Genomic DNA, 57,671 nt, shown 5'->3' with positions numbered 1-57,671 from the left:
AGGAACTAGTTCTGATACACATTTTATAAAAATGAAAACTAATAAAGGTAAAATTGATGTTGGTCCTTTAGTTAAAGTTGATTTAACAGAAAATGGAATTGAGAGGTTTATAATTAGACCTTATAAGCAAAGTGTACTTGATCTAGAGGATTACTTTAATAATGGGTCAATACCATATATAACTTATAAGTATTTATTAAAAATTAATCGAGCGAAGTTTGAGGTAGAAGATGATGTCTTATCAAGGGAGGAAATATTACAATTAGTAGGTAAAGATCCTAAGACGAATCGTTTAAGGATGTTCACTAAGAATGGGAAGCGTATTGTAAATGATGGAGAGGTTATTGATCTAACCGAATGCGGGGTTGAAAGATTTATTACAGAAGCATTAGATTGTAAAGAAGGATTCGTTAGTAATATAAAACAGTTAACGATTGAAGATAATGCTTTTTTGGAAAAGTTAAATGTCGTTGTAGTGAAGGAGGGTCGTGTTGATTGGTTAATTTTTAGAGGTTATGAAATCCCTGAGGGTTATAATGTAACAAAATCTGACGTGTCAATTATGATACCCCCACATTACCCAACATCTCAGTTAGATATGTTTTATTTTTATCCTCCATTAGTTAGAAAGGATGGTAAGTCGATAGGAGCTATAACAAATAAAACAATCGAAGGCAAAGTATATCAAAGATGGTCTAGGCATAGAACTTTAGAAAGCAAATGGGATTCTAATATTGATAATATAGAGACGCATTTAGATTTAATGAAGAGTTGTTTGAAATTAGAATTTTCTAAACGTTAAAAATAGTTTAGATTATGCATGTTAAAATAACTCAAGAAATGCATACGGAGTTAAAAAACCATCTTCATAATGGAGATGGTTTAGAAGCTCTTGCTTTTGCATTGTGCGGACGAATGTCAAATAATAAAGAAGATTATTTATTTGTACATGAAATTTATAATTTTCAATACGAAAAATGTGAAAGAGAGCTTGATTTGGTTGCTTGGAAAACAATTGATGTTGAACATATTTTAGAAAAAGCGTGCAGTACAGGCTTATCTATCATCAAAATACATTCACATTTTGAAGAGGACTCAGATTTTTCACATTATGATGATAAATCTGATAAAGATTTTTTTGAATCTGTTTATAGTTGGACTGACGATGATAGGCCTCATGCTAGTTTGATAATGTATCCAAGTGGTAAAATTAAAGGGCGAGTTATAGGGAATGATTTAAAGTTTAGTGATGTTGGAAAAATAACAGTTGTAGGTCATGATATTTTAAAATACCACTCAGTTAAACAGTTAAATTTTGTTCCAGAAGAGTTCAAGAGAAACTCTCAGGCATTTGGAAGTATGACAGTAAATCAATTGAAGTCAATGAAAATTGGTGTTGTTGGGTGTTCGGGGACAGGTAGCCCTCTTATAGAGCAATTAGTTCGTCTAGGAGTGGGAGAGTTAGTATTGGTGGATAATGATGTAGTAGAAGAGAAAAATATGAACAGAATCCTAGGTACTAAAATTTCAGATGCTAAAAACAACGTTTTAAAAGTTGATGTTTTAAGGAGGCATATTAACGAGATAGGTTTAGGTACTAGTGTTATATGTCATTCTAATCTGTTGGAAAATAGTCAAGAAACAATTGATGAACTTGCTAGTTGTGATTTTCTATTTGGTTGTATGGATTCTGTCGAGGGTAGGCATTATTTGAATTTAATTTCTACGTATTATTTAGTTCCACTAATTGATATGGGGGTTCAATTCTTGACTGATGAAAATGGAGGTATAGATAGTATTATTGCAAATATTCATTACCTGTATCCGGGTAGTAGTACTCTTCAAGAACGTAAAGTGTATAGTGAAGATGAGTTAAGTAGAGATAGTATTAAAAGGTTGTCTCCTGATGAATATGAAGAAAGAAAGAGTTATTTTGCTAATGAAGTTGTAGAAAGTCCTGCTGTGATTAGTGTTAACTCTACTTGTTCATCATATGCTGTCAATGAATTATTAGCGAGGATTCATCCCTTTCGTTATAAAGAAAACAAATTTTATTCTTCAACGGTAATTAATTTTTGTGATTGGGATGTTAACTATTCAGCATGTGAATTAACAACTCTTAATCTTCACAAAGATTATATAGGTGTTGGAGCTAAGCAGCCTAATATCAACATTTAGAATGCTTAGTAAATTATTAAAATGGTTTAAGATTCTTTTTGTTAAAAGAAGGACTTATAGGTTAGAATATGTAAAACAATCTCCTGAGTTTTTAAAAGATAATATTGTTTACGTAGAATGTAATATTGATAAATTTGAATATTGGTATGTTGTTTTTAAATGTCCATGTGGTTGCAAAGAGCAGATTGTGTTAAATTTGTTTAAGGACGTGAAGCCTAATTGGGATTTGAAAAAGGACAAAAAATATTTTTCAATTTATCCTTCAGTATTCAGAACTGTCAATTGTAAAAGTCATTTCTGGATGAAGAAAAATAAAATTGTTTGGTGCAAATAGTATTATGAAATATTAAGTAGAGTTGAGATGTAAATCTTGACTCTATTTTTTTTTAAAGATATCAAAAGACAATAATTCAGAAGTGCTTATATCAAATGCAGTAGCAACTCTTTTGAGCATTCGTATCCTCATCTCTTGTTTTCCTAATTCGTATTTTCTTAAGTTTTGAGTATTAACCTCTGCCTTAAAAGCGATTTCTTTAATGCTAATGCCGTTATTTTTTCGAAGTTTTCTAATGTGTTTTTCTAATTCAATGCAAAAGCTCGGAATTTACTTTTGAAAAGAAGGAAATTCGCCATAACTGTCTAGATGTTTCTTTGTACTACGATTACAAGTTCAGTAACAACTTAGCATAATATCCTCCAAATAGAAATACTAGATTTTTCTCAATTAGTCTGAAATACTGATCAATGATTAGTATTTGTTAAAAAAAATATCAAGTATTTATCTAAAAGTGTATAAACTCCAATTATGTGAAATATGTAAGGTATTCTGTTTTTAATTGACAAGTACATAGTGTTTACTGCTAAAAAATATTTTTAAAATAAAATCATACCAGTACATACTAGTTTGTGAAATTTAACTATATTTGCTGTATGACTCTTACCCCGATTGAAAGGAAATTAGGAATGCCTAAGTACAAGCAGATTATCAATTCTGTTGAACAGGCCATTGCAAACAAACAACTTGTTAAAGGAGACAAGTTGCCTTCTATCAGCAAAATACAGAAAGAAAATAAGGTTTCTAGAGATACAGTTTTAACTGCGCTAAATGAGTTAAAAACTCGCGGAATAGTTCAATCCGTAGCGGGAAAAGGGTATTATGTGTTGAGCGAAGACATAGGGGTCGGTAAAAAAGTATTTGTACTTTTTGATGAGTTAAATGCATTTAAAGAAGATTTGTATAACGCTCTACTAAAGTATTTAGAGGTAAATACTGAAGTAGATATTTATTTTCATCATTTTAATACAGAGGTTTTTAACAAACTTATTTTTGATAGCATCGGGAACTATACCGCGTATGTTATTATGCCTGCAAACTTAAAGGATACCAATAGCGTTATTGCTCAATTGCCCAAAGAAAAAGTCTATATTTTAGATCAAATGCACCCAGAGTTAAGAGCTTACGCAGGTATTTATCAAAATTTTGAAAAGGATATTTACGTTAATCTTTCCAAGGGATTGACGGCCATAAAAAAGTACTCAAAATTAATTCTCCTTTTTTCCAAGAAAAATCAACCTCTAGGAATGCTTAAAGGCTTTGAGATGTTTTGTGAAGAAAATCATTTAAACTACGAAGTGGTGAATAGTTTAGAAGATAGAGTTTTGCAAAAGGGGGAGGTTTACGTGATTCCAGATGATAGGAACTTGATAAGAGTCGTAAAAAAAATAAAAGAAAAAGGTTTAGTGTTGTCTAAGGATATTGGAATTATATCTTACAACGACACGTTGTTAAAAGAAGTTGTAGAAGGAGGGATTACAACCATTTCAACAGACTTTAACGAAATGGGTAAAAGCTTGGCGAGAATGTTGAATAACAAAGAGCAAGTTCAGATAGAGAACCCCAACCATTTGTTTTTAAGAGAATCATTATAAAAAAATAGATAAAAATTGTACACAGTAAAAAAAAGTCAGTCTAACGGATTAAGTTACTTAGAAGTAGCGAGTTCAAATGGTATTTCTGTAGCTAAAATTTGTTTAAACAGAGGAGCAGCTCTTGAAGCATTAAAATTAAAAGGAGAAACGTTAATAAAAGATTTGGCTCCTTTAACTTACGAAAACACGTACGCATCATCTATATTGTTTCCTTTTGCCAACAGGATTAAAGATGGTAAATACAATTATAAAGGTCAAGAGTTTCAGTTGGAGTGTAACGAGGGAAATTTAAACAATGCTCTACATGGTTTGTTACATCATAAAAACTTTGAATTAATTTCTGAGGAACTTACTGCAAATCAGGCTGAGGTTACTTTGAGTTATACGGAAACAGAATTGGCTCACGGATTTCCTTATTTGTATTCTGTGCAAGTGAAATACACATTAACCGCTAACTCTTTAGACTTAGAGTTTGGTGTAAAAAATGAAGACGATAAATCTTTTCCTTTTACTTTAGGTTGGCATCCTTACTTTTTAAGTGGAGATTTGTCTAAGAGCAGTTTGGAGTTTGAAAGCACTAAGACAGTCGCTTTTGATGAAAGAATGATTACCAAAAATGTAATTGAGGGAGAAGTAGCCATGCCATTTGAAATTAAAGACCAAGAGCTGGACAATTGCTATGCTTTACAAAGTGGAACTGTTATGTTTAATACTCCTAATTATAAGATGGAAATAAATTCTACAGCAAAAGAAAATTTCTTTCAAATGTACACCCCGCCTGTAGCCAACACAATTGCCTTGGAGCCTGTTACAGGAATTTCGGATAGTTTTAACAATCAAATGGGTTTGCAAGAATTAGAGCCTAATGCTACAGAAAAAATTGTGTGGACCGTTAAATTGTAATAAAAACAAAACCTAAAAATAACTTTTTCACTAAAAGTTATGAATCATAAAATATTTAATTTTTAGAATAACATGGATACTAAACTAGTTCAAAAAGTTTCGGAAAGTTTTGCTAAAAACTTTTCAACAGAGCCAGTATTAATTTACTCGCCAGGACGTATTAACATCATTGGAGAACACACAGATTACAATGCTGGATTTGTATTTCCTGCCGCTATTGATAAGGGAATTGTGGCAGCTATACAGAAAAGTGATAGCAATGAATCTACTGCAATTGCTATAGATATGAATGATACCTACAAATTTGATGTTCACAATTTAGATACCTCAAATTTATCTAGCTGGCATGCATACGTAGTAGGTGTAACTGCAGAGATTCAAAAGAAAGGTAAAACTTTCGGAAATTTTGATATTGTTTTTGGAGGAAACATTCCTGACGGAGCGGGAATGTCTTCATCTGCAGCATTAGAAAACAGTGTTGTTTACGGAATTAATGAGTTGTTTGATTTAGGATTAACTAAATACGAAATGGTTTTAATTTCTCAAGCTGCTGAACATAACTATGTAGGTGTTAAATGCGGAATCATGGATCAGTATGCATCTATGTTTGGTATAGAAAATAGTGCATTGTTACTAGATTGTAGAACAGCCAAAGCAGAGCCTTATAAAATAGATTTTAAAGATTATCAATTATTGTTGTTTAACACCAACGTAAAACATAAATTATCTGATAGTGCTTACAATGACAGACGTGCTGTTTGTGAGAAAACCGCAGAAATGTTAGGAATCGATGCTTTGAGAGATGCTACTGAAGCAGACTTAGAAAAAGTAAAAGATCAACTATCCGCAGAAGATTTTCAAAAAGTATTGTATGTAGTACAAGAGAATGAGAGAGCAGAAAAGGCTTCTGTAGCGATGAAAGAAGGAAAATTAGAAGAATTAGGTAAGTTGATTTACGGGTCTCATAACGGATTACAACATCAATACAAAGTGAGTTGTGATGAGTTAGACTTTTTAGTAGACTTAGCCAAAGAAAATTCAGACATTTTAGGAGCTAGAATGATGGGTGGTGGTTTTGGTGGTTGTACCATCAACTTAATTAAAAAAACAGCAGTAGCTGGTTTTAAAGAAAAGACAGTGGCAGCTTACACAGAAAAATTTGGACATGAATGTTCTCCTTACGAGGTAGCATTATCTGATGGAACAAACGTAATTAAATAAGAAATAAACTATATTAAAATGGATAAGAATTTAGAAGATTATTCACATAAGAGATTTAACATCTTAACTGGAGAATGGGTACTAGTATCACCTCATAGATCAAAACGTCCTTGGCAAGGTCAGAACGAGGCAGTAAATAACGAGAAGAGACCTGAGTATGATGAGTCTTGTTACTTGTGTGCTGGGAATACGAGAATTAGTGGAGATGTAAATCCAAAATATACCGGTACTTATGTTTTTACAAACGATTTTGCTGCTTTGCAAAGCGATTCTCCTGAGTTTGAAGTGAACGATGGTTTGTTACAAGCACAGAGCGAAAGAGGAATTTGTAAAGTAATTTGCTTTAGTCCAGATCACTCTAAGAGTTTAGCAGATATGGATGTTCCTGGAATTACAGAAGTGGTCAAAACTTGGCAGAGAGAATACAAAGAGTTGGGTAGTAATGATATGATTAACTACGTGCAAATCTTTGAAAACAAAGGAGCTGTTATGGGGTGTAGCAACCCTCACCCACACGGTCAAATCTGGTCTCAATCTACGTTACCTAACGAAGTTGATAAAAAAGACAAAACGCAAAGAATCTATTTTGAAGATAAAAAGTCTAGTTTATTAGGAGATTACCTAGCGCAGGAATTAAACGGAGATAGAGAGAGAATTATTTTTGAAAATGATGCTTTTGTGGTATTAATTCCATTTTGGGCAATTTGGCCTTTCGAAGCTATGATTGCTCCAAAAAAGCAATTGAATAGTATTTTAGATATGAATGAAAAAGAAGCTGCTTTGTATGCTGAAGCAATTTCTGTATTAACTAAAACTTATGACAAGTTATTTAATACTTCTTTTCCATATTCTAGTGGTATTCACCAAGCACCTACAGATGGTTTAGATAATTCTCACTGGCATTTCCACATGAGTTTTTACCCGCCATTATTAAGAAGTGCTACCGTTAAGAAATTCATGGTAGGATACGAAATGTTTGGAACTCCTCAACGTGATATTACTGCAGAAGGAGCTGCTCAAAGACTAAGAGATTTACTATAATCTTAAAGTTATATAGAATAAAAAAGGTTGCCATTTGGCAACCTTTTTTATTTTATAAATGCAACTATTTAGAAAGTAACAGCTGTTCCTCCAATAGCAGCTAAAGCTGATATTACCGAGGTTGCAACCAACCACCAAGAAGCAGAAGCAGCGGCCATTCTTGCATTCTCGGATTTGATAACGGCTTTTCTCTTCAGATTTTCGATCTTTCTGTTTGCTCGTTTTTCAATTTCCTTAATCTGGCTCAACGTATCAGTTTTAGCTTCTTCAATTTTGTCTACAACTTTATCAATATCTCCGTCAGAAATATTGGTACTACTCGTTAGTAAAGCACGTAGCGTCTGTTTATCCATCATTCCAATTCTGTTTTTAATGATAGATAAGCTTTCATTCGGATTATTTAAAGCCTTCATCAAGTCAGCTTTCAAACCATTATAATTTAATTCCTCTCTTCCTGTACTATCCAAATAAGCATGAATCTTGCTTTCTATACTTTGTTGTAAAGAGCTGTCATTGCTGTTATCACTCGTAAAGGTTGATCGCAAATTACCAATATTATCCTCAATCAGCGCAGCATATTTTTCAATTTTACTTTTCTCTATAGAAGTGTTTTTATCTAGTAAATCGATAATTGTTTTCTTATCAAATCTTTTTCTGATATCATTAAAAGATTTACTTGGGTTTGAGATGATAGCAGAAAGTTGTGTTTTGATATTATCTGCATCCAAACTTGATTCATCACCTGTTTGTAGGTAGCTTTCAATCTTTTGAACCTGATCGTCAATTTGTTTCTGGTCTATATCAGAAACCTCTGTAATCACATTAGTAATACTATCATAAGCATCGTCTCCTTCATTGTATCTTTCCTTAACAGTGGCCAACAAACTCTTTAGTTTTTCAACCTTACCTTTATTACTATCATCGTTATCAAATTTTTCAATCATTTTCTCGATAGCTCTAACGGTTCCTCCAGACGAAGCTTTTTGATTTACCTCTGTGGTAGATTTGCTAGCAATGGATTCTAAATCTTTTATCAATTGATCGTAGCTAGGAGTTTTCTTTTCAATTTTATTGAAGAATTTAGCAATTGTTTTTTCTATGTTAGAAGTATCAATTGATTTGTCAAATTCACTTCTTACTTTGGTGATGGTAGTATCAATTACTTTATCTATTTTATCTGCATCGCTTGTTTCAAAAGTTTGCTTAATTTTAGAAGAAACGGTTCTAAAGCTAGATAGTGCAGTGCTTGCCAAACCTCCTATAATGGTAGATCCAATTTTCATTTCCATATAGAATAATAAAATAAAGAACAGTGCCCAAATCACTAATCCTGCTGCAATATTAGCTGCGTTTAAACCAAATAAACTAAAGTTTAGTGCAATAGCTGTAGCAGCAAATAGAGAAATACTGGTAGTAATCAAACTCCAAATTCCAAATCCAGTAGTAATTTTAACTGCAGTCGGAGTTCCTGTATCAGTATCGTTACTATATTCATTTTCTTCTTTAACAGCATTTTTGTCTTCATCGAGATTCAACCTGTTTTTAACGTACTTCTTTTTTAAGTCACCAATAGCTGTAATTCCGCAAGCAACCGATAGTGCTGTTAAAATTAGTTGGAAAGCAATAGCCAATACGACTCCCGAAATAATAGCAACTATATAGTTGGGATTCCAACTTTCTGCATCAATAATATTGATTCGTTGCTGTAAACTTGTGATAAACATGCTAGTATTCATAATTTTTTGATTTTTGTTTGAAATCAAAATTAGTTGGACACTTAACTCGTTTTTAGCTCTAATGCAATAAAACGGTGCTGTATATCTTAAGTTTGATAGAGATCAATTTTACGTTTTAAAGACATAATTAGTTGACCTATAAAGGCTCAACGTATTTTGGTCAATTTTTTTGGAAATAAAACAATAGACACAAAAAAGAGAGGTAACCTTTTGATTACCTCTCTTTTTTAATGAGCATAACTAATTATACTAGCACATTATCCTTAATTTCCTGAACGACTTCAGGATTCAATAACGTTGAAATATCTCCTAAATTTTCAGCATCGTTGGAAGCAATCTTTCTTAAAATACGTCTCATGATTTTTCCTGAGCGCGTTTTAGGAAGTCCACTTACAAACTGAATTTTATCTAGCTTAGCAATAGCTCCAATGGTTTTGGTAATCACTTGGTTAATTTCTTTTCTTAACACGTCCTCATCAGTAGCCACTTCATTATACTTAGTTACATAGGCATATAAAGCATTCCCTTTAATATCATGAGGAAAGCCAACAATGGCACACTCTACAATATCTTCGTGCTCGTTGATAGCATTTTCTATAGGTGCCGTTCCTAAGTTATGACCAGAAACAATAATTACATCGTCCATTCTACCTGTAATTCTGTAATTACCCATAGCATCTCTATAAGCACCATCCCCTGTAAAATATTTACCTGGGAAAGCAGAGAAGTAAGTTTCCTTATAACGTTGATGATTTCCGTAAATTGTTCTAGCCATGCTTGGCCAAGCTCCTTTAATGGCTAAACTTCCCTCTGCTGGAGATTCCGTAATTTCTTTTCCATTCTCGTCTAACAACACGGGTTGTACTCCCGGTAAAGGTTGCGTTGCAAAGGTAGGTCTTAATGGAGTAATTCCAGCTAGGGCAGAAATCATAATTCCCCCTGTTTCCGTTTGCCACCAAGTATCCACAATAGGGCAAGTCCCTTTTCCAACATTATCATTATACCAATGCCATGCCTCTTCGTTAATGGGTTCTCCCACAGAACCTAGAACCTTTAAGCTGTCTAGTTTGTGTTTTTCTACCAAATGTAGTGGTTGTTTTGCCAAAGCTCTAATAGCAGTTGGAGCCGTGTAAAAATGAGTAACTTTAAGTTTGTCTACAATTTCCCAGAAACGGCCATAATCAGGATAAGAAGGAACTCCTTCAAACATTACGGTAGTAGCACCACTAGCTAAAGGACCGTAAATAATATATGAGTGACCTGTAATCCAACCAATATCGGCAGTACACCAGTAAATGTCATTCTTTTTAGCTTGAAATACATTTTGAAAAGTATATGTAGTTCCTACCATATATCCACCACAAGTGTGTACCATTCCTTTTGGAGTTCCCGTGGAACCAGAAGTATATAATATAAATAACATATCTTCTGCATCCATGTCTTCGGCAGGACAGTAATCGTCCTTTATCTTTTGTAATTCATCAAACCAAAAAGTGTCTCTACCAGCTTTCATTTGTGTAGGTTCCACAGTTCTTCTGTATACTATTACACTTTCAATACAAGGAGTATTTTCCAGGGCTTCATCGCAAACAGCTTTTAGGTTGATAGGTTTGGTTCCTCTATAAACCTCGTTGGCAGTAACCAATATTTTACATTCGGAATCGTTAATTCTGCTAGCTAGAGCCGATGCAGAAAAACCTGCAAATACAATAGAATGCACAGCACCAATCCTAGCACAGGCTAACATAGCAATAGCCAGTTCTGGAATCATGGGCATGTACAAACATACTCGGTCTCCTTTTTTTATTCCCTTATTTTTTAACACATTGGCAAAAGCAGAAACTTTGTGATACAACTGTCTGTAGGTTATATGTCTAGACTCTTCTACAGGATTATTAGGTTCCCAAATAATAGCGGTTTTGTTCCCTAATTTTTCTAAATGCCTGTCTAAACAATTTTCCGTAATGTTTAGTTTTGCACCTTTAAACCATGAAATTTCAGGTTTACTAAAGTCTGCTTCCAATACTTTGTTCCATTTCTTTCTCCAAACAAAGTTTTGCGCAATTTCTCCCCAAAAGACTTCTGGATTTTGAATACTTTGTTTGTAATCTTCTTTGTATTGACGATACGACTTTATTTTCATGGTTTTTGATGGATTTTTAGGGCAATGAATTTAAGGGATAAAAAATTAATATCAAAAACTATTTTTTATTGATAAATTAAAAGGTTTTTCCTTCTTTGATTGAGTTATTGTTAATTGTTTGTTCAGTAATTTGTTAATTATCCTCATTGATTCATATAATGTTTTCAGTTCATTCAAACAATGCTTACTGGTTTGATACTATTTTGCATCTCTAAATGTTAATGTTTGATGTAAATGACAACTTGTTTTTCTAAATTAAAAAATCGTCCATTCTAGCAGAAACTAGAAAAGACGATAGATGAATTTTTTGCAACTTATTTTATCTTTTAGTTATATGAGGGAGGTAAGTTGGATATAATGATATAGGCCTATTTAATTTTTTATAATTTTTTCACGGACAATCCCATTTTCAGTCTCTAGAACTAATAGGTAAATTCCTGTTGTTAAGTGGGCTATGTTTATACTGTTAGTATTTGCTTGCTCGCTTACAACTAGTTGTCCTGTAATATTAAATATAGCATATTGTTTCAACGGATTATTGATTGAGTTGATGGTTAGAAGATTACCATTATATGTAATAGATACGTCATTATTGTCTAGTATGTTCTTAGATGATAATGTTCCCACTTCTGTAACAGATTTGAATCCTTGCCATCTAGAGTCATTTTCATAATCGGTTAAAGCTCCTACAGGTACAATCAAATCAATAACATTTCTAGTTCCAAAAGTACCATTATTGGCACCTACAGGTGTTGGGTTTAACATAGTTAATTTGGTGAGTCCATTGTTAAAAAAAGATTCTGAACCAATACTGATTACGTTTTCGGGTATCGTTACTTGGGTTAAAGTTTCATTATCTCTAAAAGCTCTAAAATTAAGTGTTGTTAATGTATTGGGTAAATTTAAACCTGTTATTCCTCTGTTTCTAAATGCTTCTCTACCTATAGAAGTAACGGTAAAAGTGTTAGTGGTTCCCTCTTGTTGAACCGTTGCAGGAATGGTTAAATTTTTATTTTCATTTGCCGTACTGATGCTTCCACCTACTGCTTCTACCGTATTAGGCTCTAGGTTGGTAATAAGATAAAAAAGATTATTGTTATCAAAACGGTTACCTAAACCAACTTCTCCATTGGTGGTCTTATAGCCTATAAAACCAGCATCAACATAAGCTTGTAAGGTTCCATCAGGAATGGTTAAATCAATATTATGCTCTCCATCAAAACTATTAGCACTAACAGTAGGAGGTGTTGTTCCTAAAAGAATTAAGGTTGTAATCTTTGAACTTTGACTAAAAGCACTACTTTGAATTTCAGTAACACTTGCAGGTATTGTTACAGTTACAAGACCAGGATTTCTTCTAAAAGCAAAGGGTTGAATTATTTCTAGTGTGTTAGGCAACACAAGGCTTGTTAATTTTTTACTACCAAATGCGGTTCTCCCAATTTGAGTTACTGTAAAATCAGAAGTTCCATCGTTTACGGTGTTTGGAATTTCCAAATCTCCACTTACATCGCCACCAGTAGCTATGACGTTAGTGGTCCCCTCTATAATTTGATAATTAATATTGTCTACTGTAAAAGTAGTTTGAGCGAATGTAATTGAATAAAAAAGTAGATAAAATAATAAGGTAATTTTTTTCATGATAATTGAGTTTATAAATCGAATTGTTATTAACATAGTTTAATAGTAGGCTAAAGTAAAACAGCAAAAAAATTAATAAGTAGTCTAATAAGACAATTGAATAGGCTGTTAAGACTTTTAAAACAGATATTAATTGCTAAGTTTTAAGATTGCTGTTTTTTTGTAAAAATTATTTTTGAGGGTAACTCATTGTTAACCATTTTAAAGGCTTTAGAAAATTTGCCTACGTTTTCGTAGCCAAATAATTGGGCAACTTCTTTTACTCGGTATTCTCCGCTTTGTAAAAATTCTTTAGCCATAAACATTTGTTTTTGCCTGAAGTAATTAAAGATTCCCATTCCGTAAACGGCTTTAAAGTCTTTTTTTAGTTTGGTGTGTGAAATGTTAAACTGATGGCTTAATTCGTTAATCCCTACAAATTTATTTTTGAGATTGTCTAATAAGTAAACTTCTATTTTGGTTATTTTAACAATGTCTTTTTGTGGTAAGTCTATATACTTTTTTAAAGCGTTGTTAGGGTTGTATTGGCGAATAAAGGTAGCGACCAATTCATAGGTTTTGAATTTTAACAGTAGTGGATTGGTAGTGCCGTCTTTGGTTAAGCAGGTTTTTATGTCTTTTGCAATTTTGGAGAGTTCAAGAGCATTATCTGGCCAAACCATAATATCTTCTTCACCGTCAAAAAAAGATTTGACTTTTGAGTTTTTAAAAGCAGTGTCGCTTTTAATATAGTTGTTAAGCCATTTTTGGTCAAAATAAATTAGGATGCTTTCATTGTACGAATTTTTAAGGTAACTCACTTCGGATAAAAAGCTAGGTTTGGTTAATATCCACTTTTTATTAGAAAAACTTACTGAATTTATAGTAACACCTCCCGCGTTAGATAGGTTGTGAAAAACGTTAAAGCTTAAAGTATAATAATCATTTGCTGCCTCTGGACTAATAACTTGGTGGTAACATACGTTTTTCTTATAGGTGAGTTCTGTGTTTAGAATAGCCAAACCGTCTTCTAAAAAAGCATATTGCAAAAAACCTTTGTTAAAAGGACTATTGGTGTGTATGGTATTTGTGATTGCATTGTATTTACAAAACATCATTTTTTTAAAACTATTTAGCATGAGTAAAGGAGAGTTGGCTACGTAGTTTAAATGATAAAATCCGTTGTGGTATTTAAAAAAAAGATGTTGGTTTTTATGAAACCAAGTATTGATGATTTTAGTGAGTAGCATAGCTGTTGATAGTCGTTCTGTTTATTTGACTACAATAGTACTATCATGATATAAACTGTGCTATTAAGATTGATTGAAGCGGAAAATATAGGGGTAAAAAGGAAAATATGGAGGTGAAATTGTATTGAAATACCTGTTTGTGTGTGGATTGATATAAGAATGATTTGCAACAGTAGTTTGGGTTTAAAAATAATTATATGTTCAAGTTTTACGAACATGTTGTTTGGTTTAGAATAAGAAAATATATTACTTTCTAATTTGATGCTTAGGATATAGAACCGAGTTAAGTTTTATATAATATCAATAGTTTATAGAGAAGTGATGTTTTTAGTTTGATGAAAAACGAAATGAAAATTTTGATGCTGCGCTAGGGATTGAATGGTGTGTTTGAGCTCTTTTGTTTGGCGTTCGAGCGGAGTCGAGAATACCAAACAAAAAGCGAGTAATGAAAGCCCGACCTTTGGTAGCGCTCTAATAGCTATGCAAATTTATCTTTGGTGCAGCGTGTTTTTCAAATATTTTATGGTGGCAACCATGTTTAGTAATGAGTTTTTGCAACACGTAACTCGTAGTACTGATTTAAAGGGTGACAACTCCGAAAAGGTTTTCATTGTTTATATGAGTGGTTAAGGGTTTACACAGATGTATCTGTTATATTTGTGAGCAGAATTAAATTCCATATACAATGAACAAAAAAGTAATCTTAATGATTCTTGATGGGTGGGGAGTAACTCAAGACCCAAAAGTATCAGCAGTTTTTAATGCAAAAACGTCTTATATTGATTCTTTATACGATAAATATCCTAACGCTACTTTAAGGACTGATGGTGAGCATGTTGGTTTGCCTGATGGACAAATGGGGAACTCTGAGGTAGGTCACATGAACTTAGGGGCAGGTAGAATTGTATATCAAAACCTAACTAAAATTAACATGGCGGTTAGAAATAACACTTTGAGCCAAGAGAAAGTTTTGGTGGATACTTACAAGTATGCTAAGGAAAACAATAAAAAAGTTCACTTGTTAGGATTGGTTTCTAATGGAGGAATTCATGCGCATATAGACCATTTAAAAGGTTTATTAACGGCAGCCAAAGAAAATGGGTTGGATGAAAACGTGTTTTTACACGCATTTACAGATGGACGTGATTGTGATCCTAAATCTGGAGCATACTTTATCAACGAAATTCAAGAGCATATGGCTCAGTCTACCGGTGAATTAGCAACGATGACAGGTCGTTATTATGCAATGGATAGAGATAATCGTTGGGAACGTGTTGCGCAGGCATATCATGCTATTGTAAATAGTACTGGAACTCCTTCTACAGATGCTGTAGCTTCTTTAAAAGCGAATTACGAGGCAGGTATTACAGATGAATTTATTGAACCTGTAATTATGACGGATGCTGACGGGAATCCTAAAGGTAAAATAGAGGAAGGTGATGCTGTTATTTTCTTTAACTACAGAACTGATAGAGGTAGAGAGTTGACGAATGCTTTGTCTCAAAATGATTTTCCGGAGCAAAACATGAAAAAGTTAGATTTATACTTTACAACCATTACTTTATACGACGAAACGTTTAAGGGAATTAATGTAATTTATAACAACGATAATATTAAAAATACATTGGGTGAAGTTTTATCTAAAGCGGGTAAAAAACAAATTCGTATTGCAGAAACGGAAAAGTATCCGCACGTAACTTTCTTTTTCTCTGGAGGACAAGAAGATCCGTTTGAAGGCGAGTCTCGTATTCTAAGAAATTCACCCAAAGTAGCTACGTACGATTTAAAGCCAGAAATGAGTGCTTTTGAATTGAAAGATGCTTTATGTGAAGACTTAAAGAAGGGGGAAGCTGACTTTGTATGTTTAAATTTTGCCAACGGAGATATGGTTGGGCATACTGGAATGATGGATGCTGCGATTAAGGCTTGTGAAGCTGTAGATGCTTGTGCTAAAGAAGTGATTGAAACTGGTTTAGAGAACGGATATTCTACGTTGTTAATTGCTGACCACGGTAACTGTGAAACAATGATGAATCCTGACGGTTCTCCTCATACTGCGCACACAACAAACCCTGTTCCTATGATTTTAATTGACAAGGAATTAAAAGAAATTAAAGAAGGTGTTTTAGGAGATGTTGCTCCAACCATTTTAAAATTGATTGGTGTAGAGCAGCCGAAAGACATGACAAGATTCCCACTTGTGTAATTATTGTCTTAACTGATATAACAAGCGCTCCATAATTTTTATGGAGCGTTTTTTTTATGGTCAAACTAATAACTTTTTAGAATCTAGTATTTTGAAAGTGATTTTGTGTAAAAATGACTTTCAAAAACTGTATTCAAATTTTTGGAAGCTTGAATTTTTAATCTTAATCAATTCTAAAATATGAGATAAAAACTACGATTGTACCAAGCAAGCAATGTTTTTTTATCTTATGATGTAAACAAATTCATTGAACAAGCAAGAAGTAAATATAGTGTGGATGAAACGTGATTTACGTTTACAAAACCATGTTCCACTGCATAAAGCGGAGCAAAGCAATTTGCCGTACATTATTATTTATTTGTTTGAACCCTCGTTAATCAGTTATCCTGATACGAGTATGAGGCATTTACAATTTATTTATCATTCCATTGAGTCTCTAAATTCTCGTTTAAGAGCGTTTAACAGGCAGATTGATGTTTTTTATGGAGAAGCCTTAGAAGTATTCTCTTTTTTAACTGAGAGCTATCAAATACGTAATCTGTATAGTTATCAGGAGAGTGGTACAAAAAAAACGTGGGATAGAGACAAATTAGTAGCAAAGTTTTGCAAGACTAAGGATGTCAACTGGCAGGAGTTTAAAAGAGATGGAATTATTAGAGGGATAAAAAATAGGGATAATTGGACGGCACTTTGGCACCAAGAAATGCATCGCCCTTTAATACAAAACAAATACTCCAAAGGACTAGTAAATATTTCCAAGCATTCGTTTGTCATACCTGAAAAATTATTGAACAAACTAAAAGAATATCCAAGTCAGTATCAGCCTGCCGGAGAGTCTAATGCCTGGAGGTATTTAGAGTCGTTTGTAAACAAGAGAGGGTTTAATTATCAAAAACACATATCCAAACCTGCAGAAAGCAGATTGTCTTGCAGTAGATTGTCTCCTTTTTTAGCGTGGGGAAATATAAGCATCAAGCAAGTCTTTCAGTATGTAGGTACTCATCCCAACGGTACGCAAAACAGCAGAGCTTTTTCTGCAATGTTAACTAGACTACATTGGCATTGCCATTTTATTCAAAAGTTTGAAGTTGATTGTAGCTATGAAACTCAATGTATTAACAAGGGTTACGAAATATTGCCTCATGATAAAAATACCGATTTTATAAGAGCGTGGGAGACAGGTACCACGGGCTATCCAATAATAGATGCTTGTATGAGAGCAGTAAAGCACACAGGTTGGATTAATTTTAGAATGAGGGCAATGGTTGTTTCTTTTTTGGTATTTAATTTAGACCAAGATTGGAGAGAGGGAGCTCACTTTTTGGCCAGACAATTTTTAGATTACGAACCAGGGATTCATTATCCACAATTTCAAATGCAAGCAGGTACCACGGGTATTAATACTGTTAGGTTGTACAATCCTGTAAAAAACTCTATAGATCATGATTCCAAAGGTGCCTTTATAAAAAAGTGGGTACCGGAACTTGCTAACGTACCTGAGAACTACATTCATGAACCGTGGAATATGACAGTGATGGAACAGACTTTTTGTGGAGTGGAAATAGGGAAAGATTACCCAATGCCCATTGTAGATTTGAAAGAGAGTGCTTCTAAGGCTAGAGATAAAATATGGAATCACAAAAAGCATCCTTTGGTTACTAAAGAAAAAGAAAGACTACTAAGAATACACGTGAACAGGAATTAAACTTAGTGATACTAAAACTAAAGTTATGGGGTGATTAATTGTTCTTTGGGATAAATTTCAACAAAACGGTCTACTATTTTACCTGAGTATACACACTTCAGCGAGAAGCTCAAACAAAAAAGCCGATGTAAAATTTTACATCGGCTTTTTGTGAATCTTCTATTTTTTAAAAAGTAACTTTAAATTCTACTCTTCTATTTTTTGCTCTACCTTCTTCTGTATCGTTTGTGGCTATAGGATTTTCTTCTCCGTATCCGTTTGTGGTAATTCTATCCGCACTAATACCATCTTCAATTAAACGCGCTTTGGCAGCATCTGCTCGTTTGTGGGAAAGTGTATGGTTGTATTCTGAGGTACCTGTATTGTCGGTATATCCATTAATAACCAATTTAAAGTCATCATGGCTTTTCATTAGTTCTGCAACGGCATCTAGTTTAGGATAAGATTTTTTTAATAACTCATCGCTATCAGTTTTAAATTTCACCCCTTCTAAGGCTTTAATCAAAACTATTTTTTCTTCTGGCTTTAGTTCAGGAGCTTTGGCTGTGGTTACTGGAGCGTTTTTATCACAATCGGCAGCAGCACCAGAGGTAGTTACATAGGCACCGTTAGACGAGATTACATTGATTCCGCTTGAATCTACAACGTCAGCACATTCTTGCGCAAAAGATAAGGTACTAGCGAATACGCTTAGTAGTAATATTGTTTTTTTCATGATTTAAAAGTTTTTAGTTTTCAGTAAGTAAATCTAACATAAATCAATAGAAAAAAAAATGCGATATCACAGAAAAAGCCGATGCAAACTGCATCGGCTTTTTCTTAATTATTTAGTGTGTTATGTTGTACTACTCTTTAGCAGTTAAAACTACACGTCTGTTTTGTGCTCTACCAGCACGAGTTTTGTTAGATGCAATTGGTTTGGTCTCTCCATATCCAACAGCATGTAATCTAGCTCCATCAATACCGTGAGTAGCTAAATAGTCTACAACAGCTTGCGCTCTTCTTTGAGATAATTTCAAGTTATTGTCATCGTTACCAGTGCTATCAGAGTGTCCTTCAACATCAAAAGTAACTTCTTTAAACTCGTTCATTACCTTAGCAACTTTATCTAAAGTTTTAGCAACTCCTGGCTTAAAAGTAGCTTTACCAGTGTTGAACTGGATAGTTTTAGCGTACTTTCCTAAAGTAGCCTTAGCTTCTACACTTAATTTAGCTGGACATCCGTTTTCTGAAGCAACACCTGCTTTGTTAGGGCATTTGTCATCTTTATCTAAAATTCCGTCACCGTCAGTATCTGGCCATGGGCATCCTTGGTTTGCAGCTGGTCCTGCTTGAGTAGGACATTTGTCGTCGCTACCATATACACCATCCTTATCAGCATCAGGACAACCTTGTTGAGAAGCAGGTCCTGCCTCGTTAGGACATTTATCGTCTTTATCAGCTATCCCATCTTTATCAGCATCAGGACATCCGTTTAAAGTTCCTGCTACGTTAGGACAGTTATCATCCTTATCAGCAACTCCATCTTTGTCAGCATCAGGACATCCATTTACTGTACCTGGTACAGTAGGACATTCGTCTACTTTGTCTAAAAATCCGTCCCCATCAGTGTCAGGACATTTAAGATTTGGAGCGCTCACGCAAACTCCGTTAGAAGAAACTACAGTTTCTCCAGAGCCATCAACCACATTGCAACAATCTTGAGCAAAAGTTAAAGAGTATGACAGCATCCCTAATAAGAATAATGTTTTTTTCATAATTAAAAATGTTTGTTAAACACACAAAGCTATAAATAATAAGGGAATGGGAAAATATTTTTGGAACAAACAAAGCTTATGATGTCGTTTTATTTGATAAACTTGTTTTACAAATGTAAGTTTTGCAATCCAAATCCGACCTTGTGCCTTTTGAAAACGTATTATATATTAGGTCGCTAGAGTGTTTTGAGCAGCCTTTCTGCCTATCAAAACAACAAATTCACCAAATCTTCAATTTTAGAAATTTTAATAATTTCTATGTCGTGACCTTCCTGAGATATTTTGCAAAATTTAGAAACAAATATTTTTTCAAAACCTAATTTTTGAGCTTCGCTAATTCGTTGTTCCACTCTATTGATAGGTCTTATTTCTCCTGCGAGTCCAACTTCGGCAGCAAACGTGTAGTTTTGTGGTATGGGTTCATCTTCATTACTGGAAAGGACTGCAACAACCACAGCCAAATCAATTGCTGGGTCATCTACTGAAATTCCTCCCGTAATGTTTAAAAATACATCTTTAGCTCCCAATCTAAATCCAGCTCTTTTTTCTAAGACAGCCAAAATCATGTTTAACCTCTTAAGGTGATAACCTGTAGAAGATCTTTGTGGGGTACCGTACACGGCTGTACTTACCAACGCTTGAACTTCTATCATTAAAGGTCTCATGCCTTCTAAAGTAGCGGCAATAGCTGTTCCGCTCAAATCTCCCTCTTTTTTAGAGATAAGAATTTCGGAGGGGTTTTTGACTTCTCTCAACCCACCGCTTCTCATTTCAAAAATCCCCAATTCCTGCGTAGATCCAAATCTGTTTTTTAAAGCTCTTAAAATTCTGTAAGTGTGATTTCTGTCTCCTTCAAATTGTAAAACCACATCAACCATATGCTCTAACATTTTGGGTCCAGCAATGCTACCTTCCTTATTAATATGTCCGATAACCAAAACGGGTGTACCTGTTTCTTTAGCAAATTTGATTAATTCTGTAGTGGTCTCCTTAATTTGCGATACCGAACCCGCAGAGCTTTCTACATAATCTGTGTGAAGGGTTTGAATAGAGTCTATAACCAATATTTCTGGCTGTTCTAATTGTATGGCTTTAAAAATTTTTTGAGTATTGGTTTCTGTTAAAATCAAACAGTTTTCGTTTAAATTCTGAACTCTTTCTGCTCTTAACTTTATTTGAGTTTGACTTTCTTCTCCAGAAACATAAAGTACTTTGTGTTTCATGCTCAAAGCAACTTGGAGGGTTAAGGTCGATTTCCCTATACCTGGTTCCCCTCCTAAAAGGATGATTGATCCAGGCACTATACCACCTCCCAGCACATTATTAAGTTCTGTACTAACAGCGTTATACCTTACTTCATTTTGAATTTCTATGTCCTTAACCTTGAGGGGAATATTTGCTTTTCTCGGAGATTTATCTATCTTCCAATCAGCTTTTTCTTCTTTGGAAACAACTTCTTCTACAATAGTGTTCCATTCTTTACAAGTCCCACATTGTCCCATCCATTTAGAATGTTGAGAACCACAGTTTTGACAGAAATAAGCTGTTTTTGTTTTGGCCATAATAAATACTTGTAAAAATAAAGTTAAAAGCTAATATGCAAATTAACAAGTGATAAGTGCAGCTTATCTGCTTTTTTTAAAAATAGGTAATAAAATAAAGGAAAGTACCCCTAATATCAATATAATAAAAATTTGGGCGGACCACATAATCCAACCAAAACTTGCACCGATGGTTTCTTGAATTCCGTAGATGAGTAAAGCTTTCTGTATAACCAATGGGTAAACACCAATACCACTATTGGTAGTGGCAAAAGCGAATGTACCTAGTATAAAACAAACCAATACAGCGTTCATACCAAGATGCGTAGTTTCAGGAAAAGCAAACGTAACTACGTATAGCATTAGAATATAACATAACCATATAAATACTGTGTGAGCGATGAATGCCCATTTGTTTTTCATAGTAAAGATGGTTTTGATTCCCTGCCATAAGCCCACTAAAAATTGCCTCACTTTAACAAAAGATGGAATATTGGATTTCTGAATAGCTTTTAACATTATGAAAACAATGATAGCTGTGATTGATAGTACACCTAGAACAATCCAAGGGTCGTTAGGAATTTTAGAAAAGACAACTTCACTAATCAAAGAATATTGCGCTATAAAACCAAGAGCTATAATGATGAGATACATAGCCATATCTGCCAACCTTTCGGCAACAATGGTTCCAAAAGCCTTGTCAATAGGAATACCTTCGTATTGATTAATAGTGGTAGCCCTTGCTACTTCTCCCGCTCTGGGAATTCCCATGTTTACAAAGTAAGAGATAAAAACAGCAAAAGCTTTGTTGTAAAAAGCAGGTTTATATCCTAAAGTGGCTAGCATATATTTCCATCTGTAAGCTCTGGATAAATGACTAGCAATAGCTATTAAAACTGATAAGGAGACCCACCAGTAATTAGCGTTTACAAACGAAGACCTCATCGTTTTAAAGTCTTCTGAAGTAAATTTAGAAAGCGACAACCATATCAAAAAGAAACCTATCCCTAAAGGGATAATAGTTTTTAGGATCTTTTTTGTGCTGGCTTTCAATATTAGGTAAGGGTGTTGGTTTCTTCGTTAGGAAAAACAATGGCAGGGCTAAAATTTTTAGCTTCCTCAAAGTCCATAATTCCATAGGAAATAATAATGATGATATCTCCTGGCGCTACTCTTCTTGCAGCGGGCCCATTTAAGGTAATTTCTCCACTATTTCTCTCTCCTGGAATGATGTAAGTGTCTAATCGCTCCCCATTGTTAACGTTAACGATAGAGACTTTTTCACCCTCAATCATGTTAGCAGCTTCCATTAGAGCTTTATCAATAGTAATGCTGCCAATATAATTTAATTCAGCCCCTGTAACTTTTACCCTATGTATTTTAGATTTTACTACTTCAATTTGCATGGTGCAAAATTAATTATTTATATCTGAATTTAAACTATAAGTCTTTAAGATAATTAGTATAACGCTATATTGTCTATCAATCTTATATCTCCTGCAAAAACAGCTATAAAACCTCTGCATTTATTAGTGTTTTCAAATGATGAGGTGTTTTTTAAATTATCTTCATTAGCAATGCAAAAATATTCTAACACTAAATTACGGTGATTGTTAAATTTTTTAATAACATAGTTTTCTACGGCCAATGGAGGATTTGTTTGGGCTAGTTCTTTTGCTTCTAATAGTGTTTGGTAGATGAACGGAGCACTTGCTCTATGTTCTGTGGTAAGTCTAACATTTCTGGAACTCATGGCCAAACCATCAGATTCCCTGTGTATGGCACAGCCCACAATATTAACGGGTTGTTTGGTAATGTGAATGAGTTTCTGAATAATACGTAGTTGCTGATAGTCTTTCTCTCCAAAGTACGCATTTGTAGGTATAAGTACTTGGAAAAGTTTTTTTACAATGGTTCCAACTCCGTTAAAATGATTGTCCCTAAACTTCCCTTCCATTTCTTTATCTAATCCCTTGAAGTCAAAAATTTCAGCGTTTTTATCTTCAGTATACATTTCATCAGGAGTGGGAGTAAATACTAAGTCGCAGTTTACGCTGGCTAATTTGGCAAGATCCTCTTCAAGAGTTCTAGGGTATTTTTCCAAATCATCGGGATTGTTGAACTGAGTTGGATTTACAAAAATACTAACAACAACATAATCGTTGTTGTTTTGTGCTTCTCTAATTAGCGATAAATGTCCTTCATGTAAAGCCCCCATTGTTGGGATGAGACCAATAGAGATCCCTTTATCTTTAAGGGTTTTGATGTGTGATTGAGCTAAATCTCTAGTACTGAATACTTTCATTTCTTGGATTTTCATTCAAATGGGTGCAAACTTAGTATAAATACTTATATATTGGGTATTTTTTCGTAATTTTGCAAAATTATATTCAATAATTGAAGGATTTATGAAGAATAAGAGAGTTTTATATGTTTCAAGCGAGGTAACCCCTTATACTCCCCCTACAGAAATGTCGGGTATGTCTTTTGAGGCAGCAAAAAAAGCACATCACAAAGGAGTACAAACAAGAATTTTTATGCCAAGGTTTGGTATTATTAATGAAAGGAGGCATCAGCTGCACGAAGTAATTAGACTTTCTGGGATGAACTTAATTATTGATGACATGGACATGCCTTTAATTATAAAAGTAGCATCTATACCTAAGGAAAGAATGCAAGTATACTTTATAGACAATGAAGAATACTTTAAAAGAAAGGCTACTTATACGGATGACAATGACGTAATGTTTGAAGATAATGATGAAAGAGCTATCTTCTTTGCCAAAGGTGTAGTAGAAACTGTTAAAAAATTAAATTGGGCTCCAGATGTAATTCACGTACACGGATGGATGGCATGTTTATTGCCATTGTACTTAAAAGAATTTTATAAGGATGATGCTTTGTTTGCAAATACAAAAATTGTAACCTCAGTATACGATAACGAGTTTGAAGGAGTTTTGTCAGAAAGTTTAGCGAAAAAAATCAGTTTTGATGAAATCCCTCAAGAAAAAATTAAAGGACTAGAAGAAGCTACGTTTGCAAATATTATAAAAAATGCAATAGATAATTCTGATGCAGTCATAAAAGCGAGCAGATTTGTAAACGACGACTTAGAGGATTATTTAGATGATTTGGAAAAGCCGTTTTTGGATTACCAAACAGAAGATACATTTGCAGAAGCTTACATAGAATTCTATTCAGAAAAAGTTTTTAATTAAAAAGATTATATGACACTTTTTAACATAAAGTATATAAAGACCATAGCAGCTGTTGGGGCTATGGTTTTTTTTGTGAGCTGTTCAAACGATATTGCTACTGAAACAGGTGGGGTTATTGATAATGAAAGTTTCAAGAGAGAGACCATATCTATCATACCTGAGCAGTTATCTACAGAATCAATAGATTTAGGTGAAGTAAGAACTAGTGGTTTGAGTAGATATATATTAGGAGAATATACAGATGCCAACTTTGGAAAATTGTCTTCAGATTTTGTTGGACAATTAACGGTAGATACTTACCCAAGTAGTATCGAAAGTGGAGCAACTATAAGTTCTGCAAAATTATTACTTCCCCTAGATTTGGTAGCCAAGTCAACTAACGTTTTCGAAATTTCAAACTTCGTAGGAGATTTTGATTCCAAACTATCTCTTGAGGTCAAATCGTTTGCTAACTATCTTGAATTATTTAATTTGGATGGAGGTTCAAGAGTTTATTTTGCTGACGGATCCAATGATGGTAATGATGTAAAGAATTTGGGTACAGAAACTGTGGTGGGAACTTTATCTGATATTGCAGTTGAGGAAGAGTATTTTACAGATGAAAGTACCATAAGTGTTCCTTTAGATACCAAATACTTTGAAGACAATCTTTTGTCTAAAATAGTAGGTAATACTGCTGTAGTAAGTGATCAATCCGCCGTAGAAAGATATTTTGTAGATGGTGAAATTTTAGAAGATTTAGACTTTATTGAAATATTCAAAGGTTTGAGAATTAATGCGAGCAACACAGGTGATGGGTTTGTAGCTCCCTTTAATATGTCTGAAGCTAAAGTGGAATTGATATTTAACAATAATGTAACAGTTGCAGGTGTACCTTCTGCGAATGACACTTTAAACTTAAGCTTTGATAGGGTTAATCACAACTTATATAAACACAACCATATCACCGCAAATGTTCCCAATGAATTGTATATTCAGGGAGCTGGAGGGCATGAAGTTACCGTAGACTTAGAAAATTTTATCAATACGCAAATGCCATTAGCAGAAGCGCAAGATTGGTTAATTAATCAAGCTACTTTAACAATTTTTACTAAAGAAGTCAATGAAAATACAGTTGAGCAATTGTATATTCACGGAGTTGATAGCGATGGAAAAGATGTAGTTATTAGCGATTATGGCTCTTTTTCTGTAGGCGGAGTAGTAAGGGATGCTAATGGAGAAAATACGCAAGGTTTTGTGCAGTTCACCATTACCAATTATTTACGTGATGCTATTTTAAGCAATTCGAATATTAAAAAATTGAGAATCAAAGTAAGAGAATTGGGTGAATCTACAACAATAAACAGAAGCTCTACAAATGCTAGAGGAGTTGTTTTGTTGAATGATGCAACATCAGATACTAAAGCACCTAGATTAGAGGTTATATACTCAGCCATTGTAACTGAATAATCTAAGACATTTGTTTTACTCAAATAAAACTTAAAGCCCAACTATAAATTTTATAGTTGGGCTTTTTTATTATGTTGTAATATTTATATTTTCAAGATTACATCATTCCTGGCATTCCACCACCCATTGGAGGCATCGCAGGAGCTTCATCCTCTTTAATTTCTGTAAGTGTACAAGCAGTTGTTAAAATCATCCCAGCTACAGAAGCAGCATTTTCTAGAGCTACACGAGTAACTTTTGTAGGATCAATAATACCCGCTTTAAACATCTCCACATACTCTTCAGTTTTGGCATTGTATCCAAAATCTCCTTTGCCTTCAATAACTTTAGCTACAACAACAGAACCTTCACCACCAGCATTGCTTACAATTTGTCTCAAAGGCTCCTCAATAGCTCTATTAACAATAGCAATTCCAGTTTTTTCGTCAGCGTTTTCAGTATCTACTTTAGCCAAAGCTTCTTTAGCTCTTACCAAAGCAACTCCACCACCAGCAACAATTCCTTCTTCTACAGCTGCTCTAGTTGCGTGTAAAGCATCATCAACTCTGTCTTTCTTTTCTTTCATTTCTACTTCAGAAGCAGCACCAACGTACAATACAGCAACACCACCAGCTAACTTAGCTAAGCGTTCTTGTAATTTTTCCTTGTCATATTCAGATGTAGTAGTTTCTATTTGAGTTTTAATTTGATTTACTCTAGCTTCAATAGCTTCAGAAGTTCCAGCACCGTTTACAACAGTAGTATTGTCTTTATCAATCGTTACTGTTTCAGCAGTACCTAAAGACTCTAAAGTAGTATTTTCTAACGTTAATCCCATTTCTTCTGAAATAACAACACCTCCTGTTAAGATAGCAATGTCCTCTAACATAGCTTTACGTCTATCTCCGAACCCAGGAGCTTTTACAGCTGCTATTTTTAGAGCTCCACGTAATTTATTCATCACTAAAGTAGCCAATGCTTCACCATCAACATCCTCAGCAATAATCAATAAAGGTTTTCCACTTTGAGAGATAGGTTCTAAAATAGGGAGTAACTCTTTTAAGTTAGAGATTTTTTTATCGTATAATAAAATGTATGGATTTTCTAATTCAGCCAACATCTTTTCCGAATTGGTCACAAAGTAAGGAGATAAGTAACCTCTGTCAAATTGCATACCTTCCACAATATCTACATAAGTTTCAGTTCCTTTGGCCTCTTCAACAGTAATTACTCCTTCTTTACCAACTTTACCAAAAGCTTCTGCAATCAAATCTCCAATAGAATTATCGTTGTTCGCAGAAATAGCTGCTACTTGTTGAATTTTATCAGAATCTGTTCCTACCGCTTCAGATTGTTCTGCTAATCCAGATACAATAGAAGTAACAGCTTTATCAATTCCTTTTTTAAGATCTAAAGGATTGGCTCCTGCTGCAACGTTTTTTAAACCTTCTTGAACAATAGCTTGTGCTAAAACAGTAGCTGTAGTTGTACCATCCCCTGCCAAGTCATTGGTTTTAGAAGCCACTTCTTTAACCATCTGAGCTCCCATGTTTTCTAAAGGATCAGACAATTCAATTTCTTTAGCTACAGAAACACCGTCTTTAGTGATGTGTGGTCCTCCAAAAGATTTTCCAATAACTACATTACGACCCTTAGGCCCTAAAGTAACTTTTACTGCGTTTGCTAATGCATCAACTCCACGTTTTAAACCGTCACGTGCCTGAATATCAAAAATAATTTCTTTTGCCATTTTAATTAATTTTTTGTTAGATAATTGCGAAAATATCGCTTTCTCTCATGATTAAATAATCGTTTCCTTCGTAAGCTAATTCTGTACCTGCGTACTTACCGTAAAGAACAGTGTCTCCTACTTTTACAGTGATAGGATTGTCTTTTGTTCCATTACCTACAGCAACTACAGTTCCTTGTAAAGGTTTTTCTTTTGCTGAGTCTGGAATTATTAATCCAGAAGCAGTTGTTGTTTCCGCTGGAGCTGGCTCTACCAAAACTCTATCAGCTAATGGTTTAATGTTTATGCTCATAATTATTTAATTAAATTGTTGTTTGTGATTATTGTTTTAACGAAAAGCATGCCATTTAAAATTTGACATTATCGTAAAATAAAAATGTCATCATGCAGTGACATGATGACATTTTGAGTTGTATTGTTAAACAAAGATTACTCTTCGTTTGGTGTAGCTTCTTCTGTTGAGTTATCGTTAATAATATCTTCGATATCTGCAGATTCATCTTCAATTGCTGGAGCTGCTTCCTCTCTTTGCTCAATAGTTTCTTGTAACTCAGACTTGCTTGACTCATCTCTAGGAATAGCCAAGCTAGATAATAAAATTAAGGCCAGTAAAGTAATAGCCAAAGTCCATGTAGCTTTGTCTAAAAAGTTATTTGTGCTCTGTACTCCCCCAATTGAACTTCCAGATCCTCCTGTTAAAGAAGAAGACAATCCTCCACCTTTAGGGTTTTGTACTAAAACTATTAATATTAGTAGCACTGCAACTACCATGATTAAGATTAATAACAAATTGTATGTCATGACTATTTATGTGTTTGTAAAATTTTGATTCTCTGTATTTGGTCTGCAAATAAACTACTTTTTTCTGGATATTTCAAACTTAAAATTTTGTAGGCTTGAATTGCGTTGTCATATTTTTTTTGAGCGAGATATACTTTGGCAAGTGTTTCTGTCATCAATTCGTTTGAGATATCAGTATTTGTATTTTTAAATGTTTGATTGCTCGACGAAATGTTTTTTTTGACAGGACTTATCTTAGGATTATTTTGTATAAACTTATTGATAATATTAAGTTTATGATTGACGACTCCTTCTTTTTTTTCCTCAACTTTTTCATCATCTCTTTCAATAGGACTGATTTCTTTTAAATGGAGCCATTGGTGAAAACTATGTTTCTCGTTGCTGTTAAATTTAAAAGGTTTTTCTGTAGTAGTTTCGTTTTGGTTAACGTGACCTTCGTCAATATCTTTAGGCCGTTCTAAAATTATAGAAACAGGTTTTTCAATAATCTCTTCCTCAACAACTTTTTGGTGTTCCTCCTCAATATTATTTAAATATTCAAATAACAACTCTCTGCTGTGAGTGTGAGCTGCCAAATTTTTTAAAGCATTGTTGTACTTAAAATGTTCTTGCTGATGATATTTTTTGAGCAATAGAGATTTTGCTAACTGAAAATAAGGATACTCATTAGCAATGCTTTCGAGCTGCTCGATACTCAAAAGATTGTTTTTAGATTTTATTGCCAATGTAAACGATTCCATAAATTACCAGTTTGCCACAGAGGCATTAAAAATATTTTGATTAATTCGCTCAAAAATTTCGTCGTAAGCGGCCTCTAAACTAGCACCTTCCAAAATGACGTTTGCATCGTAATCGTGAAAATGACTAAATCTTTTTTCAAAGTTTTTAGTTTCATCAGTTCTGTTATAAAAACGAACGTTAAATTCTATGGTCAATCTGTTTTGAGCTGCCGTTTGTTGTGCAGTAGCAGTAATAGGAGTAATGGTATATCGGGTTATTTCTCCCTCAAATTGCAAATCACCTCCAGATTTAACCAAATTTAAATTGGTTTGGGTGATAAAAAAGTCTTGTAGATTAATAGTAAACTCCTGACTCAGTGTAGGCTCAACCAATTGAGCATTGTTGTTAAAAAAGTCTACTTGTATGGTTTTAGCGTTACCAGTATCTCCACCCGTAAAACTATAAATACCACAACTAATCATCGTAGTTAATGTTAGTAGTGCCAATAATTTTAAAATCACAGACTTTATCATTCTAATATATGTGTTGTTATAAGTTGTATTGCTTAATTTTTCTATAAAGAGTTCTCTCAGAAATCCCTAGTTCTTTAGCCGCTAACTTTCTTTTATTATTGTTTTTTTCTAATGACCTTTTAATCATTTCTATTTCCTTGTCTTGTAAAGATAGGTTTTCATCCTCTTCAATATCTTCTATATAGGAGTATTCTTCGTTAGGAGTATGATGATCTATTTTCGCTTTCTCTTGATAAGCGACCAAGCTAGGAGTAGTATCAATGCTAGGAGATATTGCTTTAGGAATGTTACTGTTGATAAAGCTCTCGGTATCATTGTTTTTGTTCCCTTGCATGATGTTGAGTGTAACTTTCTTGAGTTCATTTAACTCAGATCGTAATTCATAAATCATTTTAAGTAGACTAGATTTTTCATCTTCATTAAAAGCTTTGCGCTCTTCCATTACCATTGGTAAAGAAGACTGACTCAAATTGGGTAAGTAATGTTTTAATGTGCTAATGTCGATGCTTCTGTTTTCTTCAATAATAGAAACTTGCTCGGCGATATTTCTCAACTGCCTAATATTACCAGGAAAATGATATCGGGTTAAAAGTTCCACAGCTTCTTGACTTAGCCTAACGGTTGGCATTTTGTATTTTTGTGCAAAGTCCGAAGCAAATTTTCTGAAAAGAAGGTGTATGTCTTCGTTTCTGTTTCTCAATGGAGGTAACGAAATTTCTATGGTGCTAAGTCTGTAATATAGGTCTTCTCTAAAAGTTCCCTTTTTAATGGCCTCAATCATTTTTACGTTAGTGGCAGCTACAATTCTAACATCGGTTTTTTGAACCTCCGAAGAACCCACTTTAATAAACTCACCATTTTCTAAAACACGCAATAAACGGACTTGAGTGGTTAGCGGGAGTTCACCTACTTCATCTAAAAAAATAGTTCCACCATCGGCAACCTCAAAGTAACCTTTACGAGTATTAGTAGCTCCTGTAAACGCACCTTTTTCGTGTCCAAATAATTCACTATCTATAGTCCCTTCCGGAATAGCACCACAGTTTACAGCAATGTAGTTATTGTGTTTCCTAAGAGATAAGGAGTGAATAATTTTAGGAATACTTTCTTTTCCTACACCACTTTCTCCAATCACCAATACAGAAATATCGGTAGGAGCTACACGGGTAGCTTTTTCAATAGATCTATTGAGCTGAGCATCGTTCCCAATAATTCCAAATCGTTGTTTGATAACTTGAACAGATTCCATACAGAACAGTGTGTATTTTTTGTTTTATGAATGACTAATGTACTCTCCTAATAAAGTAGCAGAGGTACAATCTGTAATTTTAACTTTTACAAAATCCCCAGGTTGTTGATTTTCTCCTTTAGGAAATACAATTGCATAGTTTTGAGAGTTCCTAGCCATCCAATGCTGGTCAGATTTTTTAGAATTAGCTTCAATTAATGCAACAACTGTTTTTCCCAAATAAGCTTGGGTATTATCTAAACTCATTTTTCTTTGTAAATCAATCACTTCTTGCAAACGTCTTTTTTTAACATCTGCGGGAACATCGTCTGGAAATCTTTTTTCTGCAAGCGTTCCAGGTCTTTCAGAATAAGCGAACATAAATCCATAATCGTAGTTCACGTATTCCATTAAAGAAAGTGTGTCTTTGTGTTCTTCTTCCGTTTCCCCACAAAAACCGATAATCATATCTTGAGAAATAGCACAATCAGGAAGTAAAGTCTTGATGTTGTCAATCAATTCCATGTATTCTTCTCTTGTGTGTTGACGATTCATTCTTTCTAATACTGTTGTGCTACCAGATTGTACGGGTAAGTGTAGATATCTACAAATATTCGTATGTTTCACCATGGCGTGTAGTACTTCAATATCCATATCTTGAGGATTGTTGGTAAAGAAACGTACCCACATATCAGGAAAAGTACTAGCCACCATCTTTAATAAATCGGCAAAACCAACCGCAGTTGCTTTGGCTATTTCGCTAGCTTTGTCAAAATCTTTTTTTAGTCCACCTCCATACCAAAGGTAGCTATCAACATTCTGACCCAATAAAGTTACCTCTTTATAACCTTTAGCTTGTAAGTCTTTAATTTCAGAAATAATACTTTGAGGATCTCTACTACGTTCTCTACCTCTTGTAAACGGTACTACACAAAAAGTACACATATTGTCGCAACCACGTGTAATGGTTACAAAGGCAGAAACTCCGTTTGAGTTTAGCCTTACAGGAGAAACATCAGCATAAGTTTCTTCTTTTGATAAAATTACATTTACTGCATTTCTACCTTCATTCACCTCTTCAAGCAAATTAGGTAAATCACGATAAGCATCTGGTCCTACAACCAAATCAACAATTTTTTCTTCTTCTAAGAATTTAGATTTCAAACGCTCTGCCATACAACCTAAAACCCCCACTTTCATGCTAGGGTTTATTTTTTTAATCGCATTGTATTTTTGCAAGCGTTTTCTTATAGTTTGTTCTGCCTTTTCCCTAATGGAGCATGTGTTTACCATTACCAAATCAGCTTCTTCTAAGTTTAGTGTGGTATTATAACCTGTCTCAGATAATATAGAAGCAACAATTTCACTATCGTTCATATTCATTTGACAACCGTAACTTTCTATATATAGTTTTTTGGTGTTGCCTTCCTTTTGTTCAGTAGAAAGAGGATGCCCCTGTTTGTTGGCATCTATAATTTTTTCTTCTGTGGTAACTCTGCTCATTTTTGTGTAAATTTCTAATGGGCAAATTTACAATAAAATTTATGATTTGTGACAAGATGTCATTATATAATACAGTTAAGAAAACCTTAAAAGGACAATTTAAATCTTAGGTTTTAATTTTTCTCCCTACTTTTGTGAGCAAATAGAGTACTAAAAAGGAAGAAAATAAAATATGGCAAGTAATCTTGTAATTGTAGAGTCCCCAGCAAAAGCTAAGACTATAGAGAAGTTTCTAGGTAAAGATTTTCAAGTTGAATCAAGTTTTGGTCACATTGCAGATTTGCCTTCAAACGGTTTGGGGATTGATGTTGATGGAGATTTTTCACCCACCTATATAGTCTCTGATGATAAAAAAGCCGTTGTTAGAAAATTAAAAAGTTTAGCAAAAAAAGCAGATACTGTTTGGCTAGCAAGTGATGAGGATCGAGAGGGAGAAGCTATTGCTTGGCATTTAAAAGAACAGCTAAAGTTAAAGGAAGAAAATACGAAGAGAATTGTATTCAATCAGATTACAAAATCAGCCATATTAAAGGCTGTAGAAAACCCTAGGAATATCAACTATAACTTGGTTGATGCTCAACAAGCACGTAGGGTTTTAGACAGAATTGTAGGATATGAATTATCTCCTGTTTTGTGGAGAAAAGTAAAGGCAGGTTTATCTGCGGGTAGAGTTCAATCCGTAGCTGTTAGGTTAATAGTAGAGAGAGAGAGAAGTATTTTAGATTTTAAATCTGAAGCTTCCTACAAAGTAGTAGCAGAATTTTTTAACGATGAAGGTAAAAAATTTAAAGCAACCATTCCTAAAGCATTTGGTGATAGGAAAGAAGCGGAGTTATTTCTAAATGACTGTGTAGATGCTGAGTTTAAAATTGCAGATTTAACAACAAAGCCTGCTAAAAAATCTCCAGCAGCTCCTTTTACCACTTCCACGTTGCAGCAAGAGGCATCAAGAAAACTAGGGTTTTCTGTGTCTAAAACCATGACAGTTGCCCAGCGTTTGTACGAATCAGGGATTATTACCTACATGAGAACAGATAGCGTGAATTTGTCTAAAGAGGCAAAAGATGCAGCTGCGGATGAAATTACAGCATCATACGGTAAGGAATATAGCAAGCCAAGAGATTTTAATACAAAGTCTAAAGGAGCGCAAGAGGCTCACGAAGCCATTAGACCTACCGATATGACTCGTCACGAAATCAATCAAGAGTACGATCAAAATAGATTGTACGATTTGATTTGGAAAAGAACGTTGGCTTCTCAGATGAGTGATGCCCAATTGGAACGTACCAATGTGAAAATTGAGAATAATAAAAACACAAAGTTGTTTACGGCCAACGGAGAAATGATCAAGTTTGAAGGTTTCCTGAAAGTCTATTTGGAAGGTAATGATAACGAAGATGATGAGCAGGAGCAAGAAGGAATGCTTCCGCGTTTAGCTGTTGGAGATGTGTTAAGACACGAATATATCACCGCTACTCAAAGATTCAGCAAAGCTCCTTACAGATTTACAGAAGCATCACTCGTAAAACAATTAGAAGAATTAGGAATTGGTAGACCTTCTACCTATGCACCTACAATATCTACAGTTTTAAGAAGAGGTTACGTAGAAAAAGGTACGATAGAAGGAGTAGAGAGAAAATACGAGCAGTTTGTTTTAGCAAATAATAAAGTAATCTCTAAAGAGTTAACAGAAAAGGTAGGATCAGATAAAGGAAAATTAGTTCCTACAGATATTGGGAATATTGTAAATGACTTTCTGGTAGCTCATTTCGCAAAAATTTTAGATTACGGTTTTACAGCGAAAGTTGAAGCCCATTTTGATGAAATAGCCCACGGTAATGAGGAGTGGATTGGAATGATAAAGGAATTTTACAACGGATTTCATACCAATGTAAAAGATGTTGCAGAAAATGCAGAAAGAGAAAGTGGGGAAAGAATTTTAGGAACACATCCAGAATCAGGAAGAACAGTTTTAGTGCGTTTAGGTAAATTTGGACCTTTGGCTCAAATTGGGGGACCTGACGATGAAGAAAAAGAATTCGCAAGTTTATTAAAAGAGCAAAATTTAGGGACTATTACTTTAGAAGAGGTTTTAGATTTGTTTTTGCTACCTAAAAATTTAGGAGAATATAAAGGAGAAGAGGCTATTGTCTCTAATGGTCGTTTTGGACCTTATATAAAGTATGGAACAATGTATGTTTCTTTAGATAGAGGAGAAGATCCAATGTCTGTGGATTTTGACAGAGCAGTTGAATTGATAGAAGCAAAAATTGAAGCAGATGCTCCCATTGCAGAGTATGAAAACCTACCAGTCCAAAAAGGAGTAGGTCGTTTTGGGCCATTCATCAAGTGGAATGGTATGTTTATCAATGTAAACAAAAAGTACGATTTTGATCATTTATCTAATGATGATATTATAGAACTCATTGAAGCGAAGAAGCAAAAAGAAATAGATAAAGTCGTTCATAACTGGGAAGAAGAAGGAATTAGAGTAGAAAAGGCTCGTTGGGGAAGACATAATATCTTAAAAGGGAAAACTAAGATTGAATTAGCCAAAACTATTGATGCGGCCGCTTTAACCTTAGAAGAGGTAAAGGATATTATAGAAAAGAATGCTCCTAAGAAAAAAACAAGAGCTAAAAAAACTCCAGCTAAAAAAGCGACAACCAAAAAAACGACAGCTAAGAAAACTGCAAAAAAGAAATAAATTCGATGATCCAAGATTTTTTTATTCCTGTATCTGATGAGTTTTTAACAGATGATTTTAAGCAGAAAGATAGTATTGGAAGTCGGTTAGAACAATATACAAAAGACTCTGGATTTCCAGATTTGAAAGATGTTAGGATAGCATTATTTGATGTAAGAGAAGGTAGGGGGAATGTATTAAATCTAGATACAGCTATTGGTGCTGATGAAGTCAGAAGAGATTTTTATAAGTTGTTTTATGGGAATTGGAGCGTATGTATTGCAGATTTAGGAAGCGTTTTAGCGGGTGAAATAATTAAGGACACTTACTACGCAGTAAAAAAAATTGTATCTTATCTGTGTAAAAAAAATATAATACCCGTAATCATTGGCGGTAGTATTGATTTGGTGTATGCAAATTACAGAGCATACGATGAACTAGATCAAACAGTAAACCTATCAGTTGCAAGTCCTAGATTTGGATTTGGAGAACTAGAAAATGAGCTGAGTGCACAATCTTACTTGAGTAAAATTATTTTAGAAGAACCCAATAACTTGTTTAATTATTCAAATATAGGTTATCAAACCTACTATAATTCGCAGGAAGAAATTTCTTTGATGGATTCCTTGAGCTTTGAAGCTTATAGATTAGGTTCATTAAAAGATGTATCTGTAGCAGAGCCAATGATGAGAGATGCTGATATAGTTGCTATTGATTTAGGAGTGGTAAAAGCACAAGATGCACCAGCGAATGGAAATGTCAATCCGAATGGATTAGAAGGTGATGTAGCGTGTGCCTTGGGTAGATATGCCGGAATAAGTGATAAAGTAACTTCTTTTGGCATCTATGAGTTTAACAAGTATTATGATATAAATAATAGAACGAGCAAGCTGGTATCACAACTAATTTGGTACTTTGTAGAGGGAGTTTCATTAAGAACGAACGATTATCCGTATGGTTCTAAGAAAAACTACTTAAAGTATATAGTTCCTTTTGAGGGAAAAAACATCATTTTTTACCAAAGCGATAAAAGTTCACGATGGTGGATGCAGGTAGAGTTTTTGGTTGAAGATAAGTACAATAGACATGTGTTAATTCCTTGTTCTTATGAGGATTACCTAAATGCGATTGCGCAAAAATTGCCTGAGAGATGGTACAATGTAAATAAGAAATTAACATAGAATTGTAAAAAAAGTAATTTAAGAAACATTGTAACGTTGCTTAATTAGAATTAATTTTCTAAGTTTACGAAATTCTATAAAAAGATATAATAACGATAATCTATGAAGAATATACTGTTAATGTCCATGCTGGCAATTACTCTAATAAGTTGTAGTGGAAGCTTTGGAGATGGTGGAGAACTTGTAGGGGCTAGAGCCGAGGAAGAATGGTTTACTGAAACACCATTTGGGATGGTTTTGATACCTGGAGGAACATTCACAATGGGTAAAACCGAAGAAAACCGATGGGGAGGATTTGAGGCTCCACCTAAAAGTGTATCTGTAAGAGAGTTCTTTATGGACGATACTGAAATTACCAATAGCGAATACAAGCAGTTTGTTTACTGGGTAAGAGATTCAATCGTAAGAACAGAATTAGCAAATTATGCAGAATCTGCTCCTCCTTCCGATGAAGACGAGGAATATCTATCGATAGCAGATTATAAATATCTTTCTACAGACGAAGATTTGGATGATGAAGAAGTGGAAGAATTTTCACCTTATCAAAAGTATATGATCAAAACTTACGGTTCCATCAATTGGAATCACAAAGGTACTTTGCCCTTAAATTGGGAAGTTCCTTTGCAGTGGGATGTCAACAACTATGTAGACGAATCTTACGCTGAAGTAATGGATCAAATGTACTTGCCAAGAGAAGATGTTGGAGGAAATAGAATATTTGATACTTCATTATTAAAGTATTCGTACTTAGAAAGTAACAAAGAAGTTTCTTCTAATGTTAACGAAAAAAATAATATGATTCCAGTAGACTTAAATGTTTATCCGGATACTACGGTTTGGGCAAGAGATTTTGCGTATTCTAATAATGATGTAATGGTAAAAAATTATTTTTGGCATGCGGCTTACGAAGAATATCCTGTAGTTGGTGTTACTTGGAATCAAGCTAAGGCTTTTTGTAATTGGAGAACAAAAAAGAAAAACGATTATTTATCAGCAATTGGTTCTGGAATTAAAAGTCCAGAATTTAGACTGCCGACAGAAGCAGAATGGGAATTTGCTGCTAGAGGTGGTATTGAAAACGGTAAATATCCATGGGGAGGTCCATACATGACAGACTCAGAAGGTTACTATTTAGCGAACTTTAGACCTAAAAGAAACAATCTGGCTGCTGACGGATTTACGTATACCGTAGAGGCTTTTTCTTATCAGGCAAACGATTACGGTTTGTACAACATGGCAGGGAACGTTTCGGAGTGGACATCTACTGCTTATAACATAACAGCATCATATATTACATCATCATTAAGTGCTGATGTTGATGATCCAAAAAATAAGAGAAAGATTATTAGAGGAGGATCTTGGAAAGATATTGCTTACTTTTTAGAAGTAAGTACTAAAGATTACGAATATGCAGATTCTGCAAAGAGTTATATTGGATTTAGAACAGTTCAAGATTACTTAGGAGAGGCAGACTGGGATAAACTAAACTATTAATAAAACACAAACTAAAAGAAGAAGATTATGTTACACTCGAAAGGATTTAAGAAATTTATGGCAATGGCTTACGGAATTGGTGGAGCGATTGTAATTGTAGGAGCTTTATTCAAATTAATGCACTGGCCTGGAGCAAGTGAAATGTTAATTGTTGGTTTAGGAACGGAAGCTCTTATATTCGTAATTTCTGCATTTGAACCATTACCAGCAGAAGAATTAGACTGGTCTCTAGTATACCCAGAATTGGCTGGTGGACAAGCTAGTAGTGGTAAGAAAAAAGAAATTAGTACACCAGAAGGAGTGTTAACAAAAAAGATAGATGAAATGTTAGCTGCTGCCAAATTAGATGCAGGTGTAATTAATAAGCTAACAACTAGTATGAATAACTTATCATCTGCTGCTAAGCAAATTGGTGAAGGTACTAGCGCAGCAACGGATACAGTTAAATACAACAAAGAAATCACTTCTGCGGCTAACCACTTAGAGAAAATTAACACAATGTATGCTGCGCAAGAAGAAAGCATGTCTAAAGTTCAATCTGCACAAGTAGAAGTATTAAACAATCAATCTAAATTGATAAGCTCTGTATCTCAAAAATCTGAAGAACTTACCAACCAAATGTCAGCGTTATCTAAAAACATATCTTCTTTAAACAATGTATACGGAGGAATGTTAAGCGCAATGGGAGCAAAAAATTAATCTACCATAGATAAATAGATATTAATTAATTTAAAAAACTAGAATTTATGGCAGGAGGTAAGTTGAGCCCAAGGCAGAAGATGATTAATCTTATGTACTTAGTATTGTTAGCCTTGTTAGCAATGCAGGTATCTGTTGAGGTGATGGAAGCATTCTCTAAAATCTACTATAGATCAGAGAGCGCAATTGATCAAAGTGTTGAGAAGAATCAGAAAGTATTATCTGATTTAGAAAGATTAGCTAAAGAAAATCCGGCACAATATAAAGATACTTATGAAGTTTCTAAAGAAGTTTATGAGGTGTCTAATGAGTTTGTATCTGAAGTACAGGTTCTAAAAGATAAAATTAAAGAATTATTCCCTGTAGATCCTGAAACAGGAAAGTTACCCGCTACTGAAATGGGTAAAGGAGATAAGTTTGACGAATTTTTATTTGCTGCTGATGGATACACACCAGAAGGAAAGAAATTTGTTCAGTCTGTAGATGTTTTTAGATCAAAGATGTTAAAACTAATCGGAGATCAAAATCCATCTGTTATAAAACAAATTGAAGATAATTTTGATACAAAACCAGTTCCTTCTGAAGAAGATCCAAGTGTTAAGAAAGATTGGTTAACTTACAACTTTAAAGGTTTACCAGCAATTGGATCTATTGCGATTTTGTCAAGTATGCAGAATACGGTATTAGGTTTAGGTAACGAATCTTTAACAGGGTTTTTAGCAGGAAGATTGAAGAAATCAACATCAGCTAGTAACTTACAAGCATTCGTGAAGTTAAACAAGAATACTTATAGTCCAGGAGATAAGGTAACTGCTGAAGTGTTTTTAGCGAGTAAGGACAATACCAAAGTACCTAACGAAGTTAAAATTAACGGTACCAATATTGACCTTAATAACAAGGCTAATTTCAAGGATGGTAAAGTAATTTATACTTTTAAAGCAGGAGGAATAGGAGATAGACCTATTTTAGGACAATTTACTTTTATTGAAAAAGGTCAACCTATTACTGTGGATATTGAAAGTAATTATTCCGTAGTTGCAGGTTCTAATCAAGCAATTATTTCTGCTGATAAAATGAATGTAGTTTATAGAGGTTTAGAAAACCCTATTACTATTTCCTTACCAGGGGTGAGCCCAACTAAAATTAAGGCAGTTGCTCCAGGATTGGTAAGAAAAAGTGGAACAGCTTATATCTTAAGACCAGGTAAAGGAAAAACGGTAAGCATCAATGTATCAGCTGTAACTGACAAAGGAGAAAAAATAAAATCTCCACCAGTAACGTTTAGAATTAAAGATATTCCTCAAGCTATGGCAAGTATTAGAGGAGAGTATGGTTCTATTAAAATGCCAAAAGGTAGTTTGGCTAAGTCATCTATCAATGCAGGATTACCAGATTTTGTATTTGATTTGAAATTAAGAGTAAAAAGTTTTAAAGTTAAAGTACCTGGTAAAACGACTGTAATTGTAAATGGAGGAAGAATGAGTACTCAAGCTCAAAAAGCTGTAGCAAGTGCTAAAAGAGGTGATATTGTTACTATCTTTGGTATTAGAGCGAGTATCGTTGGAAACTCTTCTTACAGATTAAAAGAAGTATTACCAATTAGTGTAGAAATTTCTAATTAACATATATAATGAAGAAATATAAAGTAGTTAATGCGTTTTTGTTTTTGTTCTTTGCAACAACAATAGTAGCTTTTTCACAGTCTAGTTTTGGCTTGTTAAATGCTAAAAAGGTATCTGATATTGGAAAGAAATCTGACGAACGTATTCGTTTAGATCAAGACAAGCCTTTGCCATATGAGTACGTGGATGAGCGTGACATATTATGGTCTAAAGTTGTTTGGGAAACAATTGATTTATATCAAAGACCAAATTTCAAATTATATTACCCAATTAATGAAGAGGACACTTCTCAGACAAGTAAATCTTTGTTCTCTAATTTGCTATCTAGCATAAGAAAAGGTGATATAACTGAAGTTTATGAAGATTCTCAGTTCATAAATAAACTACCTGTTTCTGAAATTGAAAAAAAATTAGTTAGAATTGATACTGCTAGTTATGGATACGATCTTTTAAATGAAGGTGAAACTAACATTGATGAGTATATTGATAAAAATTACATCAAACCTCAAGATATTCAAGGATATCAAATTAAGGGTATTTGGTACTTCAATAAGCTAACTGGTCAAATGAATTACAGGTTATTGGCGATAGCTCCAATGGCACCAGATGTTCAGACTATCGGGAGAGACGATATTGAAGACGATGCGATTTACCCATTATTTTGGGTATTTTATCCAGATGCTAGAAATGTACTACACAGAGCAAAACCTATCAAGACCGGATTTGTGTCTCATGTAGAGTCTTATGATTATATACTAAACACGAGAGACTTTTTATCAACCATAACCAAAGAAGAGAATATGTTTGGTAACAGAAGTATTAACGAATACATCAGAGGGAACTCCTTATTTCAGTTGAGAGAAGCTGAAAAAATTAAGGATGACATTAGAGATTTAGAATCTGATATGTGGACATACTAAACTATTTTTAATTGAATAGTTAAGTCCTATACAAACATATCACTTCTAGGATAAATTTTAAAAGTAGCTGAACAAATTACAATTTGTTCAGCTACTTTTTTTATGGTTGTACTACCAAATTTTTAAAGATATAGGAGGTGCCAGTTTGAATTAACCTCTGAGTTCAGTGAGTGAAATAGTTTACTTTACACACATTGGTTAGATGTCTGACTGTTCTTTAACGTTTCTAGTCAGTATTTTGGCTATATTTAAGAGTTGATTGTAAAAGTATGCTTTTGTACAGATTCACATCAACCGACAGGTGTTTTGTATGATTTGATTTCTTCTAGGTACTCTCTAGTGTTATATAATCTTGGAACTTTATGTTGTCCTCCTAGTTTGTTTTTACTTTTTAACCAATAATGGAATTGATGCTTATCAGCTACATGAACAATGGGTCTACCGAGAGTTATGTTCTTATACCTCTTGGCTTCGTAATCGGAATTGATGTCTTGTAACGATTGATCTAGTTGATCAGTAAAAAAAATCATATCGGCAGGAAGCTTTTCAAATTCAATTAACCATTCATGACTCCCCTTATTATTTAATTCCATAAAAATGGGAGCAACCGTATATTCTTTAATGCTCGAATCAGTTTGTTCGCAAGCTATTTTTAAAGCATCTTCAGCGTTTTCTATAATCAACTCCTCTCCAAAAACATTGATAAAGTGCTTGGTTCTTCCCGTAATCTTAATTCGGTGGGGTTGCAATGAGGTGAACTTTATCGTATCTCCAATAATATATCTCCACAATCCTGCATTGGTTGTGATGACAAGCGCATAATTTTTATGAAGTTCAACGTCAGCCAAAGAGATGGTTTTTGAATGAACGCTGTTGTAAGAGTCCATTGGAATAAACTCGTAAAATATTCCATAGTCTAGCATCAATAACAAGTCGTTACAATCATTTTGATCTTGAATGGCAAAAAAACCTTCGGAAGCATTGTAGGTTTCGTAATATTTAAAATTCGCTGAAGGGATTAGCTTTTTGTATTGCTCCTTGTATGGACTAAAATTTACTCCTCCATGAAAATATACCTCTAAGTTTGGCCAAACTTCTAAAATGTTTTGTTTACCTGTATGCTCTAAAACTTTCTCTAGCAATACCATCATCCAAGAAGGAACTCCTGCTAGGCTGGTTATATTCTGTTTAACAGTTTCTTTCACAATAGCATCCATCTTTGCTTCCCATTCAGACATCAAAGCCACTTCTTGTTTAGGAGCACTGCTCATATCTGCCCATATAGGCATATTTTCAATAATTATAGCAGAGAGATCACCGAAGTATGCATCATTGTCCTCGTATACGGCACTACTTCCTCCCAGCCTAAGATTTTTGCCTGTAAATAGTTTAGCTTCACTATTGTTGTTGTAAAAGAGTGTAAGCATATCTTTCCCTCCTTTAAAGTGACATTGCTTAATGGCATCTTCACTTACTGGAATAAATTTGCTCTTATCGTTGGTAGTACCGCTTGATTTTGCGTACCACTTAATTTTCTCATGCCAAATAATACTTTTTCCTGTAGTTCTCTGCTCTTCTATATAAGGACTCAAAGCTTCATAATTTACTAATGGAATTTTACTTTTAAAATCTTGGTAATTTTTTATCTTTTTAAAAGCATATTTCTTTCCATAAACAGTTTTAGAGGCTGCATCGATAAGTAGCAACATCTGATCGTTTTGAACCTCTACGGGGTATTTTAAAAACAATTCAATTTGATGCTTTCTCTTTTTTAAAAACCATGAAATAATTGAATTTACGAAGGGTAATGTCATTACTTTAGATGCTTAATGCGGGTTAAAATACATATATTTGACTTATCTAATTTAGTTTTTTTCTATGAAATACAGCGGAGTATTAGCAAAAATGGCTACGGAAAATGCAGAGCAAGTCCAGTATTATTTAAATACAGATACTCATGTATTAAACATGAATCAACTTTTAAATAAGACAATAACCCTTACTTTTGATGGTTATGAATGCTTGTGTTGCCGTAAAGAGAAAAAGATTTTTAGACAAGGTCATTGTTACGAGTGTTTTTACGAACAGCCCTCCGTTGCAGACTGGGTGATGAAGCCTGAATTGAGTAAAGCGCATTTAGGAATTGAAGATAGGGATTTGGCTTATGAGCAAGCAGCACAGTTGCAACCTCATATCGTATACTTAGCGTTGTCTAGTAACGTAAAAGTTGGAGTGACTAGAAAAACCCAAATACCAACTCGTTGGATAGATCAGGGAGCTACCAAAGCAGTACCTTTTGTAGAAGTTCCTAACAGATATTTAGCAGGAATTACAGAAGTTGCGATAAAAGAGCATGTGAGCGATAAAACTAGCTGGCAAAAAATGCTAAAAAATGATATTGCTGACGGGAATTTAACAACAGTTAAAGAGAAATTAAAGCAATATTTACCCGATGAGACTAAGGAATATTACGTAGAAGAACACAGCGTTTTAGAGCTGAATTTTCCTGTGGAAAGCTATCCTACTAAAGTAGCGAGTTTAAACTTAGTCAAAGAAAATTCATATCAAGGAAAATTGAAAGGAATTAAAGGACAATATTTAATTTTTGAAGATGGAAAAGTATTTAACGTTAGAGGGAACGAAGGATACAAGGTGTCTCTAGAGGTTATTTAGAGTAATCTCCATTTATTATCACAAAAAAAGAGCAGTCTTAAACTGCTCTTTTTTTGTGATAAAACCATTTATTCAAAAGATATTGTACTAGCTTGTAATAAAAAATGGCTTCCACAAATCCTAAAATGTATCCCGAAATAATATCTAAAGGATAATGTTTACCCATATAAATTCTACTGTAAGCAAAGATGGCAGGAAAAATAAAAAAGATCCAAAACCACTTATACTTATCTCTAAAAACAAAAAATATAAAAGCAGTAAGAGCCATTGATGTGGTAGCGTGACCAGACACAAAACTGTAGCTGTGCGTACATTTTAGGATTCTGATAGATTCCATAACCCCTTCTTGCCAACAAGGTCTTGGTCTCAAAGTAGTATGTTTTATAATGTTCACTAAAGTATCGGACAAACCTGCCATAACTACCATAAAGAAAAATATAAATAGTCCTACTCTTCGGTCGTATCTTTTAATCAAAAAATAAATCCACAGCAAGAAAAGAGGAGACCAGTATACAGGCTTGGTAAAGGTTAACCAAATAATATCAAAAGGCTCAGAACCAAAATTATTTAATAAAATTAAAAGCTCTCTATCAGCTTTAACAATAGTGTCTATAAAACTCATCTTCTTCTACTGATAGGGCCAGTCATGTCTTCAATGTCCTGTTTAACATCGTCCACAGCTTTTTTAACATCTTTGGTAACATCCAAGTCAACACCAGCGTTGTTGGCACTATTATTAATTTCTCTTTTAATGTCGTTAGTAGCGTTCTTTACTTGATTCATTCCTTTGGCCAAACCTCTAGCAATCTCAGGAATTTTATCAGCACCAAAAAACATTACGACAATCAGTAAAATAACAAATATTTCAGGACCTCCAATAAATAAAAACATAGTGTTCTGATTTTTAGCAAAGATAACAATTAATTAAAACGTGGAGTTTTATAAAAAATAAAAAGAGAATGCTCAAAATTTACAATCCACATACACTTTATAGGTGATTTAATTATGGAGAAGTTTTAAGCAGTCTCTTTAATAAAAAAGTTAAACAATGCTTAACTTAATTTGATGTTGTTTTGTTCCATGATAACATGGATATCATCATCTAATACTTCTTTTTTAGAATCCGCATAGTCCAAAAACTTAGGATATATAGAATCTAATTCTAGTTTGGTAAGTTCGTATCCAACGTTTTTTGCTCTGTAAGCTAAAGCAGCTCTACCACTACGTGCAGTTAACACAATAGCAGATTCTGTGACACCAACCTCCGCAGGATCCATAATTTCGTAAGTCTCTCTGTTTTTAATCACTCCATCTTGGTGAATTCCAGAAGAATGCGCAAAAGCATTAGAACCTACTACAGCTTTGTTGGCCTGTACAAACATTCCCATATGCTCTTGAACCATTTGAGAAGTGCTGTACAATAATTTAGTATTTACACCAGTATCTAGGTTAAGATCAGGGTGTTGTTTCATAATCATCACCACCTCTTCTAAAGAAGTGTTACCTGCTCTTTCTCCTATACCGTTGATGGTACATTCTATTTGACGAGCACCATTGATAGCACCAGCAATAGAGTTGGCCGTTGCCAAACCTAAATCGTTATGACAATGACAAGATAAAGTAGCTTTATCAATCCCCGCTACGTTTTCTTTTAAATATTTTATTTTTGCACCGTATTCATCTGGCAAGCAGTAACCTGTTGTGTCAGGAATATTTAAAACGGTGGCACCAGCTTTAATAACAGCCTCGCAAACTCTCGCTAAATATTCGTTATCCGTACGTCCAGCATCCTCTGCGTAAAATTCAACATCCTCCACAAATCCTTTGGCATATTTAACAGCAGCTACAGCTCTTTCTATAATAGCGTCTCTATTAGATTTAAATTTAAATTGAATATGCGAATCGGAAGTACCAATTCCTGTATGAATTCTTGGTCTTTTAGCGTATTTAAGAGCTTCAGCAGCCACTTTAATATCATTCTCAACCGATCTTGTCAATCCACAAACGGTTGCGTTTTTTACAATTTTAGCAATCGCTTCTACAGACTTAAAGTCACCTGGACTAGAAACTGGAAACCCTGCTTCAATAATGTCAACCCCTAACAAATCTAAACGCTCTGCAATAACTAATTTTTGCTCTGTGTTTAGTTTACATCCTGGAACTTGCTCTCCATCTCTAAGAGTAGTATCAAATATTTGTACGTGATCCTTAGCCATTATTGTGTTGTTTTTTTACTTTAAGCTAACAAAAATAAGATTCTACTAAAGCCATTAAAACTGTATATAATTTACCTTTCCTTTGGTCAAAGATTGTTTTTTGATACAAAGTATAGCAAATACAGGCTTCTGATGATTTTATTATTACGATACCCAAGTAAAAAAATCTGAATATTTTCGTACTTTTGATAAGAATTAGGACACCGATTTACATGAAAAAAGAAAAGAAAGACCCATTATTTTCACTTATCAAGTCACTTAGCAAATCCGAAAAGAGGCAATTCAAGCTATACGCAGGTAGATTAGAGGGAAATACGCAATCTAATTTTATGTCCTTATTTGTATTGATGGATAAAATTAAAGTCTACGACGAAAAACTAATTTTATCAAAAACAGGAATAAGAAAACAGCAAATATCTAATACCAAAGCACATTTGTATAGGCAAATCTTAATTAGCCTAAGGTTGAGTCCTATTCATCAAAATAGCATTACACAAATAAGAGAACAGATAGATTTTGCAACTATTTTATATACCAAAGGTTTATATAAGCAAAGTTTAAGGTTGTTAGATAAAACAAAATCTGTAGCAGTTTCTAAAGAACAGTATAATTTAGCTTATGAAATTATTGAGCTAGAAAAGGTAATTGAGTCTCAGTACATCACTAGAAGTATGAGTGATCGTGCAGATACTTTGGCCATCGAAGCCAAAAACATCAACCAAAAAAATGTTGTTACTAGTAAGTTGTCCAACCTGTCTTTACAACTGTATAGTTGGTTTTTAAAACACGGTTATGCCCGAAATGATCAGGACACTCAAATTGTTGAAAAATATTACGCAGATCGTATTCCAAAATATAAGTTTACAGATTTGGGATTTACAGGTAAAATGTATTTGTATCAAGCCAATTTATGGCAGGGGTTTATTACACAAGATTTTATAGCCTGTTACCGTAACTCGCAAAAATTGGTTCAGTTGTTTCATGATTTACCAGACATGAAAAAACTACATCCTGTATTCTACTTAAAGGCCGTAAACTACTTGCTAGAATCGTTGTTTTACCTTCAGAAAAACGATAAGTTTCAAGAAACGTTAAATAGCCTAACAAACGAAATTAACGAAGAAAAAATATTCTCGTCCGAAAACACCCAAAATCTTTGTTTTCTCTATTTATATCAGCATAAAATTAATTCCTTTTATCTAACAGGAGAGTTTAAAAAAGGGACAGATTTTGTTGAACGTGTTTTAATAGAATTAGACAAAACGGATAAAAAAATAGATGCGCATCACGTTATGCTATTTTATTACAAAATAGCTTGCATGTATTTTGGAGCAGGAGATTACGAAAAATGTATTTATTACTTAAATAAAATTATTAAAAACAAAGACCTAAAAATGCGTGAAGATTTGCTTTGCTACACACGCGTTTTAAATTTGGTTGCTCATTACGAATCTGGAGACGACGAATACATAGAAGAGCTAATCAAATCTACCTATAAGTTTTTGTTAAAAATGAATAGCCTTTACGAGGTGCAAAGAAAAATGATTAAGTTTTTAAGAAACTTAAGTAATTTATATCCGCACGAACTAAGAAAATCATTCAAAGTACTGTACGAGGAGCTAAAAGTGTACGAAGACCATCCGTATGAAAAACGCTCTTTCCTGTATTTAGACATCTTATCTTGGTTAGAATCCAACATAAAAGGAGTACCTGTTGAAGAAATTGTAAAACAAAAAATAGAAAGGCAACAAAATTGAAATACAAAAACGATAGTTACTACTTAATAAAACTACAATACTTAGGATTTAGATTTCATGGTTGGCAAAAACAACCAGATGTAAAAACAGTACAAGGAACTTTAGAAAAAACGCTAAAATTCATCTTTGAGCACGACGTTTTTAAAACTTTAGCACAAGGAAGAACAGATGCCATGGTGTCTGCCCACGAAGCTTACTGCCATTTAATCACCAAAGAACCCTATGAATTAGAGTGGTTATTAACTTCGTTAAATAAAAACTTACCTCAAGACATCAAAGTGCTAGAGGTGCGAGAAACAGATGCCAAGTTCGACATTATACAAGCGGCCAAAATAAAGGAATATCATTACCTGTTTTCGCATGGAGAAAGAAATCACCCTTTTTGCGCTTCACTAATCACAGGTAAAAACAGTGAGTTAGATATTGAGCTGATGAAAAAAGGAGCCAAGCTATTCGAAGGGCAACATAATTTTAAAAAATACACCAAAAGAGCAAGTGAACATACGGTTTTTGAAAGAGAAGTTTATATTTCAGAAATCATAGAGAACACCTTGTATCAAGCCAATTTTTTTCCCAAAAAGAGCTTTATCTATAAAGTTACAGGGCCCGGATTTATGAGATATCAAATAAGAATTATGATGGGAACACTATTTCAACTAGGAATGGGAGAAATAACTTTTGAACAATTAGGCAAAACACTAAGCAATTGGAATGACGATGTAGTGCTAAACGAAATTGCCCCAGCCAGTGGATTAATTTTATATAAAAATAGTTTTACAGATGCGTAGGGCATTTCCCTAACGGGTCGGGCTATCCGCTATATCTTTTGGTTTAGGATACTTCGAGTACCTCAGCAACCAAAACCAAAAGGATGCCGCTGCTATCCCTAATGCTTTTTTATAGTTAAGATTTCGTATCCGTTACGTCATGCTTAACTTGTTTCAGTATCTCATACGCACTGTATACTACTTTGATTACAACCCTTAATCGAGTTTATGGTTACGTTAGTGTAGCTACAATAAAAAAATGGGATGACATATTTATTTCCGTTTTAAAACTTTTGACCGTCTAACCTTCTAACTTTAAAACTAAAGTATTATATTTGCCGTCCAATTATCAGAGAGGTAATTGCGCATAATAATCATTTACATAAATATTAGCATGTCATTAACAAAAGAAGCTAAAGCAGAAATTTTCGCAAAGCACGGAAAATCTGCAGCAGACACAGGATCAGCAGAAGCACAAATTGCATTATTCACAAAAAGAATTGCAGACTTAACTGAGCACTTAAAGCAAAACAGAAAAGATTACAACACTCAACGTTCTTTAGTAAAGTTAGTTGGTAAGCGTAGATCTTTATTAGATTACTTAACTAAGGTAGACGTTTTACGTTACCGTGCAATTGTTAAGGAATTAGGATTAAGAAAATAATTCAAGATATTAAAAGAGGCTTAATCGCCTCTTTTTTTTATTTTAGACACTTCGCTGAAATACCTATATAATTCAGCTGTAAAAATAAGAGGTCAGAGCTTTACTCTGAGTCCATTGTTAACAAAACCCTACAACAACACAACATTTTTGTTAAACAATAACCGTTGGTTTTTTCTTATTTAAATCAACAATTAAAACATTTTATTTATGATACCTAAGGTATTTAAAGAGGTTATCGAATTAGGAGACGGGAGAACCGTATCTATCGAAACTGGAAAATTAGCCAAACAAGCTCACGGTAGCGTTGTGGTGCAAATGGGTAAAGCTATGTTGCTTTGTACAGTAGTTTCTAACTACAAACAATCTGACGTAGACTTTTTACCTTTAACAGTAGATTACCGTGAAAAATTCGCGGCTGCTGGAAAATATCCTGGAGGTTTCTTTAAAAGAGAAGCTAGACCAAGTGATGACGAAGTATTAACCATGCGTTTAATAGACCGTGTTTTACGTCCGTTATTCCCTAAAGACTACCACGCGGAAACTCAGGTAATGATTCAGTTAATGTCTCACGATCCAGAAGTAATGCCAGATGCATTAGCAGGATTAGGAGCTTCTGCTGCTATTCAATTATCAGATATTCCTTTTGAAACGCCAATTTCTGAAGCTCGTGTAGCTAGAGTCAATGGAGAATTCGTAATCAACCCAACCAGAGCTCAGTTAGCGGAGTCTGACATCGATATGATGATTGGAGCTTCTGCAGATTCTGTAATGATGGTAGAAGGTGAGATGGACGAAATTTCTGAAGAAGAAATGGCAGATGCTATCAAATTTGCTCACGAAGCGATTAAATTACAATGTGCTGCTCAGGTTAAATTGGCAGAAGCATTCGGAAAAAAAGAAACTCGTGAGTACGCAGGTGCAGAAGAAAACGAAGAATTAGCTGCTAGAATTAACACTTTAACTTACGACAAGTGTTACGCTATTGCTGCTAAAGGAACTTCTAAAGTAGAAAGAACAGAGGCTTTTGCACAAGTAAAAGAAGAAGTAAAAGCTGCTTTTACAGAAGAAGAATTAGAAGAGTATGGAGATTTAATTGGAAAATATTTTAACAAATCTCAAAAAGAAGCTGTTCGCGAATTAACATTGGCAGAAGGTTTACGTTTAGATGGTCGTAAGACTACAGAAATTAGACCTATCTGGGGAGAGGTAGATTATTTACCATCTACTCACGGATCGTCTATCTTTACTCGTGGAGAAACACAAGCATTAGCAACAGTAACTTTAGGAACTTCTAGAGATGCTAATATTATTGATTCTCCTACGCATGAAGGTGAAGAACGTTTTTACTTACACTATAACTTTCCTCCATTCTGTACAGGAGAAGCAAGACCTTTAAGAGGTACTTCTCGTAGAGAAGTTGGGCACGGTAACTTAGCACAAAGAGCTTTAAAAGGAATGGTTCCTGCAGATTGTCCTTACACGGTACGTGTAGTTTCAGAAGTATTAGAATCTAATGGTTCTTCTTCTATGGCAACTGTGTGTGCTGGTACTATGGCTTTAATGGATGCTGGAGTTCAAGTTACAAAACCAGTTTCTGGGATTGCAATGGGATTAATTTCTGATGGAGATCGTTACGCTGTATTGTCTGATATTTTAGGAGATGAGGATCACTTAGGAGATATGGACTTTAAAGTAACAGGTACTGCTGATGGTATTACTGCTTGTCAGATGGATATTAAAGTAAAAGGATTGTCTTACGAAATTTTGGTGAGTGCTTTAAAGCAAGCACGTGAAGGACGTATGCACATTTTAGGAAAAATTACAGAAGTAATTGAAACTCCTAATGATGATGTAAAATCTTACGCTCCTAAAATGATTACAAGAGTAATTCCTAACGAATTTATCGGTGCTTTAATCGGACCTGGAGGTAAAAACATTCAAGAGTTACAAAAAACTACAGGATGTACTATTGTTATTAACGAAGACCCTGTTACAGAAGAAGGAATTGTTGAAATTTTGGGAACTGGACAAGAAGGAATCGATGCTGTATTAGCAAACATAGAGTCTATGTTGTTTAAGCCAACAGTAGGAGAAAGCTACGAGGTGAAAGTTATTAAAATGTTAGATTTTGGGGCAGTTGTAGAATATACAGAAGCACCAGGAAACGAAGTTTTATTACACGTAAGTGAATTGGCTTGGGAACGTACAGAAAATGTTACTGATGTGGTAAACATGGGAGATGTATTTGAAGTAAAATACTTTGGACGTGATCCTAAAACTCGTAAAGAGAAAGTTTCTAAAAAAGCATTACTACCAAAACCAGAAGGTTTTAAAGCAAGACCACCCAGAGAAAATAACGATCGTGGTGGACGAGATAACAGAGGTAGAGACAGTCGTAGAGACGATAGAAAACCAAGAGAAGAAAAGAAAGAAGAATAGTCTTTTAATTCTATAATAAGCTAAGAGCACCTCAATTTGAGGTGCTTTTTTATGTCCATTATTTGGCAATATCTATGCGAACTAATACATAATGTGGATAAATGACAAAAAATATATAAGGCTATTTTTGTGTTAGATTCGTTGATGTCAATAAATACTTTGTTGGGTCAAGGTTGTAGATTTGATATCTCATAATGATACGAAAGGGGTTTGTGGTTTATACAAAAGAAATCATTGTTATGCTAACTGCTGTTACAGGTACAGATAATTGTTTTATAAAGTCAATTATCTATAATTTAACGAATATGGGAGTAGATTAGTTGAGCGAAGATGCAGCTACCAATAAGTATCTAGTAGCTGTTAGATTAAGGACAATACGAATGTTGTTTAGTTGAAGTTATCCCTCGCTGCTTTACTATGTTAATCCCTCTAGTAACCAACGTCGATGTTACTGACATTTAAAACCTATGTTTTAATCTTTCAAGATTTTAGTACAGTATCTAGCAAGAAATTCGTGAAATAATAGATTTAAGTTCTCAAAGAAAAGAGACTGTTTAAAAAACATGTCTTGTTGTTCATTGCATGACAGAAAATCTTATGCTACAGTTAATCATAAGAAAGACTCTAAGTTGAATTTAGAAGGATAATGTTTTTTCAGATGACTTCATTTTTATTTGAAAACAGTAGGATTTAATAAATCCAAGATACCAGAACAGATGCATCTTAATTGAAAAGAAGCGACGTTAGAAGCTGTTAAAATTTGTTTTAGTTCATTATTGGTAATCCAATGCTGATTTTCTTTATGTTCAAAATTACCTGCTACTTTATATAGTTGATATTTTACATCATTTTTATAAAATCTACCACCTTCATCACATTGAATAAATTCTGAAATTAATTCACCATTAATAGAGGACTCTATATTTTTAGTTTCTTCAGCATACCAATAGTTTGTAGGATACACAGCAAAATCCGTACTAATACCAGCTTCATTACCTACTGTAATTAAATATTCGGTTGTAGAGTTTATGGTTCTAGTAATTAATTGAACCAACCCCATTCCTTCTACGCAAAATAAAGGTTGAGACCATTGCGAAACTTCTCTAGATTCTCCAATAAAATGAAACATACAAATGGTAGGCAGACCTTCTTTTTTAGAAGCTACTTTAGTGTTGGTAATTTCCCAGTTATTTAGAGCCGTTATTGTTGTTAATCTGTGTTTAGAACTTGGAATAATTATGTTTTTATCATTAAAAATAGCTGAAACTGTTTTGGTTTCTATGGATTTATCTTGGTAAAAGTCATCCCAATTAAATACAGCTAGCAAAGATCTTAAATCTACATTCAATAAATTATTTTCACTTAAAAGTCTAAAGATACTTTCTGTAGATGCCCATATCATATGATCATCACAAGGTACTAAGTCTTCGGTTTCTATGTAATGATGAGATTTACTTTTTTGATAGTATCTCTTTCCTAGATCGTGCTGAATACTATGTGTAATTAAATTAATACCTGGTTTAAAGTGAATAAATTCATCAATAAAGGGGGTAGATTTTCCTCCATGCATTTTTAAATAGTTAGCGGGTGTAGATTGCACAGTAGGACCGTACTGAATAATTCCTGTATTTCCAGGTTCTATACGGGCTTGTAACAAAACATAAACTCCTCCGTTTTTTTTACATAAAAGTAGACCCGTCAAAGCACTTTGTGGCTGATAAAGTATCAAATCTTGATCAGATACATTGTTTATATTTTCAACACCTGTAACGTTAAAAAAACCTTTACTACTATGTGATAAAATACCATCTTCAAAAGACCAATTACTCTGGTCTTCCATAGAAATAGCTGTAAGTCTATGCTTAAATTTACGACTTATATTTTGTATAAAATCTTTTAGTTCATTTGAAGAATTGGCAATGTTCATGATGTAGTTTAATTAAGTAATTTTGATAATACTTGAGAAGGAATTAATTCTTTTACAAAATAATTGCGAGCATTTTTTGCAAGCATACTGCATAAATTTTTATCAGATAGTATTAAGTCTATTTTAGTATTAAAATCTTCTTTAGATCCATTAGTTAAAATATAATGTTCGTTCTCAATAAATTTTCCAGGCATTACTCTAACAATAGGAGTAGTTAATACTACTTTGCCCATAGCTAAATACTCTACCAACCTCCATCCATTACAATTACCAACAGAAGGAGCGTTAAAGACAAATTTTGAATTCAATGTTTTTCTAAGAAAATCTTCTTTTTCTATTCGTGTTTTCATAGTTAAATTCTCATAGCCTTTAATATCATTTTTAGTTCTTGGAGCAAAACCGCCTTCAAAATTTATAAAAGAATGTTCTTTGCAAGTAGTAATAAAATTCGATCGAATATCATTTAACTCTTTTTCTTTTTTCCACAAGGAGGAAGCAAAAAAAAGATAGTTTTTAGTGACTTCTTTTTGAATATATTCGGATAAAGCAGGTCTGTTTAACTGCCCCTTATAATAAGAAAAAAATAACTTTTTATTTTTAATTCTTTTATAAGATTTAAGGTAGTTACTAAGTGAAAAATAGAAGGTTTGTAATTTGTTAAAAACGTTGATAGCAGTTAATGGTCCTATGGCTATCATTTTATCTAAGTGCAAATCATTGAAGTTTAAATTTACTTTTCCATAAACATCACACCATTTTAAAGCCTTTTGATCAATTTTATCAAAATTAGAAAAATCAACAATAATTTTTTTTGTAATTGTTTTTGTCTTAACAATAAGTGCTAAATATTGGTTATTGTGCTCTAGGTCAACAAAAGGTTTGCTTTTGAATTGAAATGTATATTTTTTATTAGTTATAAGTTCATCCAAATAATAGGAGGCATAAAGAATATTGCAAGAGGCATCTGCTATTACAATCATATTAGTTGATTTTGCATAAATTTTATAAAAAAGAAGTTTTAAAAATAGCTAAAAATAGAAAGAAGATGAAATAAATCTATTTTTTTGTAACAAAATAAATAATATCTGCGTATATGTAAGAACACAACAACGTTAACACAGCAAAATTACATGAGACAACTTAAAATTACCAAGCAAGTTACCAATCGTGAAACGGCTTCTTTAGATAAATATTTACAAGAAATTGGTAAGGTAGATTTGATTACTGCCGATATGGAGGTGGAATTAGCACAACGTATCAAAGCAGGAGATCAGGCAGCCCTAGAACGTTTGACAAAAGCAAACTTACGTTTCGTAGTATCTGTGGCAAAGCAGTATCAAAACCAAGGATTAACCCTACCAGATTTAATTAATGAAGGGAATTTAGGTTTGATTAAAGCTGCCAAACGTTTTGATGAAACTCGTGGTTTTAAGTTCATATCTTATGCAGTGTGGTGGATTCGTCAATCCATTTTACAAGCATTGGCAGAACAATCTCGTATTGTACGTTTACCATTAAACAAGATTGGATCAATCAACAAAATCAACAAAATGTATGCTTTCTTAGAACAAGAAAATGAACGTCCTCCTTCGGCAGAAGAGATAGCTAAGAAATTAGATATGACGGTAAACGATGTAAAGGAGTCTATGAAAAACTCTGGTCGTCACGTATCGATGGATGCTCCATTAATTGAAGGAGAAGATTCTAACTTGTACGATGTATTAAATTCAGGAGAGTCTCCAAACCCAGACAGAACTTTATTACATGAGTCTTTGAAGGTCGAGATAGAAAGAGCTTTAGAAACTTTAACGCCAAGAGAAGCAGACGTAGTTCGTTTGTACTTTGGTTTAGGAGAACACCAACCAATGACTTTAGAAGAAATTGGAGAAACTTTTGATTTAACACGTGAACGTGTACGTCAAATTAAAGAAAAAGCAATCCGTAGGTTAAAACACACCTCGAGAAGTAAAATTTTAATGACTTACTTAGGTTAGTCAAAACTCTCCATACAACAAACAAAGATGAGTAAATTAGTAGCTCCATCGGTTTTAGCAGCCGACTTTGCAAACATCCAACGCGATGTAGAAATGATTAATAATAGTGAAGCAGATTGGTTTCATATAGATATTATGGATGGAACTTTTGTTCCCAACATATCTTTTGGAATGCCAGTAATGCAAGCTATAAAAAAGCACGCAACCAAACCGTTAGACGTACATTTAATGATTGTGAATCCAGATCAATATATTAAAACGTTTAAAGAAATAGGAGCAGATATTTTAACTGTTCATTACGAGGCTTGTACGCATTTGCATAGAACCATTCAAGCCATTAAAGCTGAGGGGATGCAAGCTGGTGTGGCATTAAACCCACATACACCTATTTCTGTTTTAGAAGATATAATTCAAGACTTGGATTTGGTATGTATCATGAGTGTGAATCCTGGTTTTGGAGGACAGTCTTTTATTGAAAATACGTACTCTAAAGTTCAGCAATTAAAAAACTTAATCACGTTTAGAGGATGTGATACCAAAATTGAGATTGATGGAGGTGTTACAGACAAAAATGCAAACAACTTAATAGAAGTAGGAGCAGATGTTCTAGTAGCAGGTAGTTATGTTTTTGGTGCTGAAAATCCAATACAAACGGTAAAAGAATTAAAAGCGATGATTAATTAATCATTTGTTTTAGATAATTTAAAAAGCGACATTCTATTTTTAGGATGTCGCTTTTTTATTTCAATAATCAAAGAAATTCATTAGTGTTAAAAAGGTACAAATAGAGAATTTATCTCATTCAGAAATTGATATTGCTTTGCAATGAGAATTTCTGTTTTTAAACAGGTGTTTTTAGAGTTACTTAAACCTTTTAAGTCCGTCAAAACTTTTGTACTTTCGCACTCTTAAAGTCTGACTTAAAAACAAAAAGAATGAGTAAAATAATGCCTGTAGACATCTTGTCTAGCATCAAAGGAGCAAAGTCTTCTGAGGCGGTGGATAAGTTGTTTGAAGTAATCAAAAAAGCTGAAATCAATCAAAGTTCATCAAATCAAAATGCCAAGAATGCTGTGTCTATAGACGATTTACGCGAAGATGTTGTTGAAAATAGTTCAGAAATTACCAAGCAAATTATCAAAGAGAACTTTCCCAAAGAAAAGGACGGATATTTGGTGGTATCTAAAGTAATAGAAAGTTAATAAAGTTCTAAAGTTAAAGGTTGAAAAAAGTTAAGAGGTAAAAACTCTTCAACTCCTCAGCTTCTTAACTCCTTAACTCCTCAAGCAATGAGCGAAATAAAAAAAATACATAACGATTTAGTAACTAAGAAATATTCTTGTACAGCTTTGGTACAAGAAAAGTTGGCTTTACTAAAAGAGAACAAATACAACTCTGTTAACACTGTTTTAGAAGACATGGCTTTAGAAGCTGCTGCTAAAGTAGACGCAAAAATTGCGAATGGAGAAGAAATAGGTTTGCTAGAAGGTATTCCTTTTGGGATTAAAGATGTGTATATGGTTCAAGGAACTTATACCTCTGCTAGTTCAGACTTATTAAAGAATTACAAATCTGCATATACAGCAACTGCAATTCAAAAGTTATTAGATGCAGGTGCTATACCAATGGCAAAAGAAAACTGTGATAGTTTTGGTCACGGATCATCATCAGAAAATACAGTTTTTGGAAGTGTGAAAAATGCAGTAGATACCAGTTTAGTTGCAGGAGGTTCTTCAGGAGGATCGGCAGTAAACGTAGCTGCAGACTACACGGTGTTTTCTATAGGAGGAGATACAGGAGGTTCAATTCGTCAACCAGCAGGTTACAATAAAATATATGGTTTAAAGCCCACTTACGGGCGAGTTTCTCGTTACGGGCTGATGGCTTATGCATCGTCTACGGATACGGTTGGGCCTCTGGCAAAATCGATAGAAGATGTTGCTATTGTTATGAATGTGATTAGCGGAAAAGATGCTAAAGATCAGACTTCGGTAGTTTCAGAAGAAATAAAAGCTGAGGTTGTAACAAGGAAACCAGAAGGAATTAAAATAGGTTACTTTAAGAATTTTATTGAAAATGATGCCATTGATGCTAAGGTAAAAGAAGACTTCTTGGCAACGATTGAAAAGGTAAAATCAGCAGGTTGCGAAGTTCAAGAATTAGACTTTTTTAATGCAGATACTTTAGTTTCTACCTACTATACTTTGGCAATGGCAGAAAC

General features: G+C 33.9%; 50 protein-coding genes (2 of these 50 running past the window's edge). 26 read left to right on the top strand and 24 right to left on the bottom strand.

The features are described 5' to 3' along the window. The 3 genes in view from ACXGQW_RS05495 to ACXGQW_RS05485 are tightly spaced (at most 14 nt apart) and all read left to right on the top strand, a layout consistent with a single transcriptional unit that may run on beyond the window. Positions 1–802, top strand: the 3' portion of a protein-coding gene (locus tag ACXGQW_RS05495; RefSeq protein ID WP_457824093.1) for a multiubiquitin domain-containing protein. It extends 176 nt beyond the left edge of the window; 802 of the gene's 978 nt are visible here — the last part of the coding sequence; its start codon lies beyond the left edge, outside the window; it ends in the stop codon at positions 800–802. A 14-nt stretch (positions 803–816) separates the two neighbouring features. Continuing rightward, on the top strand, positions 817–2,178 hold the full coding sequence (locus ACXGQW_RS05490; RefSeq protein ID WP_457824092.1) for a ThiF family adenylyltransferase: 1,362 nt from the start codon (positions 817–819) through the stop codon (positions 2,176–2,178). Position 2,179: 1 nt separating this feature from the next. Continuing rightward, positions 2,180–2,512 carry a DUF6527 family protein gene (locus tag ACXGQW_RS05485; protein WP_457824091.1) on the top strand — a complete coding sequence of 111 codons (333 nt, stop codon included), beginning with the start codon at positions 2,180–2,182 and terminating at the stop codon, positions 2,510–2,512. 42 nt (positions 2,513–2,554) lie between these two features. On the opposite strand, the gene ACXGQW_RS05480 is transcribed toward ACXGQW_RS05485, so the two are convergent. Continuing rightward, complete coding sequence (locus tag ACXGQW_RS05480) at positions 2,555–2,749, bottom strand: helix-turn-helix domain-containing protein (RefSeq protein ID WP_457824190.1); 195 nt, start codon at positions 2,747–2,749, stop codon at positions 2,555–2,557. Positions 2,750–3,108: 359 nt separating this feature from the next. Between ACXGQW_RS05480 and ACXGQW_RS05475 the strand changes: the two genes are divergently transcribed. The 4 genes from ACXGQW_RS05475 to ACXGQW_RS05460 all read left to right on the top strand — a co-directional run bounded on the left by ACXGQW_RS05475 (position 3,109) and on the right by ACXGQW_RS05460 (position 7,272). Beyond that, complete coding sequence (locus ACXGQW_RS05475; RefSeq protein ID WP_457824090.1) at positions 3,109–4,107, top strand: GntR family transcriptional regulator; 999 nt, start codon at positions 3,109–3,111, stop codon at positions 4,105–4,107. A gap of 15 nt (positions 4,108–4,122) precedes the next feature. After that, a complete protein-coding gene (locus ACXGQW_RS05470; RefSeq protein WP_457824089.1) occupies positions 4,123–5,010 on the top strand; it encodes an aldose epimerase family protein in 888 nt (295 codons plus the stop codon). 72 nt (positions 5,011–5,082) lie between these two features. Further along, complete coding sequence (galK, locus tag ACXGQW_RS05465) at positions 5,083–6,231, top strand: galactokinase (protein ID WP_457824088.1); 1,149 nt, start codon at positions 5,083–5,085, stop codon at positions 6,229–6,231. An 18-nt stretch (positions 6,232–6,249) separates the two neighbouring features. After that, the gene (locus ACXGQW_RS05460; RefSeq protein WP_457824087.1) at positions 6,250–7,272 is read left to right on the top strand and encodes a UDP-glucose--hexose-1-phosphate uridylyltransferase; all 1,023 of its coding nucleotides are present in this window, start codon (positions 6,250–6,252) and stop codon (positions 7,270–7,272) included. A gap of 68 nt (positions 7,273–7,340) precedes the next feature. Here the strand turns inward: ACXGQW_RS05460 and ACXGQW_RS05455 are convergent, their stop codons facing one another. The 4 genes from ACXGQW_RS05455 to ACXGQW_RS05440 all read right to left on the bottom strand — a co-directional run bounded on the left by ACXGQW_RS05455 (position 7,341) and on the right by ACXGQW_RS05440 (position 14,021). Continuing rightward, a complete protein-coding gene (locus ACXGQW_RS05455) occupies positions 7,341–9,008 on the bottom strand; it encodes a hypothetical protein (RefSeq protein ID WP_457824086.1) in 1,668 nt (555 codons plus the stop codon). Between the two features lie 244 nt (positions 9,009–9,252). Further along, a complete protein-coding gene (gene acs, locus ACXGQW_RS05450; RefSeq protein ID WP_457824085.1) occupies positions 9,253–11,151 on the bottom strand; it encodes an acetate--CoA ligase in 1,899 nt (632 codons plus the stop codon). A 372-nt stretch (positions 11,152–11,523) separates the two neighbouring features. After that, positions 11,524–12,792, bottom strand: a complete 1,269-nt coding sequence (locus ACXGQW_RS05445; protein ID WP_457824084.1) for a leucine-rich repeat protein — start codon at positions 12,790–12,792, stop codon at positions 11,524–11,526. Between the two features lie 143 nt (positions 12,793–12,935). Next, positions 12,936–14,021, bottom strand: coding sequence for a helix-turn-helix domain-containing protein (locus ACXGQW_RS05440; protein WP_457824083.1), 1,086 nt, complete (start codon positions 14,019–14,021; stop codon positions 12,936–12,938). Between the two features lie 685 nt (positions 14,022–14,706). Here ACXGQW_RS05440 and gpmI point away from each other — a divergent pair. Both gpmI and ACXGQW_RS05430 read left to right on the top strand, forming a co-directional pair. Continuing rightward, positions 14,707–16,227, top strand: coding sequence for a 2,3-bisphosphoglycerate-independent phosphoglycerate mutase (gene gpmI, locus ACXGQW_RS05435; protein ID WP_457824082.1), 1,521 nt, complete (start codon positions 14,707–14,709; stop codon positions 16,225–16,227). A 277-nt stretch (positions 16,228–16,504) separates the two neighbouring features. Continuing rightward, positions 16,505–17,932, top strand: coding sequence for an FAD-binding domain-containing protein (locus ACXGQW_RS05430; protein ID WP_457824081.1), 1,428 nt, complete (start codon positions 16,505–16,507; stop codon positions 17,930–17,932). Positions 17,933–18,098: 166 nt separating this feature from the next. On the opposite strand, the gene ACXGQW_RS05425 is transcribed toward ACXGQW_RS05430, so the two are convergent. From ACXGQW_RS05425 to panC, 6 genes are all read right to left on the bottom strand, one after another. Next, positions 18,099–18,647 carry an OmpA family protein gene (locus tag ACXGQW_RS05425; RefSeq protein WP_457824080.1) on the bottom strand — a complete coding sequence of 183 codons (549 nt, stop codon included), beginning with the start codon at positions 18,645–18,647 and terminating at the stop codon, positions 18,099–18,101. Between the two features lie 130 nt (positions 18,648–18,777). Next, on the bottom strand, positions 18,778–19,689 hold the full coding sequence (locus tag ACXGQW_RS05420; protein ID WP_457824079.1) for an OmpA family protein: 912 nt from the start codon (positions 19,687–19,689) through the stop codon (positions 18,778–18,780). A 206-nt stretch (positions 19,690–19,895) separates the two neighbouring features. Continuing rightward, positions 19,896–21,251 (bottom strand): DNA repair protein RadA, encoded by a 1,356-nt coding sequence (radA, locus tag ACXGQW_RS05415; RefSeq protein ID WP_457824078.1) that lies wholly within the window; start codon positions 21,249–21,251, stop codon positions 19,896–19,898. Between the two features lie 63 nt (positions 21,252–21,314). Beyond that, complete coding sequence (locus ACXGQW_RS05410) at positions 21,315–22,283, bottom strand: lysylphosphatidylglycerol synthase transmembrane domain-containing protein (protein WP_457824077.1); 969 nt, start codon at positions 22,281–22,283, stop codon at positions 21,315–21,317. Between the two features lie 2 nt (positions 22,284–22,285). Then, positions 22,286–22,636 (bottom strand): aspartate 1-decarboxylase, encoded by a 351-nt coding sequence (gene panD / locus ACXGQW_RS05405; protein WP_457824076.1) that lies wholly within the window; start codon positions 22,634–22,636, stop codon positions 22,286–22,288. A 53-nt stretch (positions 22,637–22,689) separates the two neighbouring features. Beyond that, positions 22,690–23,535, bottom strand: a complete 846-nt coding sequence (gene panC / locus ACXGQW_RS05400) for a pantoate--beta-alanine ligase (protein ID WP_457824189.1) — start codon at positions 23,533–23,535, stop codon at positions 22,690–22,692. A gap of 103 nt (positions 23,536–23,638) precedes the next feature. On the opposite strand from panC, the gene ACXGQW_RS05395 reads away from it, so the two are divergent. Further along, positions 23,639–24,448: a glycogen/starch synthase gene (locus ACXGQW_RS05395; RefSeq protein ID WP_457824075.1), complete on the top strand. Its 810-nt coding sequence runs from the start codon at positions 23,639–23,641 to the stop codon at positions 24,446–24,448. 9 nt (positions 24,449–24,457) lie between these two features. Continuing rightward, on the top strand, positions 24,458–25,897 hold the full coding sequence (locus ACXGQW_RS05390; RefSeq protein ID WP_457824074.1) for a DUF4270 family protein: 1,440 nt from the start codon (positions 24,458–24,460) through the stop codon (positions 25,895–25,897). A 97-nt stretch (positions 25,898–25,994) separates the two neighbouring features. On the opposite strand, the gene groL is transcribed toward ACXGQW_RS05390, so the two are convergent. The 7 genes from groL to miaB form a co-directional block, all read right to left on the bottom strand. After that, positions 25,995–27,626 carry a chaperonin GroEL gene (groL, locus tag ACXGQW_RS05385; protein ID WP_457824073.1) on the bottom strand — a complete coding sequence of 544 codons (1,632 nt, stop codon included), beginning with the start codon at positions 27,624–27,626 and terminating at the stop codon, positions 25,995–25,997. A 16-nt stretch (positions 27,627–27,642) separates the two neighbouring features. Continuing rightward, the gene (locus tag ACXGQW_RS05380; RefSeq protein WP_457824072.1) at positions 27,643–27,918 is read right to left on the bottom strand and encodes a co-chaperone GroES; all 276 of its coding nucleotides are present in this window, start codon (positions 27,916–27,918) and stop codon (positions 27,643–27,645) included. A gap of 137 nt (positions 27,919–28,055) precedes the next feature. Further along, entirely contained in the window at positions 28,056–28,427 is a 372-nt protein-coding gene (gene secG, locus ACXGQW_RS05375) for a preprotein translocase subunit SecG (RefSeq protein WP_457824071.1), read from the bottom strand. Positions 28,428–28,429: 2 nt separating this feature from the next. Next, positions 28,430–29,167, bottom strand: coding sequence for a hypothetical protein (locus tag ACXGQW_RS05370; RefSeq protein WP_457824070.1), 738 nt, complete (start codon positions 29,165–29,167; stop codon positions 28,430–28,432). 3 nt (positions 29,168–29,170) lie between these two features. Further along, positions 29,171–29,680, bottom strand: coding sequence for an LptE family protein (locus ACXGQW_RS05365; protein ID WP_457824069.1), 510 nt, complete (start codon positions 29,678–29,680; stop codon positions 29,171–29,173). Between the two features lie 16 nt (positions 29,681–29,696). Then, positions 29,697–30,929, bottom strand: coding sequence for a sigma-54 interaction domain-containing protein (locus ACXGQW_RS05360; RefSeq protein WP_457824068.1), 1,233 nt, complete (start codon positions 30,927–30,929; stop codon positions 29,697–29,699). A 24-nt stretch (positions 30,930–30,953) separates the two neighbouring features. Further along, on the bottom strand, positions 30,954–32,411 hold the full coding sequence (gene miaB / locus ACXGQW_RS05355; RefSeq protein ID WP_457824067.1) for a tRNA (N6-isopentenyl adenosine(37)-C2)-methylthiotransferase MiaB: 1,458 nt from the start codon (positions 32,409–32,411) through the stop codon (positions 30,954–30,956). A gap of 172 nt (positions 32,412–32,583) precedes the next feature. Between miaB and topA the strand changes: the two genes are divergently transcribed. From topA to porN, 6 genes are all read left to right on the top strand, one after another. Further along, positions 32,584–35,118: a type I DNA topoisomerase gene (gene topA, locus ACXGQW_RS05350; RefSeq protein WP_457824066.1), complete on the top strand. Its 2,535-nt coding sequence runs from the start codon at positions 32,584–32,586 to the stop codon at positions 35,116–35,118. Between the two features lie 5 nt (positions 35,119–35,123). Further along, positions 35,124–36,278 carry a formimidoylglutamase gene (locus ACXGQW_RS05345; protein WP_457824065.1) on the top strand — a complete coding sequence of 385 codons (1,155 nt, stop codon included), beginning with the start codon at positions 35,124–35,126 and terminating at the stop codon, positions 36,276–36,278. Positions 36,279–36,380: 102 nt separating this feature from the next. Further along, positions 36,381–37,772: a T9SS ring complex lipoprotein PorK/GldK gene (gene porK, locus ACXGQW_RS05340; protein WP_457824064.1), complete on the top strand. Its 1,392-nt coding sequence runs from the start codon at positions 36,381–36,383 to the stop codon at positions 37,770–37,772. 27 nt (positions 37,773–37,799) lie between these two features. Beyond that, the gene (porL, locus tag ACXGQW_RS05335; RefSeq protein ID WP_457824063.1) at positions 37,800–38,471 is read left to right on the top strand and encodes a type IX secretion system motor protein PorL/GldL; all 672 of its coding nucleotides are present in this window, start codon (positions 37,800–37,802) and stop codon (positions 38,469–38,471) included. A 47-nt stretch (positions 38,472–38,518) separates the two neighbouring features. Next, positions 38,519–40,093: a type IX secretion system motor protein PorM/GldM gene (gene porM / locus ACXGQW_RS05330; RefSeq protein ID WP_457824062.1), complete on the top strand. Its 1,575-nt coding sequence runs from the start codon at positions 38,519–38,521 to the stop codon at positions 40,091–40,093. 8 nt (positions 40,094–40,101) lie between these two features. After that, entirely contained in the window at positions 40,102–41,013 is a 912-nt protein-coding gene (gene porN / locus ACXGQW_RS05325; RefSeq protein ID WP_457824061.1) for a type IX secretion system ring subunit PorN/GldN, read from the top strand. Positions 41,014–41,303: 290 nt separating this feature from the next. On the opposite strand, the gene ACXGQW_RS05320 is transcribed toward porN, so the two are convergent. Next, on the bottom strand, positions 41,304–42,827 hold the full coding sequence (locus tag ACXGQW_RS05320) for a GH3 auxin-responsive promoter family protein (protein WP_457824060.1): 1,524 nt from the start codon (positions 42,825–42,827) through the stop codon (positions 41,304–41,306). Between the two features lie 64 nt (positions 42,828–42,891). Between ACXGQW_RS05320 and ACXGQW_RS05315 the strand changes: the two genes are divergently transcribed. After that, positions 42,892–43,686 carry a DUF2797 domain-containing protein gene (locus ACXGQW_RS05315; RefSeq protein ID WP_457824059.1) on the top strand — a complete coding sequence of 265 codons (795 nt, stop codon included), beginning with the start codon at positions 42,892–42,894 and terminating at the stop codon, positions 43,684–43,686. A gap of 37 nt (positions 43,687–43,723) precedes the next feature. On the opposite strand, the gene ACXGQW_RS05310 is transcribed toward ACXGQW_RS05315, so the two are convergent. The 3 genes from ACXGQW_RS05310 to ACXGQW_RS05300 all read right to left on the bottom strand — a co-directional run bounded on the left by ACXGQW_RS05310 (position 43,724) and on the right by ACXGQW_RS05300 (position 45,902). After that, complete coding sequence (locus ACXGQW_RS05310; RefSeq protein WP_457824058.1) at positions 43,724–44,308, bottom strand: phosphatase PAP2 family protein; 585 nt, start codon at positions 44,306–44,308, stop codon at positions 43,724–43,726. After that, positions 44,305–44,577 carry a Sec-independent protein translocase subunit TatA/TatB gene (locus ACXGQW_RS05305; protein ID WP_457824057.1) on the bottom strand — a complete coding sequence of 91 codons (273 nt, stop codon included), beginning with the start codon at positions 44,575–44,577 and terminating at the stop codon, positions 44,305–44,307. Before ACXGQW_RS05305 ends, ACXGQW_RS05310 begins: the two co-directional genes overlap by 4 nt. 161 nt (positions 44,578–44,738) lie before the next feature. After that, on the bottom strand, positions 44,739–45,902 hold the full coding sequence (locus ACXGQW_RS05300; RefSeq protein ID WP_457824056.1) for a 2-isopropylmalate synthase: 1,164 nt from the start codon (positions 45,900–45,902) through the stop codon (positions 44,739–44,741). A gap of 212 nt (positions 45,903–46,114) precedes the next feature. On the opposite strand from ACXGQW_RS05300, the gene ACXGQW_RS05295 reads away from it, so the two are divergent. From ACXGQW_RS05295 to ACXGQW_RS05280, 4 genes are all read left to right on the top strand, one after another. Continuing rightward, entirely contained in the window at positions 46,115–47,659 is a 1,545-nt protein-coding gene (locus ACXGQW_RS05295; protein ID WP_457824055.1) for a hypothetical protein, read from the top strand. Continuing rightward, positions 47,656–48,447 carry a tRNA pseudouridine synthase A gene (locus ACXGQW_RS05290; protein ID WP_457824054.1) on the top strand — a complete coding sequence of 264 codons (792 nt, stop codon included), beginning with the start codon at positions 47,656–47,658 and terminating at the stop codon, positions 48,445–48,447. Before ACXGQW_RS05295 ends, ACXGQW_RS05290 begins: the two co-directional genes overlap by 4 nt. Before the next feature lie 373 nt (positions 48,448–48,820). Next, positions 48,821–49,090, top strand: coding sequence for a 30S ribosomal protein S15 (gene rpsO / locus ACXGQW_RS05285; RefSeq protein ID WP_457824053.1), 270 nt, complete (start codon positions 48,821–48,823; stop codon positions 49,088–49,090). Positions 49,091–49,297: 207 nt separating this feature from the next. Beyond that, the gene (locus ACXGQW_RS05280) at positions 49,298–51,529 is read left to right on the top strand and encodes a polyribonucleotide nucleotidyltransferase (RefSeq protein WP_457824052.1); all 2,232 of its coding nucleotides are present in this window, start codon (positions 49,298–49,300) and stop codon (positions 51,527–51,529) included. Between the two features lie 670 nt (positions 51,530–52,199). On the opposite strand, the gene ACXGQW_RS05275 is transcribed toward ACXGQW_RS05280, so the two are convergent. Continuing rightward, a complete protein-coding gene (locus ACXGQW_RS05275; protein ID WP_457824051.1) occupies positions 52,200–53,456 on the bottom strand; it encodes an NDP-hexose 2,3-dehydratase family protein in 1,257 nt (418 codons plus the stop codon). Positions 53,457–53,464: 8 nt separating this feature from the next. Beyond that, positions 53,465–54,436 (bottom strand): glycosyltransferase, encoded by a 972-nt coding sequence (locus ACXGQW_RS05270; protein ID WP_457824050.1) that lies wholly within the window; start codon positions 54,434–54,436, stop codon positions 53,465–53,467. A 150-nt stretch (positions 54,437–54,586) separates the two neighbouring features. Between ACXGQW_RS05270 and ACXGQW_RS05265 the strand changes: the two genes are divergently transcribed. From ACXGQW_RS05265 to ACXGQW_RS05250, 4 genes are all read left to right on the top strand, one after another. Then, complete coding sequence (locus tag ACXGQW_RS05265; protein ID WP_068827853.1) at positions 54,587–55,450, top strand: sigma-70 family RNA polymerase sigma factor; 864 nt, start codon at positions 54,587–54,589, stop codon at positions 55,448–55,450. A gap of 27 nt (positions 55,451–55,477) precedes the next feature. Next, positions 55,478–56,134 (top strand): ribulose-phosphate 3-epimerase, encoded by a 657-nt coding sequence (gene rpe, locus ACXGQW_RS05260; RefSeq protein ID WP_457824049.1) that lies wholly within the window; start codon positions 55,478–55,480, stop codon positions 56,132–56,134. Between the two features lie 251 nt (positions 56,135–56,385). After that, positions 56,386–56,652: a hypothetical protein gene (locus tag ACXGQW_RS05255; protein WP_457824048.1), complete on the top strand. Its 267-nt coding sequence runs from the start codon at positions 56,386–56,388 to the stop codon at positions 56,650–56,652. 87 nt (positions 56,653–56,739) lie between these two features. Next, a protein-coding gene (locus ACXGQW_RS05250) for an amidase (RefSeq protein ID WP_457824047.1) crosses the window boundary here: on the top strand, positions 56,740–57,671 show its 5' portion. It continues 466 nt past the right edge of the window; only the first 932 of its 1,398 coding nucleotides appear in the window; its start codon is at positions 56,740–56,742; the stop codon falls past the right edge of the window.

Source organism: Wenyingzhuangia sp. IMCC45533 (assembly GCF_054111225.1).
The sequence above is the reverse complement of the archived record's forward strand: the minus strand, read 5'-3'. Positions and strand labels throughout refer to the sequence as shown.

Excerpts from the sequence above, each read along its gene's own strand:
- ACXGQW_RS05490 (WP_457824092.1), top strand. The coding sequence starts at position 817 with ATGCATGTTAAAATAACTCAAGAAATGCATACGGAGTTAAAAAACCAT.
- ACXGQW_RS05485 (WP_457824091.1), top strand. The coding sequence starts at position 2,180 with ATGCTTAGTAAATTATTAAAATGGTTTAAGATTCTTTTTGTTAAAAGA.
- ACXGQW_RS05475 (WP_457824090.1), top strand. The coding sequence starts at position 3,109 with ATGACTCTTACCCCGATTGAAAGGAAATTAGGAATGCCTAAGTACAAG.
- galK (WP_457824088.1), top strand. The coding sequence starts at position 5,083 with ATGGATACTAAACTAGTTCAAAAAGTTTCGGAAAGTTTTGCTAAAAAC.
- ACXGQW_RS05460 (WP_457824087.1), top strand. The coding sequence starts at position 6,250 with ATGGATAAGAATTTAGAAGATTATTCACATAAGAGATTTAACATCTTA.
- ACXGQW_RS05455 (WP_457824086.1), bottom strand. The coding sequence starts at position 9,008 with ATGAATACTAGCATGTTTATCACAAGTTTACAGCAACGAATCAATATT.
- acs (WP_457824085.1), bottom strand. The coding sequence starts at position 11,151 with ATGAAAATAAAGTCGTATCGTCAATACAAAGAAGATTACAAACAAAGT.
- ACXGQW_RS05445 (WP_457824084.1), bottom strand. The coding sequence starts at position 12,792 with ATGAAAAAAATTACCTTATTATTTTATCTACTTTTTTATTCAATTACA.
- ACXGQW_RS05440 (WP_457824083.1), bottom strand. The coding sequence starts at position 14,021 with ATGCTACTCACTAAAATCATCAATACTTGGTTTCATAAAAACCAACAT.
- gpmI (WP_457824082.1), top strand. The coding sequence starts at position 14,707 with ATGAACAAAAAAGTAATCTTAATGATTCTTGATGGGTGGGGAGTAACT.
- ACXGQW_RS05430 (WP_457824081.1), top strand. The coding sequence starts at position 16,505 with ATGAAACGTGATTTACGTTTACAAAACCATGTTCCACTGCATAAAGCG.
- ACXGQW_RS05425 (WP_457824080.1), bottom strand. The coding sequence starts at position 18,647 with ATGAAAAAAACAATATTACTACTAAGCGTATTCGCTAGTACCTTATCT.
- ACXGQW_RS05420 (WP_457824079.1), bottom strand. The coding sequence starts at position 19,689 with ATGAAAAAAACATTATTCTTATTAGGGATGCTGTCATACTCTTTAACT.
- radA (WP_457824078.1), bottom strand. The coding sequence starts at position 21,251 with ATGGCCAAAACAAAAACAGCTTATTTCTGTCAAAACTGTGGTTCTCAA.
- panD (WP_457824076.1), bottom strand. The coding sequence starts at position 22,636 with ATGCAAATTGAAGTAGTAAAATCTAAAATACATAGGGTAAAAGTTACA.
- panC (WP_457824189.1), bottom strand. The coding sequence starts at position 23,535 with ATGAAAGTATTCAGTACTAGAGATTTAGCTCAATCACACATCAAAACC.
- ACXGQW_RS05395 (WP_457824075.1), top strand. The coding sequence starts at position 23,639 with ATGAAGAATAAGAGAGTTTTATATGTTTCAAGCGAGGTAACCCCTTAT.
- ACXGQW_RS05390 (WP_457824074.1), top strand. The coding sequence starts at position 24,458 with ATGACACTTTTTAACATAAAGTATATAAAGACCATAGCAGCTGTTGGG.
- groL (WP_457824073.1), bottom strand. The coding sequence starts at position 27,626 with ATGGCAAAAGAAATTATTTTTGATATTCAGGCACGTGACGGTTTAAAA.
- ACXGQW_RS05380 (WP_457824072.1), bottom strand. The coding sequence starts at position 27,918 with ATGAGCATAAACATTAAACCATTAGCTGATAGAGTTTTGGTAGAGCCA.
- secG (WP_457824071.1), bottom strand. The coding sequence starts at position 28,427 with ATGACATACAATTTGTTATTAATCTTAATCATGGTAGTTGCAGTGCTA.
- ACXGQW_RS05370 (WP_457824070.1), bottom strand. The coding sequence starts at position 29,167 with ATGGAATCGTTTACATTGGCAATAAAATCTAAAAACAATCTTTTGAGT.
- ACXGQW_RS05365 (WP_457824069.1), bottom strand. The coding sequence starts at position 29,680 with ATGATAAAGTCTGTGATTTTAAAATTATTGGCACTACTAACATTAACT.
- ACXGQW_RS05360 (WP_457824068.1), bottom strand. The coding sequence starts at position 30,929 with ATGGAATCTGTTCAAGTTATCAAACAACGATTTGGAATTATTGGGAAC.
- miaB (WP_457824067.1), bottom strand. The coding sequence starts at position 32,411 with ATGAGCAGAGTTACCACAGAAGAAAAAATTATAGATGCCAACAAACAG.
- topA (WP_457824066.1), top strand. The coding sequence starts at position 32,584 with ATGGCAAGTAATCTTGTAATTGTAGAGTCCCCAGCAAAAGCTAAGACT.
- ACXGQW_RS05345 (WP_457824065.1), top strand. The coding sequence starts at position 35,124 with ATGATCCAAGATTTTTTTATTCCTGTATCTGATGAGTTTTTAACAGAT.
- porK (WP_457824064.1), top strand. The coding sequence starts at position 36,381 with ATGAAGAATATACTGTTAATGTCCATGCTGGCAATTACTCTAATAAGT.
- porL (WP_457824063.1), top strand. The coding sequence starts at position 37,800 with ATGTTACACTCGAAAGGATTTAAGAAATTTATGGCAATGGCTTACGGA.
- porM (WP_457824062.1), top strand. The coding sequence starts at position 38,519 with ATGGCAGGAGGTAAGTTGAGCCCAAGGCAGAAGATGATTAATCTTATG.
- porN (WP_457824061.1), top strand. The coding sequence starts at position 40,102 with ATGAAGAAATATAAAGTAGTTAATGCGTTTTTGTTTTTGTTCTTTGCA.
- ACXGQW_RS05320 (WP_457824060.1), bottom strand. The coding sequence starts at position 42,827 with ATGACATTACCCTTCGTAAATTCAATTATTTCATGGTTTTTAAAAAAG.
- ACXGQW_RS05315 (WP_457824059.1), top strand. The coding sequence starts at position 42,892 with ATGAAATACAGCGGAGTATTAGCAAAAATGGCTACGGAAAATGCAGAG.
- ACXGQW_RS05310 (WP_457824058.1), bottom strand. The coding sequence starts at position 44,308 with ATGAGTTTTATAGACACTATTGTTAAAGCTGATAGAGAGCTTTTAATT.
- ACXGQW_RS05305 (WP_457824057.1), bottom strand. The coding sequence starts at position 44,577 with ATGTTTTTATTTATTGGAGGTCCTGAAATATTTGTTATTTTACTGATT.
- ACXGQW_RS05300 (WP_457824056.1), bottom strand. The coding sequence starts at position 45,902 with ATGGCTAAGGATCACGTACAAATATTTGATACTACTCTTAGAGATGGA.
- ACXGQW_RS05295 (WP_457824055.1), top strand. The coding sequence starts at position 46,115 with ATGAAAAAAGAAAAGAAAGACCCATTATTTTCACTTATCAAGTCACTT.
- rpsO (WP_457824053.1), top strand. The coding sequence starts at position 48,821 with ATGTCATTAACAAAAGAAGCTAAAGCAGAAATTTTCGCAAAGCACGGA.
- ACXGQW_RS05280 (WP_457824052.1), top strand. The coding sequence starts at position 49,298 with ATGATACCTAAGGTATTTAAAGAGGTTATCGAATTAGGAGACGGGAGA.
- ACXGQW_RS05275 (WP_457824051.1), bottom strand. The coding sequence starts at position 53,456 with ATGAACATTGCCAATTCTTCAAATGAACTAAAAGATTTTATACAAAAT.
- ACXGQW_RS05270 (WP_457824050.1), bottom strand. The coding sequence starts at position 54,436 with ATGATTGTAATAGCAGATGCCTCTTGCAATATTCTTTATGCCTCCTAT.
- ACXGQW_RS05265 (WP_068827853.1), top strand. The coding sequence starts at position 54,587 with ATGAGACAACTTAAAATTACCAAGCAAGTTACCAATCGTGAAACGGCT.
- rpe (WP_457824049.1), top strand. The coding sequence starts at position 55,478 with ATGAGTAAATTAGTAGCTCCATCGGTTTTAGCAGCCGACTTTGCAAAC.
- ACXGQW_RS05255 (WP_457824048.1), top strand. The coding sequence starts at position 56,386 with ATGAGTAAAATAATGCCTGTAGACATCTTGTCTAGCATCAAAGGAGCA.